The organism is Parabacteroides sp. HGS0025 (assembly GCF_000969845.1).
Taxonomy (GTDB): Bacteria; Bacteroidota; Bacteroidia; order Bacteroidales; family Tannerellaceae; genus Parabacteroides; species Parabacteroides gordonii.
In genome coordinates, this window is sequence record NZ_KQ033904.1 from 173,015 (window position 1) to 227,963 (window position 54,949).

38 protein-coding genes, 1 tRNA gene, 1 rRNA gene, 1 riboswitch and 2 other annotated features (1 of these 43 only partly in view) are annotated in these 54,949 nt (G+C 44.9%); of the genes, 12 read left to right on the top strand and 28 right to left on the bottom strand.

Annotation, left to right across the window (positions count from 1 at the left end; all coding sequences use genetic code 11):
- Positions 1-1,116 carry the 3' portion of an acyltransferase family protein gene (locus HMPREF1212_RS23700; RefSeq protein WP_028726915.1) on the top strand. 39 nt of this gene lie to the left of the window's left edge, so only the last 1,116 of its 1,155 coding nucleotides appear in the window; the start codon falls outside the window, past its left edge; its stop codon occupies positions 1,114-1,116.
- A gap of 85 nt (positions 1,117-1,201) precedes the next feature.
- Here HMPREF1212_RS23700 and HMPREF1212_RS23705 read toward each other — a convergent pair whose 3' ends face one another.
- From HMPREF1212_RS23705 to HMPREF1212_RS23715, 3 genes are read right to left on the bottom strand one after another with little or no spacing between them, the layout of a single operon-like run.
- Positions 1,202-1,504, bottom strand: a complete 303-nt coding sequence (locus HMPREF1212_RS23705) for a DUF3784 domain-containing protein (protein ID WP_046151408.1) — start codon at positions 1,502-1,504, stop codon at positions 1,202-1,204.
- 11 nt (positions 1,505-1,515) lie between these two features.
- Positions 1,516-2,103, bottom strand: a complete 588-nt coding sequence (locus HMPREF1212_RS23710; RefSeq protein WP_028726913.1) for a YIP1 family protein — start codon at positions 2,101-2,103, stop codon at positions 1,516-1,518.
- Positions 2,100-2,384 carry a DUF2089 family protein gene (locus HMPREF1212_RS23715; RefSeq protein WP_028726912.1) on the bottom strand — a complete coding sequence of 95 codons (285 nt, stop codon included), beginning with the start codon at positions 2,382-2,384 and terminating at the stop codon, positions 2,100-2,102. Before HMPREF1212_RS23715 ends, HMPREF1212_RS23710 begins: the two co-directional genes overlap by 4 nt.
- A 231-nt stretch (positions 2,385-2,615) precedes the next feature.
- Between HMPREF1212_RS23715 and HMPREF1212_RS23720 the strand changes: the two genes are divergently transcribed.
- Complete coding sequence (locus HMPREF1212_RS23720) at positions 2,616-4,016, top strand: C1 family peptidase (RefSeq protein WP_046151409.1); 1,401 nt, start codon at positions 2,616-2,618, stop codon at positions 4,014-4,016.
- 73 nt (positions 4,017-4,089) lie between these two features.
- Here the strand turns inward: HMPREF1212_RS23720 and HMPREF1212_RS23725 are convergent, their stop codons facing one another.
- The 8 genes from HMPREF1212_RS23725 to gltX form a co-directional block, all read right to left on the bottom strand.
- Entirely contained in the window at positions 4,090-6,414 is a 2,325-nt protein-coding gene (locus HMPREF1212_RS23725) for a GH92 family glycosyl hydrolase (RefSeq protein WP_046151410.1), read from the bottom strand.
- Between the two features lie 101 nt (positions 6,415-6,515).
- Positions 6,516-8,432 carry an MGH1-like glycoside hydrolase domain-containing protein gene (locus tag HMPREF1212_RS23730; protein ID WP_046151411.1) on the bottom strand — a complete coding sequence of 639 codons (1,917 nt, stop codon included), beginning with the start codon at positions 8,430-8,432 and terminating at the stop codon, positions 6,516-6,518.
- Between the two features lie 15 nt (positions 8,433-8,447).
- Positions 8,448-11,579 (bottom strand): beta-galactosidase, LacZ type, encoded by a 3,132-nt coding sequence (locus tag HMPREF1212_RS23735; RefSeq protein ID WP_046151412.1) that lies wholly within the window; start codon positions 11,577-11,579, stop codon positions 8,448-8,450.
- Positions 11,580-11,678: 99 nt separating this feature from the next.
- Positions 11,679-13,187, bottom strand: a complete 1,509-nt coding sequence (locus tag HMPREF1212_RS23740; RefSeq protein WP_046151469.1) for a RagB/SusD family nutrient uptake outer membrane protein — start codon at positions 13,185-13,187, stop codon at positions 11,679-11,681.
- Positions 13,188-13,215: 28 nt separating this feature from the next.
- Positions 13,216-16,374, bottom strand: a complete 3,159-nt coding sequence (locus HMPREF1212_RS23745) for a SusC/RagA family TonB-linked outer membrane protein (protein ID WP_046151413.1) — start codon at positions 16,372-16,374, stop codon at positions 13,216-13,218.
- 185 nt (positions 16,375-16,559) lie between these two features.
- Positions 16,560-18,194, bottom strand: coding sequence for a tetratricopeptide repeat protein (locus HMPREF1212_RS23750; protein WP_046151414.1), 1,635 nt, complete (start codon positions 18,192-18,194; stop codon positions 16,560-16,562).
- 891 nt (positions 18,195-19,085) lie between these two features.
- Entirely contained in the window at positions 19,086-20,324 is a 1,239-nt protein-coding gene (locus tag HMPREF1212_RS23755) for a 3-deoxy-D-manno-octulosonic acid transferase (protein WP_046151415.1), read from the bottom strand.
- Between the two features lie 3 nt (positions 20,325-20,327).
- Entirely contained in the window at positions 20,328-21,845 is a 1,518-nt protein-coding gene (gene gltX / locus HMPREF1212_RS23760; RefSeq protein WP_046151416.1) for a glutamate--tRNA ligase, read from the bottom strand.
- A gap of 94 nt (positions 21,846-21,939) precedes the next feature.
- Between gltX and HMPREF1212_RS23765 the strand changes: the two genes are divergently transcribed.
- Positions 21,940-23,970: an HD family phosphohydrolase gene (locus HMPREF1212_RS23765; RefSeq protein ID WP_028726901.1), complete on the top strand. Its 2,031-nt coding sequence runs from the start codon at positions 21,940-21,942 to the stop codon at positions 23,968-23,970.
- Here the strand turns inward: HMPREF1212_RS23765 and HMPREF1212_RS23770 are convergent.
- The 11 genes from HMPREF1212_RS23770 to mutA form a co-directional block, all read right to left on the bottom strand.
- Positions 23,945-24,427, bottom strand: a complete 483-nt coding sequence (locus tag HMPREF1212_RS23770) for a low molecular weight protein-tyrosine-phosphatase (protein WP_028726900.1) — start codon at positions 24,425-24,427, stop codon at positions 23,945-23,947. The two genes, HMPREF1212_RS23765 and HMPREF1212_RS23770, sit on opposite strands and share 26 nt — an antisense overlap.
- A 31-nt stretch (positions 24,428-24,458) precedes the next feature.
- Positions 24,459-26,921 (bottom strand): replication restart helicase PriA, encoded by a 2,463-nt coding sequence (priA, locus tag HMPREF1212_RS23775; RefSeq protein ID WP_046151417.1) that lies wholly within the window; start codon positions 26,919-26,921, stop codon positions 24,459-24,461.
- 70 nt (positions 26,922-26,991) lie between these two features.
- Positions 26,992-27,561: a porin family protein gene (locus tag HMPREF1212_RS23780; RefSeq protein WP_028726898.1), complete on the bottom strand. Its 570-nt coding sequence runs from the start codon at positions 27,559-27,561 to the stop codon at positions 26,992-26,994.
- A 267-nt stretch (positions 27,562-27,828) separates the two neighbouring features.
- A riboswitch (cobalamin riboswitch) is annotated at positions 27,829-28,029 on the bottom strand.
- A 40-nt stretch (positions 28,030-28,069) separates the two neighbouring features.
- Positions 28,070-28,891: an N-acetylmuramic acid 6-phosphate etherase gene (gene murQ, locus HMPREF1212_RS23790; RefSeq protein ID WP_046151419.1), complete on the bottom strand. Its 822-nt coding sequence runs from the start codon at positions 28,889-28,891 to the stop codon at positions 28,070-28,072.
- Between the two features lie 18 nt (positions 28,892-28,909).
- The gene (locus tag HMPREF1212_RS23795; RefSeq protein ID WP_028726887.1) at positions 28,910-29,758 is read right to left on the bottom strand and encodes a BadF/BadG/BcrA/BcrD ATPase family protein; all 849 of its coding nucleotides are present in this window, start codon (positions 29,756-29,758) and stop codon (positions 28,910-28,912) included.
- Positions 29,759-29,774: 16 nt separating this feature from the next.
- Positions 29,775-31,061 carry an MFS transporter gene (locus HMPREF1212_RS23800; protein WP_046151420.1) on the bottom strand — a complete coding sequence of 429 codons (1,287 nt, stop codon included), beginning with the start codon at positions 31,059-31,061 and terminating at the stop codon, positions 29,775-29,777.
- Positions 31,058-31,993 (bottom strand): DUF4922 domain-containing protein, encoded by a 936-nt coding sequence (locus HMPREF1212_RS23805; protein WP_369800860.1) that lies wholly within the window; start codon positions 31,991-31,993, stop codon positions 31,058-31,060. The genes HMPREF1212_RS23800 and HMPREF1212_RS23805 overlap by 4 nt, the downstream gene beginning before the upstream one ends.
- A 30-nt stretch (positions 31,994-32,023) precedes the next feature.
- Positions 32,024-33,490, bottom strand: coding sequence for a glycosyltransferase family 2 protein (locus tag HMPREF1212_RS23810; protein WP_046151422.1), 1,467 nt, complete (start codon positions 33,488-33,490; stop codon positions 32,024-32,026).
- 98 nt (positions 33,491-33,588) lie between these two features.
- Positions 33,589-34,788, bottom strand: coding sequence for a hypothetical protein (locus HMPREF1212_RS23815; protein WP_052725107.1), 1,200 nt, complete (start codon positions 34,786-34,788; stop codon positions 33,589-33,591).
- 125 nt (positions 34,789-34,913) lie between these two features.
- The gene (gene scpA / locus HMPREF1212_RS23820) at positions 34,914-37,061 is read right to left on the bottom strand and encodes a methylmalonyl-CoA mutase (protein ID WP_046151423.1); all 2,148 of its coding nucleotides are present in this window, start codon (positions 37,059-37,061) and stop codon (positions 34,914-34,916) included.
- Between the two features lie 12 nt (positions 37,062-37,073).
- A complete protein-coding gene (mutA, locus tag HMPREF1212_RS23825) occupies positions 37,074-38,936 on the bottom strand; it encodes a methylmalonyl-CoA mutase small subunit (protein ID WP_046151424.1) in 1,863 nt (620 codons plus the stop codon).
- Positions 38,937-39,210: 274 nt separating this feature from the next.
- Here mutA and HMPREF1212_RS23830 point away from each other — a divergent pair.
- Together HMPREF1212_RS23830 and HMPREF1212_RS23835 are read left to right on the top strand one after the other, a co-directional pair.
- Positions 39,211-39,283, top strand: a tRNA-Glu gene (locus HMPREF1212_RS23830).
- A gap of 445 nt (positions 39,284-39,728) precedes the next feature.
- Positions 39,729-39,944, top strand: a complete 216-nt coding sequence (locus HMPREF1212_RS23835; RefSeq protein WP_028726872.1) for a winged helix-turn-helix domain-containing protein — start codon at positions 39,729-39,731, stop codon at positions 39,942-39,944.
- 75 nt (positions 39,945-40,019) lie between these two features.
- Here the strand turns inward: HMPREF1212_RS23835 and HMPREF1212_RS23840 are convergent, their stop codons facing one another.
- From HMPREF1212_RS23840 to HMPREF1212_RS23855, 4 genes are all read right to left on the bottom strand, one after another.
- Positions 40,020-40,376: an RNA recognition motif domain-containing protein gene (locus HMPREF1212_RS23840; RefSeq protein ID WP_028726871.1), complete on the bottom strand. Its 357-nt coding sequence runs from the start codon at positions 40,374-40,376 to the stop codon at positions 40,020-40,022.
- A gap of 218 nt (positions 40,377-40,594) precedes the next feature.
- Positions 40,595-41,794: an alkaline phosphatase family protein gene (locus tag HMPREF1212_RS23845; RefSeq protein ID WP_046151425.1), complete on the bottom strand. Its 1,200-nt coding sequence runs from the start codon at positions 41,792-41,794 to the stop codon at positions 40,595-40,597.
- A gap of 79 nt (positions 41,795-41,873) precedes the next feature.
- A complete protein-coding gene (locus HMPREF1212_RS23850) occupies positions 41,874-45,011 on the bottom strand; it encodes a TonB-dependent receptor (protein WP_046151426.1) in 3,138 nt (1,045 codons plus the stop codon).
- 111 nt (positions 45,012-45,122) lie between these two features.
- Entirely contained in the window at positions 45,123-47,126 is a 2,004-nt protein-coding gene (locus HMPREF1212_RS23855) for a tetratricopeptide repeat protein (RefSeq protein ID WP_046151427.1), read from the bottom strand.
- Between the two features lie 251 nt (positions 47,127-47,377).
- On the opposite strand from HMPREF1212_RS23855, the gene HMPREF1212_RS23860 reads away from it, so the two are divergent.
- The gene (locus tag HMPREF1212_RS23860) at positions 47,378-47,569 is read left to right on the top strand and encodes a type II toxin-antitoxin system antitoxin (protein WP_028726867.1); all 192 of its coding nucleotides are present in this window, start codon (positions 47,378-47,380) and stop codon (positions 47,567-47,569) included.
- Positions 47,570-47,729: 160 nt separating this feature from the next.
- Here the strand turns inward: HMPREF1212_RS23860 and HMPREF1212_RS23865 are convergent, their stop codons facing one another.
- On the bottom strand, positions 47,730-48,749 hold the full coding sequence (locus tag HMPREF1212_RS23865; protein ID WP_046151428.1) for an HU domain-containing protein: 1,020 nt from the start codon (positions 48,747-48,749) through the stop codon (positions 47,730-47,732).
- A gap of 85 nt (positions 48,750-48,834) precedes the next feature.
- Between HMPREF1212_RS23865 and cbiB the strand changes: the two genes are divergently transcribed.
- From cbiB to cobC, 6 genes are read left to right on the top strand one after another with little or no spacing between them, the layout of a single operon-like run.
- Positions 48,835-49,785: an adenosylcobinamide-phosphate synthase CbiB gene (cbiB, locus tag HMPREF1212_RS23870; RefSeq protein WP_046151429.1), complete on the top strand. Its 951-nt coding sequence runs from the start codon at positions 48,835-48,837 to the stop codon at positions 49,783-49,785.
- A 15-nt stretch (positions 49,786-49,800) separates the two neighbouring features.
- Entirely contained in the window at positions 49,801-50,427 is a 627-nt protein-coding gene (locus HMPREF1212_RS23875) for a S4 domain-containing protein (RefSeq protein ID WP_046151430.1), read from the top strand.
- 5 nt (positions 50,428-50,432) lie between these two features.
- Positions 50,433-50,951, top strand: a complete 519-nt coding sequence (locus HMPREF1212_RS23880) for a bifunctional adenosylcobinamide kinase/adenosylcobinamide-phosphate guanylyltransferase (RefSeq protein ID WP_046151431.1) — start codon at positions 50,433-50,435, stop codon at positions 50,949-50,951.
- 15 nt (positions 50,952-50,966) lie between these two features.
- Positions 50,967-52,004: a nicotinate-nucleotide--dimethylbenzimidazole phosphoribosyltransferase gene (cobT, locus tag HMPREF1212_RS23885; protein WP_046151432.1), complete on the top strand. Its 1,038-nt coding sequence runs from the start codon at positions 50,967-50,969 to the stop codon at positions 52,002-52,004.
- Between the two features lie 34 nt (positions 52,005-52,038).
- Positions 52,039-52,791 carry an adenosylcobinamide-GDP ribazoletransferase gene (locus tag HMPREF1212_RS23890; RefSeq protein WP_046151433.1) on the top strand — a complete coding sequence of 251 codons (753 nt, stop codon included), beginning with the start codon at positions 52,039-52,041 and terminating at the stop codon, positions 52,789-52,791.
- Positions 52,792-52,800: 9 nt separating this feature from the next.
- Complete coding sequence (gene cobC, locus HMPREF1212_RS23895; protein WP_028726860.1) at positions 52,801-53,334, top strand: alpha-ribazole phosphatase; 534 nt, start codon at positions 52,801-52,803, stop codon at positions 53,332-53,334.
- A gap of 104 nt (positions 53,335-53,438) precedes the next feature.
- Here cobC and rrf read toward each other — a convergent pair.
- Positions 53,439-53,549 (bottom strand): 5S ribosomal RNA (rrf, locus tag HMPREF1212_RS23900).
- A 121-nt stretch (positions 53,550-53,670) separates the two neighbouring features.
- Positions 53,671-54,515: a sequence feature (23S ribosomal RNA rRNA prediction is too short), on the bottom strand.
- 9 nt (positions 54,516-54,524) lie between these two features.
- Positions 54,525-54,861 (bottom strand) — a sequence feature (23S ribosomal RNA rRNA prediction is too short).
- Positions 54,862-54,949 lie beyond the last annotated feature (88 nt).

Sequence of the window (54,949 nt, forward strand, 5' to 3'; positions counted from 1 at the left end):
CCTCATTACGACCTTCTCGACGGATTAAGAGGGGTGGCAGCCCTTTTAGTCGTATGGTACCATGTGTACGAAGGCTACGCTTTTGCCGGAGGCAGCGATACCATCGGAGGTATCAATCATGGCTATCTGGCCGTGGATTTCTTCTTTATCCTATCCGGTTTCGTTATCGGCTACGCTTACGACGACCGCTGGGCAAAAAGTTTAACCCTGAAAGATTTCTTTAAACGCCGCTTGATCCGTCTCCATCCGATGGTTATCATGGGAGCGGTTCTGGGTCTTATCACTTTCCTCATTCAAGGCAGTGTAAAATGGGACGGAACACATGTAGCCATCTCCACAGTCATGTTGTCCCTGCTTTGTTCCCTGTTTTTCATTCCGGCTATACCGGGGGCCAGTTATGACGTCAGAGGTAATGGCGAAATGTTTCCGCTGAACGGCCCCAGCTGGTCATTATTCTTCGAGTACATCGGTAATATTCTTTACGCTTTGTTTATCCGCCGCTTGTCAACCAAAGCATTGACGGTAGTAGTCTTTTTGATGGGAGCGGCACTGGCTGCGTTTGCCTCCTTTAATGTTTCCGGATATGGGAATATCGGAGTGGGCTGGACATTGGACGGCGTGAATTTTGTAGGCGGATTATTGCGAATGCTTTTCCCCTTCTCTATGGGTATGCTTTTATCCCGCAACTTTAAGCCTATAAAGATAAGAGGTGCTTTCTGGATTTGTTCGATTATATTACTGGGATTATTTTCCGTACCCTACCTGGAAGGAACTGATCCCATTTGCATAAACGGACTTTACGAGTCGTTTTGTATCATTATCGTTTTCCCAATCCTCATTTGGTTAGGAGCATCGGGAACTACAACGGATATAAAGTCTACGAAGATTTGTAAATTTTTAGGGGATATCTCTTTCCCGCTTTATATCATACATTATCCTTTTATGTACCTGTTCTATGCCTGGTTGATCGACAAACAACTTTTCACTCTTGGAGAAACCTGGCAGATGGTCTTAGGTGTTCTTGCCTTAAATATAGTAGTCGCCTATCTATGCCTGAAACTATATGACGAACCGGTGAGAAAATGGCTGAGCAAGAAGTTCCTGGCTAAGAAATAAGGATTACTATACATTAATAATATAATGCAGGCACGGATTACGTAAATAATTCTTTATACAAGAACAGTGATCCGTGCCTAAATTATTATTTACGATATTTACGGGAGTTTGCTTTTACAACTATAATAACAGACCCAATCATAACAAGCAAAAGATTAAACAAGCCATTAAACGCCCACAACTCATACTTTGTCATGAAAAAAGCTCCTATGATCTGACAAAGTCCCATGCACAAAAAACATTTACATGCCATACGACCAACGGCATTCATATCAGTTTTCCGCTGCCGTTCTTTTGTCATAACATTAAGCATTCCCGGATATTTAACAACTATCAAACCCGTGACAATCAAAATGATCCCAACTATATAATTATCTAAAAGATCCATGCCTATAAATATTAATAACACAAACCGATCAGATAGCGACAAAGAATATCCCCGCCAAACACAGCCACACAATAAAGAATGCCTAACGGATATCCTTTCAGATTACAGGAAACTTTTAACGCTTTGAACATCCAGACCAATACCCACACCAGAAATATCACTCCGATCAGTGATAACCATACACCAGCCAGAAAGCCGGGTTGAGCCAAAAGTTCAGTCGGTGGTACATTCATATCCACTTTGGTCATATTTTGTATAGGGGGCAACATATTGAACAAGTTCATAAAAATAAAAGGCAATTGGGCAAAAGCGACAGTCCCCAACACATCAATCACCCTTATCCGTGAACGTGACAAGATCAGTCCGCCCAGATAAAACAGCAAAGCCGGAACGAGCCAGACAACCAAATGCTCGATAGCATAACACCACCAAGCCGGATTAGGAGCCGGGCCAAAATGTAACAGTCCGTGATAATGCCAGCCGGAAAGATAACAGATAACGGTAGAAACGACCATTCCTAAAAGTCCCCACCCTAATGCCTGAAAACCGGCAATCCGCTCAAACGGATTAATCAGAAAATTCATCCATTGTTTTTTCATAATGATTCAATCTTATTTAGTTTATCTATCAGATCATCCAATACATTCCTGACAGTCGGATAACTTACCCCCATATTCTTAGCCATATCTTTCAAGCTACCGCTGGATTTAATAAAGTCAATCACAAAAAGCTGTTCCTTCTCCGTCAGCTTTGCCAGAACGGGAAGCTCAAAACTTCCACAGACTTCCGTATCACATTGCTCACAAAACAATCTGCCCACTTTTAGCGGAGAGTCGCAGGCAGGACATTGCAAGGGTAATCTTCTCTTTTGCTCATTCATTATATTTATCTTTTACGCAACAAATATAACAACATATTTAATATTATCAATATATAAATAAATATTATTCATTACATACTTAACTTTATCACACAAACTGAATAAACCTCTCTCCGATCTCCTTCAACACAAATAATGACAACATATCTGTTTACTATACATGATTTTGAATGATTACCGCCAACTTTTCTTATATTTGCAGATAAACTTAATACATAAACGAACTATATCATGAAACGAAACAACCTATGGATGACAGCCCTGGCATTGGGGATCACATTGTCCGCCTATGGCCAGCAGCCCGACGGAGGTATTTCAACAGAGATGTTGCAACAGATCAAACAGTCTTACAAAGGGACTGCGGCGGATAAGGCTATACACAATGCGATCAGCAATAACGACATCAACAAGTTAGCAGTCAATGCTGAAAGTAAAAACAACTTTGATACTTACTTTTCCAATAAAGTAAACAGCAAAGGTATCACCAACCAGAGATCATCCGGACGTTGCTGGTTATTTACCGGGTTGAATGTATTCCGTGCACAGGCTATAGCCAAATACAACATGGGAGATTTCCAGTTCTCACAAAACTACTCCTTCTTCTGGGATCAATTGGAAAAAGCCAACCTGTTCCTGCAAGGTATCATCGACACACGCGAAAAGCCGATGGACGACAAGATGGTTGAATGGTTATTCAAAAACCCGCTTAGCGATGGCGGACAGTTCACGGGAATATCCGACATTCTGGGAAAATATGGTGTAGTTCCTGCTGAAGTAATGGTGGAAACCAATAGTAGTGAAAGTACGGGAAGAATGGCAAACCTGATCGGCCTCAAATTAAAGGAGTTCGGTTTGCAACTACGTGACCAGTCAGCCCAAGGAACCAAGCCAGCCGCTTTGGAAAAGAACAAAACGGAAATGCTGGGTACTATTTACCGCATGCTGGTACTCAACTTGGGTGAACCGCCTACGAAATTTACCTGGACACGAAAAGATGCACAAGGCAATCCGGTTGAAACCAAAGAATATACTCCCCAGTCATTCTTTGACGAATACATAGGCAAAGACCTGACAAACAATTATGTCATGCTGATGAACGACCCGAGCCGCGAATACTATAAATTATATGAGATAGATTTCGACCGTCATCGTTACGACGGAAAGAACTGGACATACGTAAACCTTCCGATCGAAGATATCAAAGAAATGGCCATCGCCTCTATCAAAGACAGCACTATGATGTATTTCTCCTGCGATGTCGGCAAATTCTTCGACCGCGAACGCGGCTTGCTGGATGTCAACTATTATGATTATGGTTCATTGATGGGCACTACATTCGGCATGGACAAGAAACAGCGTATCCAGACTTTCGCCAGTGGTTCTTCGCACGCAATGACATTAATGGCTGTCGACCTCGATGCTAACGGTAAGCCTAAGAAATGGATGGTAGAAAACAGTTGGGGGCCGGGAGCCAATAACGGACACCTGATCATGACGGACGAATGGTTCAACGAATATATGTTCCGCTTGGTGGTTGACAAGAAGTTCATAACAGATAAAGTAAAAGATGTTCTCAAACAAACACCGACCCGCCTGCCGGCTTGGGATCCGATGTTCCAGAACGAAGAATAATCTTATATATACCCGATAAATAAAAGAGCCAACGGACTTAAGTTCCATTGACTCTTTTATTATCTGAAGCAACTCATTCATGCCCCCATGCGGAAGGTGCTTTTCCCATTTCAAGTACTAACTCTCCCCCTTTCACTAAATCCTCATGCATCAGGTAGGATTTATCATAAGGCTTACCATTCAGACGGGCACTTTGTATATATACATTTTCCGGACTGTTATTATGAGCCTCGATCACAAACGTCTTCCCGGATGCATATTCCGGAGAGAGATTAAAGAGAACCTTCTCAAATACCGGACTTGTTATTTCATATCGTTGATCGCCCGGGCAGATCGGATGGATACCACTGGCAGCCAGCACATACCAGGCCGACATCTGACCGACATCTTCATTCCCAACCAAACCCAGTACCGAGTTTTTATAGGCATTCCTACAAATATCGCGCGTCCACTTCTGCGTCAGTTCGGGAGCCCCTAAGCGGTTAAAGAGGAACGGCACATGGTGTACCGGTTCATTGGCATGATTATAATACTCATTCCATAAATAACCGTCCGGCGTCTTCTCAAACATATCCGTAAGGTCTGCCAGTACTTTCTCACGTCCCCCCATCAGCTCTATCATACCATCTACATCATGGGGAACAAACCAACCTTGTTGATATGCATTGCTCTCCACACAACCATATCCTTCCGCCAATCGTTCCTGTTCCGGCAAGGCCTGAAAAACACCTTTATCATCCCGCTGACGAAACCAGCCATACGCCGGATCGTAAATCGTCGAATAAGTGGCTGCCCTCTTGTCAAAATAAGTTTTATCTTCCTCTTTTCCTAACCATTCAGCCAAACGAGCCATACACCAGTCGCTATATGCATATTCCAATGTATGGGAGATAGATCCCGGAGTATATCCGGCTTCATTATTACCGAACAAACGGGAAGTATTCAAAGCATATCGATAGGCTTTATCTATGTCATAGGAACGAATTCCCTTTGAATAAGCATCACATAAAACAGAGATAGCCGGATTACCGATCATACAGCCGGAATAGGCGTTCAGAAGCTCCCAGCGTTCCAGATATTCATTCCCGCTCTGGTCGGCTATCTCGACCAGCGAATTGATCTGGTCGCTTACCAAAGCCGGATTGATAATCGTCTGCAAAGGCATCTGGCTGCGGAACACATCCCAACCGCTGAAGATAGTCCGCTTCGTGAAGTTATTGGCGACATGTACTTTCTTGTCAGCTCCGGTATATTCGCCATTCACGTCACTGCATATCCTGGGATCGATCATAGTATGATAAAGAGCCGTATAAAAGATAGCCTTTTCATCTTCAGAAGCTCCCGACACGGTCACTTTACCCAGGGCGTCGTCCCAGAGTAACTGACATTTAGCCAATGTATCGTCAAAATCCCAGCTATTCATCTCCGAATGCAGATTTTCCTCCGCATTCATCATACCCGTAAAAGAGATACCGCTTCTCATCAGGATCTGGTCGTTCTGCTCCGTATCGAAATCGGCATAAAAACCCAGGTGCTTTCCGACGAAAGAGGTTACCTCCGGTATGATCCGGGCATTCTTCACCACTTCATGGTAACGGTCGCTTTCAATATCCTGACGTTTGCGTGTCCAGCCGTCAGGAATATCTGCCGACCATACCCCATGCGTTTTAAACGGGCGGGAAAATTCAGCGTAGAAGTAAACGGTGTAATCCGCTTTTCCATCGCCATTTCCCCAACCTCCACCGTCAGGCGTACATTTCATTTCACCCCGGATAGTATGATCATTCACAATTTCTATAGCTTGCCAGACAGAAGTACCTCCCACTCTCCGTGCCAGGTCTATCTGTATATGTGCTTCTTTACTTTCCGGAAAAGTAAAACGCAGCATACCGCTGCGGGGCAGCGCTGTAGCTTCCGCCTTAATCCGGTAGTCAGTCAACATAACGGAATAATATCCGGCAGATGCTTTTTCCGAAGCTTTATCATATCGCGAACGATACCCGTTATCCGGATCGTCCTGGGTTCCGGAAAAAGTATGCAGTTTACCGACAGTCGGCATCACCAACAGGTTACCCAGGTCGCCATACCAGCCGATACCACTCATCTGTGTAAACGCGAATCCTTCGATAGAGGTATGTTCATAGCTATACCCCGGCCCGTTATCTCCTCCGGTTATTGTATTCGGGCTCACCTGTACCATGCCGTAAGGCGCCGTAGCTCCCGGAAAAGTCTTCCCCAGCCCATGATAGGAACCACCTGCTTCCGTACTGGTGGACGCTCCGATAAAAGGATTTACATAAGAGGAAAGAGGCAGGTCTCCCGTCTGGTCTTTCACAGACTTGCAGGAAGATGAAATAACACAGAGAACAACCAAACACAAACGAACTATTTTTACCATACTATTATTGATTAAAGATTAAGAACGGAAGCAAAGATACTATTTCATAAAAAAAGCCGCCTCATAATGAGACAGCTTTTTCACCTTTATACATTTATATCTTACTTACCATATTCTTCATACAGCATTAGCAAATGTGCCGAACTCCAACTGAAATGAGGAGCTTTCAAACGCCCCCCATTATGAGTATCATAGTTCTCATGAATAGGAGCATCTTCCTTCAGGCCTTGCAAACGGGTAAATACCTGATCGGTAAAGGCATCGGCCTCTTTTTTATATCCATACCGGCGAATTCCGGATATTCCGAAATAAACCTGATCCAACCAGATAGGCCCCCTCCAATAACCGGCCGGCATAAACTTTGGATTGTCGGCTGCAATTGTCGGGAAAGGAATATAGGTAGAGAACTTCGTCGTATCACTGAATATCTTCATTACGGCAGCAGCTTGCTCTTTCGATGCGATTTCTGCCCATAACGGGATGCAAGCTTCCGTTCCTTCCTCCATAACAGACGTACCATCCAGCCGTTTATCAAAAAAGAACCCCGGATCGGAAACAAAGAAGTAATCCTGTACCTGTGCTAATTTATCCGGTTCATCAAAAACAGCTCCGGCAACAGGTGCCAGTTTGGCTAACAACCGATGTTCAAGTGCCAGGAAAGCGTTCAGGTCGACAGACTCCTGATCCATACTCCATGCCCCCTCGCTATTCTTCACCATAACGGCATTGTCGAAACGGATCGCATTGTCCATTCCGCTCTCCCAGGCAGCAGCTTCAAGGGTTCCGTCGCAAGAGCCAAACTCGCAGATACCGTTATTATTATGGTCACGGTGAGTGAACCACCATTTATAGTAATGAAGTAACTTAGGATACATTTCTTTCACAAAGGCAGTATCACCCGTTGCTTTATAGATCTCATCCACAGCCCAAGCGGCCAGAGGGGGTTTGCTGTCACGAGCATTGTTCTCGGAAGCATCACTGTAAATACAGTCAATAATCATCCCTTCAGGTGTCTGATAATCAAACATGGTACGAACCTGGTCCTTCGCCAGTTCCGGAGCGAAACGTGCCAAAGCGACTGCATGTTTCCAGGAGTCCCATCCCCAAAAGCCCATAAAGTAACCTACCGCATGACTGGGGGCAACTCCATCATGAAACAGATCTCCACGTGCACTTTTCCAGTTGGCGATCAAGGTAACAACCGCTTTTACGGCTATCCTGTTATAAGCATCCGGCATATCCGGACGCAGTACTTTGTCCAGGTAACCTTCCCAGCGACGAGCCGTCTCTTCATGGTATCCCGAAGGGGAAGCCTGCACAACGGTAGCTCTGTGTAATACAGATTGCCTGGACGCTTCATTCTCAAAGAAAGAAATTACGACATCCGATCTCCCAGGGGTAAGTGTCAACGTTTCATATCCCTTTTCCGACGAAAGAATTCCCATTTCCGGACTGAATGTCAAAGCGACTCCCTCACCCGAAGGCCATGTCAGCAAAACCCGGTTCTTATCTGTCGTACAAACAACATCACCGGGCAAGACCTCTCCGGCAAAACGGAGTAAAGTTTTCCGGTCGGATGAACAAGTCAACAAAGCCGTCGATTTATCAACAAAGACCAGACGTTGTTCTATGCGTCCGGTTTTGGAAGAAGAAGACATATATAATTCTCCGGGAAAATAGGATACCGAGTCCGGTGTATAAACAGCATCCGGTTCCTCCCCATCGAAACGGACTTTCACCAAAGCATCGGAAAGCCACTGTCGCTTATTCATATCCAGATGGAAAGGGCCACAGAAACCATTTACCCACTGCTCCTGTTTCGGTATAGTAAACCCATACCATGCACCGGCATCAGTAAACCATCCCCTACAACGGGAAACGGAGTCCGGCGTATAACGTATGTTTAATATGTTACTATACTTACCGGCTGTTCCGGAAGAGGCTGGCTGCTGCACTGAACAACCTCCCCATCCTATCACAGCCAGCAATAAAGCACCTATAAACAAATTGTGTTTCATATCAACTACTTTAAATTATCTGTTCAATTTGGAGATCTCAACCAGGTCTGTTTGCTTATCGACAGGAATAATAAAGAAGCTATATTCCTGACTGACCGGTGTAATCGTATATTCCGGATGTGTCTGGGCTCCCCACGTATTATCTCCGCCAACACCCATTTGCTGCTTGTCGATATTTAACCAGACCATATCTTTCTTCTCAATGCTACCACCATGAATATGCTGTATACTGGATGGGATATATTCTATATCCTTCATCGGGAAGTTCCAGGCACTGACACCCAAAGGTTGGCAAGCGGATTTAACCAGAATACCATTTCCCGCCTGGTTCTGAAGGGCCACCCAGCGGACATCCGATTTATTGGCTGTCTCCTGTGCACGTACATAAGGATGATACTGATCCCATACAGAAGCTTTGTACAGATCTATATCGGCACCCGATTTACGATCCCAATAATTTTCCTGTGGGCCACGGCCAAACCAGGTCATCTGGTCGTATTCACCTTTCAAGATCATACGCATACCTACCCGGGGTATTTCCGGGAGTTGTTTTTCACCGGGAACAAAAGAATAGGCAGTCTTAATAATACCGTCGGCATATACCGTGTAAATGACGGAACAGGAAGACTCCTGCAAAGGCATATCATACGAAACTTTCACGATCACAGACTTCTTATCTGTAGAAACATCGGCAGAGAATTCTTTTACTACTAATTCATTACCGGCATTCTTCCACGTCTCGCTTCGGCTTCCCAGTTTATTTGCAACGTCATTGTCTGTTAGGGGACGCCAGAAGTTCGGGCGAAGTCCTTCCAACAGGTAATCATTACCATCAACAGCATAGCTGGTTATCTCACCATTCTTTTTTGAAAAGACAATCGACAGAGCCTTCCCTTTGATTGTTATATTTTCCGCCTCATCCATAGTCGACAATGTTTCGGAAGATACAGGTACAGGAACCGAAGAAGATACCACCGGCAATTTCCATTGTTCCGATGCTGCCAGATGTCCTTTAGGAACAAGAGGAGTTTCTTCTTTTGTCAAAGCTGAGATATGAAGGAAATACTCTGTTCCGGGTTCTCCTTTTATAGCAGGTATCTGAACCGGCACCTCTACCGATTGATGCGGAGCAATAACCGGAACATCCAGTTTTCCCTGAGAAATAATCTTTCCGTCAGCTTTTACAGTCCAAACATAATCATACACATCCGAAGAAACGAAGTCGTGACGGTTGGTCACTTTAATCAGACCGGCAGAGAACGGCACTCCTTCAAAATGCATATACTGATAGACTTTCTTCACTTCCCAGATATGCGGGTGCAAGCTACGGTCGGCTGCTACCAATCCATTCGCACAGAAATTAGAGTCGTTTACTATACCGACAAATCCCATGTCACCGCCGTAAGCCTGTATGTCATTTCCTTTCTTATCTTTAATAGCGAAAGTCTGGTCGACCCAATCCCAGATAAAACCACCTTGCAGGTTATCGTATTTATAAATCAGATCCCAGTAATCGTTCAGGTTCCCGACGCTATTTCCCATCGCATGTGCATATTCACAAAGAATAAGCGGACGAGGTTGCCGCTGATTCACCCACTGGCGAAGCAACCAAATACGCCCATACATCGGACAATAGATATCAGACAAACCTTTTACACCACCACCTTCATACTGAACGGGACGGCTGGCATCACGCTCCTTTGTCCAATGGTATAATATTTCAAAATGCTTGCCGTATCCCGATTCATTACCCAGGCTCCAGGTTATAATGGCTGTAAAATTCTTATCCCGTTCCACCATGCGCTCCATACGTTCCATAAAAGGAATATCCCACCCTTCCATATTAGCAAGTGTTCCGTCCGGATGAGCTTCCATTCCATGTGACTCGATGTTTGCTTCATCCACCAGGTAAAGACCATATTCATTACACAGGTCGTACCATTCTTCATGGTTCGGGTAGTGACAGGTACGAACCGCATTGATATTGAACTGTTTCATCAAACGGATATCTTCAATCATGCTTTCCACTGAGATAGAACGTCCTTTATGCATATCGTGTTCATGGCGGTTCACTCCTTTTATCAGGATCGGAGTTCCGTTCACCTGTAACATTCCGTTCTTCATCTCCACCTTACGGAAACCAAAACGCTGTACAAAAGATTCGGTCACTTTACCTTGTTTATCGAGTGTATTAACAACCAGCGAATAAAGATTAGGAGTCTCTGCCGTCCAATGTTTGATACCGGGGAAATGTTCTGTAAAGACAAAAATACTGTCTGTTTTCGCTTTCACGGTAAATCTTTCGGATGCTATTTCTTTCATCCCGTCAAGAACTTTCAGCTGAACAGCCGTACCTTTGTTTATCTTCCGGTTATCCAACGTTACTTTTACGTTCAGAAGACCATCCTGATAATCATTAACCAGGTCAGCAGATAGTTCAAAATCTTTTACCCGTTCCTGCGGACGGGCGATCAGTCTTACATCGCGCTCAATACCGCTATATTTCCAATAGTCCTGCCCTTCCAGATAAGAACCGTCGCTATATCGGTACACTTCAACAGCCAGTGTATTTTCTCCCGACTTCAGATATTTATTAATCAGAAACTCCGAAGGCAGGCGGCTGTCTTCCGCATACCCTACAAAATGGCCGTTTATCCAGCAATAATAGGCAGATTCGACACCCCCGAAATTGAGTAAGATATCTTTCCCTTTAAAATCAGCCGGTACGGTAAAGGTCGTGACATACGAACCTACCGGATTATAGTCTGTCGGTACATGAGGAGGCTCTGCCGGAAACGGATAACGTGTATCTGTATAAATGGGAGCATCAAAGCCCTGAAGTTCCCAGCTGCCGGGCACTTCGATGTCTTTCCAGTCCGTTACATCGTAACCTTCTTCATAGAAAGTAACCGGACGACTGGCCGGATTTTTAGCATAATGAAATTTCCAGGTTCCGTTCAGGGAATAGCGCTGTTCTTTCGATATATCCTTATGCAATGCCCCTTTTTCAGAAGAATAGGGGACAAAATGAGCATGTATCGGTTCTCGGTTGATCTGATTAACCCGTTGATCCTCCCACTCTTTGGATTGGGCTTGCAAAGCGAGACTCACCAAAAGCGCACTGGCTGTATAAAAAAGATGTTTCATACATTATTGATTTAATAAGAAAGGGTGCCTCCCGCATGAGGCGAAGAGACACCCGATTATAATTATAGTTGTGTCTATGCTATTTTTACCAGGCTTGCATCAATGAAGCGCATTATTAGTATTTATTTCCTGAATAGGTATCGGATAGAAATTATTCTTATCAGGATTAAAGTCACGTCCTACCGCCTTCAACGCTTCCTGTGTTTTACCCCAACGGCGAAGATCATAAAAACGAAGGTTTTCCAACGGGAATTCCAGTAGTCGTTCGTGTTCGATCTGTTCACGAACCTGTGCCTGTGACGTTCCCTTCATATCCGGCATATCCGCCCGTTCACGCACCTGATTGATCAGGGAAATAGCTTCAGTTGTTTGTCCCAGTTCATTCAACGCTTCGGCTTTCATCAGCAGGACATTTGCATAACGCATCAGCGGAATATTCGGTGCAAAGTAATTGTTTTCCATACCTTCATAATCTGTCGGCATAAATTTCCGGAATGCAGGCTTATTTTTACCTTCAAACCATTCATCATATGTATATCCATATACACGTCCAGCCTCCGGATCATTAAAATAATCGCACTGGAAGAAAATCGTTTCATACAAACGACTGTCGTAACGGCCTGTTGTTGCAATCTGTCCTTCCTTCATGTATTCATTCATCAACATATTATTCGGAAGGATTTCATCCCAGCCCCAAAGTTCGGAACAGCCGATCCAGCGATGAAGCTGTGTTTTATACCAGGCACCATTCGCATCCGACATCGACATCTGTAACTCAAAAATACCCTCCTGCGAATTCTTATTACTACCATCAAACATAGATTTGAAGTTCTTTACCAGGTCATAGCCTTTTACATTATTGAAAGCATCTACAGCAGCCTTTAATTCTGAGTCTTTGTTGGCAGATTCTTCATAAGCTCTTGTCAGGTGAGCCCAACCGATATAAGCATAGGCAGCCCCTTTGGTTGCACGTCCCAACTGGTCGGAAGTACGGGTTTCCGGCAATGCGGTAGCCTTGGTCAATTCACCGATAATAAAATCCCATGCTTCTTCACGTGTAGCCAACGCTTTATCCAACTGGTCGGTCGAGGAGATATAAGCATCACGAATAACAATCTCCTTCCAGTTCAAAAGAAGTTTCATATGATAATAACCACGCAGAAAATGAGCCTCATTCAAAATCGTATTCCGTTCTTCTTCCGTAATCTTATCAGCCGGAATATTCGGAACATTTTCAATTACCTGGTTACAGTAGTTTACCCCCCTGTAAGCATCCTGCCAGTAATAAGTGAACTGGGAATTACCATTCGTATAAGTAAAGTTGGCCAGCTCTACCCAGTTCGGATAATTCAGGGCATCGGAACCCAGGTTCACAATATCTTCACGATAAGCCTCTACCGGCCATTTTACTTCTGCAAAGCTCCAGGTATCGGTAAACGATTCCAGTTGAGAATAGGCTGCAGCCAGTCCTGCTTCCGCATCCGATTTATCACGCCAGAAAGAATCGGTTGTCAGTTGATCCGGTGATTGCACTGTCAGGAAATTATCACAACCGGTGATTGCTCCCATTAATAATAAAGTAGCAACGATATATTTTATCTTTTTCATTGTCTTTGTGATTTTAAATAATTTGTAATTAGAATGTAAGCTGTAATCCAACGATATAGGAACGAGTGAATGGATAAATTTCTTTATCGACACCAGTATTCAATATCTTTTCCGTAGAGAACTCCGGATCGATACCGCTATAATTTGTGATGGTAAACAGGTTCTCGCCACTTACATACAATCTTAACTTATCGACGAAAAGTTTTTTCAGCACTGTAGCAGGCAAGGTATATCCGATCTGCAATTGACGAAGGCGAACAAAATTCCCATTTTCCAGGAAACGGTCACTTTCACGTGAGTTATTATTCGGGTCTTGTAATACCGCACGGGGAACATTCGTATTTGTATTATTCGTTGTCCATGCATCCAGCGTAGATGCTAGCATATTAGTACCCGAACTCATTCCTTCAAAGAAATAACGGTTACCGTTATACAGTTTATGTCCCCAGCCACTTCCCAGTAAGAAAGAGAAATCGATGCCTTTATAAGAGAAACCGGCAGACAGGTTCGCTTCCAGTTTCGGCATACCGGAACCACAGGATTCCTTATCATCTTCGTCGATCTGACCGTCACCATTCACATCACGGAAACGGATATCTCCCGGGCGGGCATTCGGCTGCAGTAATTCACCATCTTTATTAACATGGGCTGATACTTCAGCATCATTCTGGAAAATACCATCCGCACGATACAGGTAGAAGCTGGCAATAGGTTCTCCAACAAGTGTCTGAGTCGGGAAGTGCTCCGTACCCCATTTCAAACCATCGCCATATAAAGCCTGCTTCGGATCGGAAAGTTCCAATACTTTATTGCTTGTTGTTGTCAGGTTCAATCCTACATTATAATCCCAGTCACCTTTTTTATCCGCCCAGTTGATCTCCATTTCAAAACCGGAGTTACGGATTTTACCTACGTTCATAACCGGATTATTCAATCCTACAGAAGGAGCCAGTTTCTTGGTGATCAACATATCCTCCGTTTTGTTATAATAATAGTTCAATGTACCGGACAAACGACCGTTCAACAGACCATAGTCGAAACCAATGTTCTTTGTATCGGTTGTTTCCCACTGCAGATTACGGTTAGCCAACCCGGTAGCAATACTTCCCGGCCAGGGGCTTGAACCATTTCCCTGTACACTACCCATCGACATATCATTACCGCTAGTGATCAATGCCTGGAAATCATAGTAACCAAGAGCCTGCTCATTACCCAGGCGTCCCCAGCTGGCACGCAGTTTTAAATTGCTGATCACGCCATCTTTCGGGAAAAATTCTTCCTCTGTAATTCTCCAACCTAAAGCAACTGACGGGAAAACACCCCAACGGCTATCCTTACCGAACTTGGAAGAACCATCTGCACGAACCGTAGCCTGAAGCATATAACGTCCGGCATAAGAATAATTCACACGGCCGAAGAAAGAGGCACGGTTATAATCGTACAATGAGCCGTCTCCGCTATAAGTTCCGCCTTTACCCGCTCCGATAGTAGCAAAATCAGGATCTAAAAATCCGGACGGTTTTTCAGAAGTCACCAACTGCCCGTCTTTTACCTCATACACAGTAGTTTTACCATCCACCTGTATTTCATTCCAGTTATATTTACGTATCTGGACAGAGTTACCGGCCATTACATTCAGGGAGTGATCTTTGAATTGTTTATCAAAAGTCAAGACGTTATCTATCACCTGGTCTTCCCAGTAATAAGATTTTTCATATTGGGAAGGATAATCCTGCTTAGCCTTTACGTCTGCCACATAAGCCGGCATATGACGTTTGTAACGATAATGTTCGCCGCGATAAGAATAGGCCGTCTTGAAAGTCAGCCATTTAGCTAAATGGATCGTCAATGCTGCATTTGCATCCATATTATATGTCTTGCCGCCACCCTGACGATAAGTGTAATCAGCCATCACGTTACGGTTGCTGGGCAGACCGTCGTGGTCTGTCAGTCCGAAGCCATATTCTTTCGTATCATCATAGACCGATACCAGCGGAGAAATACCATATACTTCTTTTAATGAGTACTGCGGTTGTTTTTCATCTTTAGCCATAAAAGACAGGTTGGCATCCAGATCAAATATATTCTTGGTGACGGCCAGTTTCATACGGGCATTATCCTGTTTAAAACTATTGCCCAACAAGATACCTTTATCATCCGAGTGATTATAAGATACGGAATAACGGGCTTTTTCACTTCCGCCGCGAACACTTACCTGATAGTTCTGTGTCAACCCGCCGCGGAACATCTCATCCTGCCAGTTTGTATTAGGATAAGAGGAAGGATTTGCCAGGTAATTTGTAATATAAGCCGGATAATCGACAGTCTTATTCGGATATTGCAGGTTATAATTATCATACATCTGCTTATGTACCTGCACATAGCCGTCGGAGTTCAGCAGTTCCAGTTGGTTGGCTACTTTTGAAAAGTTAAGATAAGCATTTACATCTACTTTCAGATCACCTTTCTTTCCGTTTTTGGTAGTCACCATAATGACGCCATTGGCAGCAGTTGAACCGTAAATTGCAGCCGCCGCACCATCCTTCAGCACTTCCATAGCTGCAATATCCTGTGGATTGACATTACTTATGTCACCGGGAAAGCCATCGATTATATACAAAGGTTCATTGTTTCCGAATGATTTCACACCACGTATCTTAACCGAGATACCTGCACCGGCATTCCCCCCCTTCTTCTGGATACTGACACCGGACACCTGGCCTTGTAACGCTTCTGCCGGATTAGTGGTTGCACGACTGGTCAGCTCCTCTACATTAACCGAAGAAATAGCTCCCGTTAAATCGCTCTTTTTCATTGTACCGTAACCGACAACAATAACTTCATCAAGCTTTTCGGCATCTTCCGATAATCTGATTTCCAGACGAGGTTGTCCGTTATAGGTCACCGATTGTGTTGTATACCCGATATAAGAGAAAAGAAGTACATCCCCTTTCTTTACGGACAACTCAAAATTACCATCCATATCAGTGGTAGCCCCTTCAGTTGTTCCTTTTTTCAGGATGTTCACCCCGATGGCCGGTGCTCCGGTTTCATCATAAACAATACCTTTTACATTTGCGTTTTGAGCAAAACCTAAAAAGGGTAAAAGGGAAAGGAGCATCAAGACAATCGATGTCCTCAGGAAAGAACCGGTAGTTAACCGGGATTTACATTGCGATATTCCCATGACTGTTTTAATTAGATTAAATTAATAAAGTTTTGCTGCAAGAATAGCGGTTTATGATTCTTTTGTCAATACTTTATCAGCCTATCTAATCTCTACATATCACTGTAAAACGGTCTGTTTTTATCTACAAATACATTTCAAATCATACTGATTTTCTGCATATTAGTCTATGCAGATATACTACATCATATACTTTTCATATATTCAGTCAGACTCTCGTCCGTTTCCAGGTTCAGATGCTTACGCAAACGGTATCTGGCCATGTTTACGGTCTTGGGGGTCGAGTCTATTACGGATGCGATTTCTTTTGTCGATAAGCCTATGCGAAGTAAAGAGGCCAGGCGTTGTTCGTTTTTCGATAAATCCGGATGGAGCTTGGATAGTTTATCGATAAAGCGGGCATTCACCTCATCTATTAATAATTCGGTTTCAGTATTCCTTGCGTTGAACTGGGATATATATGCATTGATACTTCTTAGATGGGCATCCATTTCCGAGCCGGATAATTTATAACTCTCTTTAAGCATCGACTGAATGTTGGCCAATAAGTCATTGCGACTACGTACAAAAAAGGCGAAGTTCGTCAATTCATGCCGGTTATAATCTAATTCCTGCTGTGCGGTCTGGGTTTCCACTTCTGCCTGTTGCAATTTCAAAGCAATCAGTTCCCTCTCCTGCTCTTCCAGTTTTCTGGAAGCTTCCAATATTTGTATTTTCTTTTGTTGGCGAGTATGGAAAGTTACATATAATAATATAAGTAATACGGCAATGGCAATGAGTATCGCTATAAAACTCTGCATCCTCAGACTCTTGATCTGAAAGGCCTGTTCCTGGACTATCATTTCATGCTCTTTCGCTTTCAAACGTTTCTGAATGAGGTTCAGTTCTATCTGTCTCATCTCATCTTTTGCAGACAGGCTCTGTTCCATATCATAGAGATCTTTCAGGTTTGCATAGGCATGCGTATAGTCGCCCATCGCTTCGTGGATCCACGAAGCGTACCGATAATTATCGGTAATCAATTCTTTCGCATTGATTTTACGGGCATATACCATTGCGGTATCTAATGCAGCCAATCCTTTTTTATACTCCCTGGCATAGAAATACTGTGTCCCCAGATTATTATAATTTTCACCCAACGACCAGACAGTACCTAACGAGTCGTTGATAGCAATCGCTTCCCGCAACATCAGGATCTTTTCATTCGTATCTCCTTCATATAAACAGAGGTTATTGAGGTTTACAGCCACCAGCTTTCTTTCTCCCAGCTCTCTGTTTATCTCTAAAGCGGCCTTAAAGTTCTCTTCCGCTTTTCTATTATCCGGCACAAGTATATAAACCAGTCCACGAGCATTATAACACATTGCCAGACTTTTCTGATCATTGGCTTCTTTACAAATATCGATCGCCTTATCGACATATTGAAAAGCAGCATCCAAGTCCCCTAACTTCGTATAGCAACCCGAAAGGCGCACATAGATATAGGCACTCAGGTTAGGCCTGTCAGAAGGAACATTCTCCAGCGCATTGGTCATCGATTCAAAACCCATATCAAAATCACCCTGATTCATATAAGCTTCTCCCAGTGTCGACTGTGCCTTGGCTAGAAGACGCTTATCACCCTTTTTCTGTGCTTCGGTTATCGCCACATTAGAGTAATAAATCGCTTTGGAAGGATCTATTTTAAGCATTTCTTCTGCCTTACTGATTAAATCATCGATCGTATCTTCCGAGTCATTCTTTTGCGAAGACGCGGACAAACCAATTGCAAGGCAACATATAGTACTCCAAAGAAAGGCGGTTTCAAATAGTTTTTTCATCTAATCCTGCTGTTTTAATTTGACAAATGTAAAAAAATCATGCGAGAATAGAAAAAAGAAACCATGTATGTCAAGAACTGAACTTCTATCCAATCGAACAATTCATACAACAAAAGTTTTTCAAAATAAATCCTTCAATCCTTCAGCCTTACTGTTATATGGCTTATAATCATCATCCTAAGACTGAAGGATAATAATTTGTATGAAGGATATATCCCGGATTTTAAATTTTTTCATTTATAGAAGGTTGTGTCCTGTATTAGAAAAAAACCGAATAGCTACCGGTCGGTTGTCTGTTTGCATATTCTATTCTAATACATGAGTGCTGGCCTTTTAGTTCAACAGTCCTTTCTTCTTTTCTGTTTGACAGCTCTCGAACGCTTGTTTGACATATGTAAAACGCTTGTTCGACAACTGTGATACAAGCGTATGACAGTTGACAAACAACAAATAGGTTCTATCCTTTATGTTAACAGGTCGTTATGTAACTCATTGTTACTTATTAATCCTATCCTTATTCTTTGCCTGAAAGAGTGGACTAAAAACTAGTATAAATTTTAGACTGAAATATGAAGTATTTGCTTGAAAATGTAAACAATTCCCTTCGTATAGCAGAAAATCATTCAGCCGTAAATATTAGATAATCAGATATATACATTCATCCTGAAGGATTGAAGGATTTATTTTGAAAAACTTTTGTTGAAGTGTTTGGGAACAGGATGTATGCCTGTTCCGCCTACGACACTATCATCAGACTCAACACTGCCAAATAGCGTATTACACAACTCGATAGCCAAAGATTTTACGACGATAGATTAGTGTTAAAAGTAGGCGGTAATTCACACGCCTGCTTTATATTTTATAGGGAACACATATTAGTGGGTACTACTTTTACAAACCGAGCTTCTTCAGCACCTGCTCCGTAGCTCCGGCATTGTCGCCGACGAAGTGTCCGGCAGCGCTACCAGAAGCTTCCAGGACTTCATGGTAGGTGAATAACTCATCCATTTTATCGCAGAAAGCCTGTTTGCCTGAGACAGAAAAACCTCCCCCGACTTTGATCAGGTCTTTGGCTTCCTTAAACTTCTGGAACTTAGGCCCGAATATGACAGGGATGCCATAAACGGCTGCTTCCAACGTATTATGTATACCGGCACCAAAGCCGCCGCCGATATAAGCAATAGAACCATACCGGTAGATGGAAGATAGAAGGCCGAAACTGTCCACGATCAGACAATCTTTGTCTTTAAGCAGGCTTTCATCCTGGATCACATCTGACAAACGGACAGAAGGACGCTTCAGCAACGACTCGATATACATCAGATGTTCACGATGTATCTCATGCGGGGCAATGATCAGCTTCATTTCCGGATGTTCATTGAAATAAGGGATCAGGATCTCCTCGTCCTGCGGCCAGGAGCTTCCAGCAATAAGCGTCTGTGCCCTCTCGCCATTTTCACCGTATATGAAATGCTCTACTTGCGGTATTTCACGTGCCTGACGGCGTACATCCAGTACCCGGTCGAAGCGGGTATCTCCCGTAACTGTCACATTCGTAATGCCAAACTCTTTCAACAATTCAGCCGAACGGTCGTCCTGCACGAAAAGATGAGTGAAACAATAAAGCATTTTCCGGTACGGGTAACCGAACCATTGGAAGAACAACTGGTCACGACGGAAGATGGATGAAATGATATACACCGGTATATTCCGGTGCTTCAACTCATGCAGGTAGTTCCCCCAAAACTCATATTTAATAAATACAGCGATAGCCGGATTGGCCAGGTTCAGGAATTTCTTTACCCGGTAAGGCGTATCGAAGGGCAGATAGCAAATGACATCTGCCCCGTTATAATTCTTACGAACCTCGTATCCCGAAGGGGAAAAGAATGTAAGTAATATCTTATATTCCGGATGTTCCGCCTTGATTTTCTCCATCATCGGACGGCCTTGTTCGAATTCTCCCAGAGAAGAAGCATGGAACCAGATATATTTTGCATTCCGGTCGATCTTCTCGCGAAGAACGGAATTCGTCTTCCATTGCCCCAGACGCATCATCCGGGCCTTCTTATGAAATGGAGATATCAACGCAATAATAAATGCGTAAAAGTGGATTGCCAGACTATACATAACTTATTTAAGCACTTCAATCGCTCTTTGGATACGACGAATAGATTCTTCTTTTCCCAATGCTTCGGTAATATCGAAAATATGAGGGCCTTTGCCTTCGCCAACCAATGCCAGACGGGTTGCATTCATGATATTACCTAAATGATATCCTTTGCTTTCAATCCAGGCTTTCACCTCTTCTTCCGTTCCTTCGATATCGAACGGTTCACGGGTGCGAAGCACTTCGATCAATTCTGCCAGCTGAGTTGCCGAGTCTGCTTTCCAGCGTTTCTTGGTTGTCTTTTCGTCATATTCGGTCGGAGCGACAAAGAAGAAAGCACATACTTCCCACAGGTCTTTGATAAAGGATACACGGTCTTTCATCATACCGACAACCTTTTCCACATAACCCGGATCGGCTTTTACGCCGTGACTTTCCAGGATGGGCATGAATAAAGCGGCAACTTCCTTATTATCTTTTTTCTGGATATACTGGTGATTGAACCATTTTCCCTTTTCATAATCGAACTTGGCACCGGCCTTGCTGCAACGGGTCAGGTCGAAATAGTTGATCAGTTCTTCCATGCTCATCATTTCCTGGTCGTTGCCCGGGTTCCAGCCTAGCAAAGCCAGGAAGTTGACAACGGCTTCAGGCAGATAACCACTTTCGCGGTATCCCGAAGAGATATCGCCGGTCTTGGGATCGTGCCATTCCAACGGGAAGACAGGGAAACCTAAACGGTCGCCGTCACGTTTGCTCAGTTTACCGTTTCCTTCCGGTTTCAACAACAGAGCCAGGTGGGCGAACTGCGGCATTGTCTCCGTCCAGCCAAAATAACGGTATAATAATACGTGAAGCGGAGCACTGGGCAACCATTCCTCACCGCGGATCACATGGGTTACTTCCATCAAATGGTCGTCCACAATGTTTGCCAGGTGGTAAGTAGGCAGTTGGTCTGCCGATTTATACAATACTTTATCATCCAGGATGGAAGAGTTGATCACCACTTCCCCGCGGATAATATCGTTTACATGGATATCTTCATTCGGTTCGATCTTCACACGGACTACATACTGGTGTCCGGCATCGATCAACGCTTTTGTTTCTTCAGCAGAAAGAGTCAGCGAGTTACGCATCTGAAGGCGTGTCGAAGCGTCATACTGGAAATTAGCGATCTCCTGACGTTTGGCATCCAGTTCCGCCGGTGTATCGAATGCGATATAAGCATGACCATCGTTCAACAGCTGGTCTACATATTCTTTGTAAATAGCTTTCCGTTCGCTCTGGCGATAAGGGCCGTATTCGCCGCCGAAGTTCACGCCTTCGTCGAACTTGATCCCTAACCAGGTCAGCGCTTCAATGATATAAGCTTCGGCACCGGGAACAAACCGTTGTGAGTCGGTATCTTCAATACGTAAGATCAAATCTCCGCCATTCTGTTTGGCAAATAAATAATTGTATAAAGCTGTACGAACACCGCCGATATGCAGCGCCCCTGTCGGGCTGGGTGCAAAACGGACTCTAACTTTCCTTTGAGTCATAATTCTTTCATTCTATAATAATGCGGCAAAAGTAGGCCTTTTTTTTCTCTTAATAAACTTTTTTACGTACATTTCGCCCTTAAATGAGAAACTTATGAAGCTAAAAAACTATAGTATACATCCAGCCGTGTATTTCATTGTCGCGGCACTGCTTATTGCCTACTTTTTTCCGCGTGAGGGAAAGTTCCGCTACCAGTTCTACGAAGGCAAGCCCTGGAGATACGGATTACTAACCGCTCCGAGCGATTTCCCCATCTATAAGACTGATGCGGAAGTGGATGCGGAGAGAGACAGCATACTGAAGAATTTCGAACCTTACTTCCGGATGGATGCTACCGTCGAAAACACGGAAGTAGACAAACTGCGTGAAGCCTACTCTACCACTTTGAGCCATAAAGCGACACCGGCTTATATGCAGTATATCGAGAACAGCCTTGTCAAGCTATATAAGAACGGTATTATTTCATCGCAGGAGCTGGACGATCTGAAAAAGGATAAATACGAGCGGGTCAACCTGTTGGAAAACAACGTAGCCCACTCCCGGTATGCCAGCGACTTCTTTACGGTCAAGACGGCTTACGAATTTATCATCAACAACTGTCCGCCCCGTCTGGATAAATCCGTCCTGCAATCGTGCGACATCAATAACTTCCTGACTGAAAACATTGCGTACGACAAAGACATGTCGGAAAAAGTCAAAGAGGATATACTTCGCAGCGTATCCCTGGCTAATGGGATGGTACAGGCCGGAGAACGTATTGTCGACAGGGGGGAGATTATCGACAACCATACCTACAATGTACTCCGCTCCCTTAAGATCGTACACGAAACCAAGTCGGGAGGTGCTCAACGCCAGAGCATTATCTTGGGGGGACAATTCGTACTGGTATTGGGGCTTATTTTCTGTTTCTGGTTGTATCTGTGGTCTTTCCGGTTAAAGATACTGCATAACAGGCGGAATGCGCTTTTCCTTATCCTGTGCATATTCGTCAGTTGCGTACTGACTGAACTTTGTGTTACTTATGGCTTGTTTAATGTGTATATACTGCCTTTCGCGATCGTGCCGATCGTTGTGCGTACCTTCTTCGACTCCCGCACGGCTTTATTTACCCATCTGGTCATCGTACTGATCTGTTCGTTGATGGTTCCTTTCCCGCACGAGTTCCTGCTGTTGCAGATCATTGCCGGGATGGTGGTTACATTCAGCCTGAGGGATCTGTCGGAACGTTCGCAACTGATCCGCTGCGCATTCCTGATCTTCATGTCCTATACATTATGTTATATTAGTCTGGCGCTCTACCAGGAAGCCGATTTCAATAAGATCAACTGGTTGATGATCCTGTATTTCGGTATCAATTTCATCCTGCTGATGTTTACTTATATCCTGGTATATATGCTGGAAAAGACATTCGGTTACGTGTCGAGCATCACCCTGGTGGAGCTTTCCAATATCAACACACCTGTCTTGAAAAAGCTGTCGGAGACTGCGCCCGGAACCTTCCAGCATTCCTTGCAGGTTTCTATCCTGGCTTCGGAAGCGGCTGCCAAGATCGGGGCCAATGCCCAGTTGGTTCGTACAGGAGCGATGTACCATGATATAGGAAAGATGGCTAATCCTGCTTTCTTCACTGAAAATCAGAGCAGTGTCAACCCGCATAACCAACTCACTTTCGACCAGAGTGCCAAAGTGATCATCAACCATGTAACGGACGGGGTACGGATTGCAGAAAAGGCATTGTTGCCTAAAGCCGTTGTCGACTTTATCCGTACTCATCACGGACTGGGGAAAGCGAAATATTTCTATAACTCATTCAAGAACCAGTATCCGGAAAAGGATATCGACGAAGGAACATTTACCTATCCGGGGCCGAACCCGTTCTCCAAAGAGACTGCCATATTAATGATGGCGGACTCCGTTGAAGCTGCCTCCCGTAGCCTGAAAGAACATACGGAAGAGAGCATCAAGCAGTTAGTCGATAAGATCATTGACGGGCAAATTGCAGACGGCCTGTTGAAGAGTGCCCCGCTGACTTTCCGGGATGTGGAAACAGTAAAGAGTGTCTTCGTTGATAAACTAAAGACGATGTTCCATACCCGGATCAGTTATCCGGATCTGAAGAAATAGTTTCCAATAGTCCCCCACAGGCATCTTCCAACAGGTCGAGTACCAGCTCGAAACCGGAGGCGCCTCCATAATACGGATCGGGCACGTGATCGTATAGCTTGTTACGGCTATACTCGGTCATCTGGTGTATCTTAGCTACGGACTCCAAATCCGGAGCCTTGCGTTTCAGGTCGTCGATATTCCTGTCGTCCATGCCGACGATCAAGTCGAAATCATAAAAATCCTGCGTGCGGACAGGACGGGAGATGGAATCCAATACATATCCCCGACGGGCAGCATGCGCCCTCATCCGCTGATCGGCCGGATCACCTTCGTGGTATCCCATGATCCCGGCGGAGTCTATAAATATCGACTTCTCCAACCCGGCGTCTTTCACCAGTTTCTTCATGACAGCCTCAGCCGACGGAGAACGGCAAATATTACCCAGACAAACAAATAAAACCTTATACTTTTCCATAACTATAACCTTTCTATTTTTAATTAAACGACTAAGCCGGATCTACATCATAATGTACGATCAACTGCTTAAAGGGTATCTGATTCTGCATATCCAGATAGACAGCTTCCAGTATCTCCCTGACAGGAGCTATGGCGGCGGCTATCTCGATCTTCATAATGATCTTTTTAATATGGAGCGTTTGTACACGGGTTACGGGGGGGGTAACAGGCCCCAACACTCGTTCGCCCAGACGAACACGTAATTTCTCGGCATATAAGGCAGACATTTCCTGCAGGATAGTCTCATTCCGGCTGCGAAGTACCAGCACGATCAACCTGTAATAGGGTGGATACCGGAACATGCTGCGCTCGCTCAACTGCAAAGCGACCATTTCCTTATAGGCAAAATGCTGCACCATCCGTATCAGGGGATGCTCCGGCTGGGAAGTCTGGAGAATGACGACACCCCGCTTATCCCTCCTGCCCGCACGTCCACTGACCTGCACCATCAACTGGAAAGCCCGCTCATGCGCCCGGAAGTCGGGGTAGTTCATCAGGTTATCGGCATTCAGTATGCCTACTACGCTGACATTCCCGAAATCCAGTCCTTTCGATAACATCTGCGTACCGATAAGTATCTGTGTTTTACCTTTCTCAAAGTCTGCGATGATACGTTCATAGGCGGTACGGGTACGGGCGGTATCAAAGTCCAGCCGTTCCACCTTTGCCGACGGGAACAGGGTTGCGATCTCCTCCTCCACCTTCTCCGTACCGAATCCCATCATCTTTAATTCCGTACTCTGGCACTGCGGACAATGCGGCGGTAACTGGATCTTGTAACCACAATAATGACAAACCAACTGATTATGATATTTATGATAGGTCAGACTGACATCGCAGTTGACACAATGAGGAACCCATCCGCAACTCTTACACTCGATCAACGGGGCAAATCCACGGCGGTTCTGAAAGAGAATAGCCTGTTCGCCACGAGCCAGCGCCGCATTCACCTTCTCCACCAACAAAGGGGAGAACAGTGTATCCTTCATGATCTTCTTCCGTTTCAGCTCTTTGATATCCACCGGGATAATCTCCGGCATCAGGCAATCGCCAAAACGGGTAGTCAGCTCCACTAGCCCGTATTTATCGGATGTTGCATTAAAATAAGAATCGATAGAAGGAGTGGCAGAACCGAGCAACGTCTTGGCACCGTGCATACCGGCCAGCACTATCGCAGCATTCCGGGCATGATACCGGGGAGCCGGATCTTGTTGCTTATACGTATTCTCATGTTCCTCGTCTACAACAATCAAACCCAGATCCTTAAACGGCAGAAAAAGGGAAGAGCGTACTCCGAGCACCAGCATCGGGCCATTCCCATGCAGCAGCTTATTCCACACCTCCACCCGTTCGTTATCCGAAAACTTGGAATGATATACCAGCAGTTTATCCCCGAAAAGCTTTGCCAACCGTTCGGTTATTTGTGTCGTGATGGCTATTTCGGGCAACATATACAATACCTGCCGCCCCAGCTTCAGCACCTCATCGATCACCCGGACATATATTTCCGTCTTACCGCTCGAAGTAACCCCATGAAGGAGACAAACCTCTTTGGTAGTAAAGACATCATGTATCTCATTGTAAGCCTTTTCCTGTGCAGGACTTAACGGACTGAGCGGTTGCAGGCGGCAAACCGGAACCTGCAAACGTCCCACTTCCTTCTCGTAACTTTCCAGTACTCCCCGCTTCAGCAATCCGTCCAGTATGGTGGACGAACAGCCGCTGCGTTCCAGCAATTCTTTCTTTGAGACTTCCTGTACCAATGCCGGATTCAAGGCATGGCTCAAGTCCAGAAAACAAACGAGTAAAAGCTCCTGCTTCTTTGCCCGCTTAAAATCGGCAAATGCCTCCTGCAAACGTTCTTCCGTGGCATACTCCTCCGATAAACGGATGAAGGTCTGCATCTTCGGTACAAATCCCCGTTTCATTTCCTCACTCACCATCACTGCGCCGCGTGCCATCAGGGAAGCAACCACCGGAACGACATTGCGCAGGCCGGTCTTTTTTTCCAGTTCCGACACCGTTAGCTTCAAGACACCTTTAAAGGCATCCAGGACAGCCTGTTCGTTCGGCCTCAACGGGCCATCCGCTTCGTAGTCGGCATTATAGGTAACGGCTGTTTCACTTTCCAGTTTCAGGCCGGAAGGCAGGGCGGCTTTATAGACATCGCCCAGCTTACACATGTAGTAAGAGGAAATCCATTTCCAGAAACGAAGCTGCGGCCTGCGAAGCACAGGGGTTGCATCCAGCAGGGCATAAATTTCTTTCGTTTCAAAATCCGTATCGGGCTTACGCTCGTGCACATCCATTACGATAGCCGTATAATAGCGTTTCTTGCCGAAATGAACTATTACCCGGCAACCGGGAATAACGGCTGTTTCCAGATCGGAAGGAATGCTATAGGTATAGCTATTCTCCAACGGCAGGGGTAGTATGACATCTGCATATTTCATTTACGAGGTCAAAAGTAACAAAAAAGGCCGGACTGTTAAAGCCCGGCCCTGCATATCTTTCCATCTGTTATCAGAACAAGACAGCGGCTGTGATAGACCATCCGCGGTTCTTTCCTTTCAAATCGATTTTCTTTGCGCTGTAGTTATCCGTCAGTCCCAGGCCATAGTTGATACCTACCTGCAGGTGCTTGACAAGCTCCACGCCCGCCCCGAAATTCAGACCGGCACTAAAACTCTTAGCTTCCAACTGGTCGCCTACTACATCCCATATCTTATCCCCGCCTACACGGAAACCTACATACGGCCCCGCAGCCACATACGCCTTAATGATCGGCAAGCCGAATTTCCATTTCAGGTTGACCGGCACATCGATATAATCGGTTTTAAACTCGTCCGACCCTTTCTGCGAATAAAGGACGGCAGCATCCACACCTAAACCAGCCATCGGCACCATTGCTTCAATCATCGGCCCGATCTGGAAACCGGTCACATTATCTGACTTCAGATTCTTTGGCAGATTCGTAAAATGGATAGAAGAAATATTCACCCCGCCTTTAAGCCCAAAACGAATTTGGGACTGTGCAGGAATAGCCATTAACATCATCAATGCAAATAAAACAAACCCAACAATCTTCTTCATATTCTTATTCTTTATTAAATTCAGCTACAAATAAACAGACTTTTCCCATAATAAACAAATAATCCCTGCAAACTGTTCACCCGTTAAAAAGGAAAGCATGCACCGGTTACGGAGCTCATCCCGCCAGCCGATCCATGCCTCTTTTCCTAATTATTATGGCAAAATAATTAAAAACAGATAGTTAAAAGGACAGCTATACGGAAAGTTGAAGCAAGAATAGTGAAGGCTACAAATGCCTTATCTTCTCTTCCGGCCTTTCCTCGAAGCCGTCGAAATAATATGCCTTGCAGGTCTTCTGACTTACTTCCGGATCAAGCGCCTTCCCATTCTCCTTACAGAACAGTGGCAAAAGTATTGCCTGATACGTTATGAAGCTTACAGCAGCGGGACTGTTTGGGATTTTCACCCAATTCCCTTTTAATCCTTTCCTGCGAAAACAGGATCGGAACAATGCATGATGCAAATATAGAGATATTTTTAGTACAAACAGTATCCGTACCAATAAATTTTATTTATTATGGGCACGGTATTCATCTATGGCAGCCTTTACAGAACCGTACATCAGGAGCAATCGTTGCGACTGGCCGTAACTGAGTCCCAGTTCTTCCGCCACCATACGGGTTCCCCGGTCGACCAGCTTCTGGTTGGTAAGTTGCATATTCACCATCCGGTTGCCTTTGACACGTCCCAGCTTGATCATAACGGAAGTCGATATCATGTTCAGGATCATCTTCTGCCCTGTACCGGATTTCATACGCGAACTCCCGGTTACGAACTCAGGCCCGACAATCATTTCGATGGCTACGTCGGCTTCGGCAGCCATAGGCGAATCGGGATTGCTGGATATCGAAGCGGTCAGAATCCCCTGTTCGCGTGCCTTACGTAAAGCACCGATCACATAAGGGGTCGTACCCGAGGCCGCGATACCGATCACTGTATCTTTCGTGGTGACCTGATGCTCCTGCAATTCTTCCCAACCGCGGTTAACATCATCTTCCGCATTCTCCACCGGATTGCGAAGTGCCGTATCGCCACCGGCAATCAGGCCGATCACTAAGGTGGAAGGCATACCGAAAGTAGGCGGTATTTCGGAAGCATCGAGCACTCCCAGACGGCCGCTGGTTCCGGCTCCCAAGTAAAAGATACGCCCGCCCTGTTTCATCCGGGGAACGATCTGGTTTACCAGCTTTTCAATCTGAGGGATTGTTTTTTGCACAGCCAGTGCCACCTTCCGGTCTTCTGTATTTATATCTTCCAGTAATTCGCGTACCGACTTATTTTCCAGATTATCGTATAAGGACTCTTTTTCCGTTATCTTGTCAAAGGACATATTGTATATTCGTATTATTCAGTTAGTTTCAGATATACCACTATGATACCTGATCAACCCTTCCATCGGGCTTTGAATGATCGTTCCGAGCCGGATACCCAGGTCGAAAGCAATCTCTTTCAATACCGTCTGATAGTGCCAGGCAACAGAACCGGCCAGATGAACCGGCAGATCAAAATAATCGTATTGCTTCACATTCCGGGTAAAGAATGCCAGGAAACTGCGGGTCACCAACTCCCAGACAGCAGGCTCATCCAGATGTTCCAGAATAAAAGGAGAGAAACCGGCCAGGAAACGGTTAGGGAAAGGTTGACGGTACACCCTGTCCATAATCGATGCCGGAGTCAATTCATACTGCGAAAGGAACAGTTCTTTCAAAGCCGGTGGCAACTGGTCTTTCAGGACATCGCCAATCAGCAATTTTCCCAATACGGCACCACTCCCCTCATCCCCCAGGATAAAGCCCAAAGGGGAAACATTCTTCACTATTTCCTTTCCGTCATACTGGCAGGAGTTAGACCCCGTTCCCAGAATGCAAGCGATCCCGGGACGGTCGCCACACAAAGCACGGGCGGCAGCCAGTAAGTCGCTCCCCACTTCCACCGGAACAGGCAGATGCCGACTGACGGCACGCCTGATGATTTCGTTCTTTTCCGGAAAAGCACAACCGGCTCCATAAAAATGGACGGAAGAAGGTTCTACTCCTTTCAGCCCCGGCAGCAAACCGGTTTCTATTTCTTCCAGTATCTCTTCTTCCGTCTGAAAAAAAGGGTTTGTCCCCCGCGTCTGAAAGCGAAGGATATTTTCTCCGTTCTCTACCAGACACCAATCCGTCTTGGTGGAACCGCTATCGGCTATTAATATCATATTCTCTTTTTATTACTCAATCTATCGCTCTGTCTTTCCTGCCGAACGCCGGATCTATCTTCAGGAACGCAGTCACGGCCAATGTAATCAGGCAGCATCCCATCACCCACCAGAAGAAGTTGACGTACCCCAGTTGCTCCTGCAGCCATCCGGCAATCATTCCCGGAAGCATCATACCCAAGGCCATAAAGGCGGTGCAGATAGCGTAATGAGCCGTTTTATGTTCTCCGTCCGAGAAGTAGATCAGGTACAACATATAAGCTGTAAAACCGAATCCGTAACCGAACTGTTCGATAAATACACATACATTAATAATCAGCAGGCTTTCAGGAAGCGCACTGCTCAGGTAAATAAAAACCAGATCGGGCAACGTGATTGCCAACGCCATCGGCCAAAGCCATTTCTTCAATCCGCCATGCGCCGCCACTATCCCGCCGATAATACCGCCCAACGTCAGGCCGATAATACCGATCGTGCCATACACCAGTCCGATCTCGGAAGTAGTAAGTCCCAGTCCGCCCACTTCCCGCGGATCGATCAGGAAAGGTGTCACCAGCTTAACGAGTTGCGCCTCGGGGAAACGGTAGAATAGCATAAACAGAATAGCGACCAATGCCTGTTTCTTCCTGAAAAACGAGACAAATGTAGCAAAGAATTCCTTAAATATAGTGGAAGCCGTTACTGTCGCTGCCGCTTTATCCGATTTCGGAACGGGCAAGATGTATTTATGATACAAGCAGAGTCCGATAAACAAGCCGGCCAGGATCAGAAACGTGATCGACCAGGCGAACGGTATTTTACCCGTACTGTTCTCCAAAGCACCTGCCAGCATGACAAGCAGGCCTTGTCCGGCAATGGTGGCGATGCGATAGAAAGTACTTCGTATCCCGACATAGAAAGCCTGATCGTGCGAGTCGAGTGCCAGCATATAAAAGCCGTCGGCCGCAATATCATGGGTGGCCGAACTGAAAGCCACCAGCCAGAAGACAGCGAGGGTCACCTGAAAGAAATGATCCATTGGAATGGTAAAAGCGATACCGGCCAGTCCAGCCCCTATCAGGAATTGCATGGTCACCACCCACCAGCGTTTTGTTTTCAGTAAATCGACAAACGGACTCCAGAATGGTTTGATTACCCAGGGAAGATACAGCCAGCTGGTGTACAGGGCGATATCGGTATTGCTGATACCCAACCGTTTATACATAATAACGGAGATTGTCATCACCGCTACATAAGGCAATGCCTCTGCAAAATAAAGTGTCGGGATCCAACTCCAAGGGGAAGTTCGCTTTGTCTGGTTCATAAATAATATGATTTAGATTTACTGATTAACTGATCCATCTCCTCTGTAGAGAGGCAGGTTTCACTGATAATTTGTTGCAAGTCTCCGGCAGTCACTTTCCGGAAGTCTTTTTCCAGTGGGGTAATAAAAACGCCGGCCATTTCGACTGTTGCCGGGCTGATCAATATGTTGGCATCCCCCTCGGCATAGTAGCAGGCGGGATGTAATTTCTTTCGCGGATAAATGCAGGTGAACCAGTAATTCTCTTCTTTCCAGGCCAATACATTCATCATAGGTTCATATTCACCCGGCCTGATCTCCAGTAAAGAGTAAATATGATTGAAAAGAATGGCAGAATCCTCTTTACTGCCGGAGATGATAATGAACGCCGGTTGCAGGAAATCTCTCAACGCATATAAGCCGGCTTGTCCGAAAGAGACCATAGGCTTTTTCGGAGTTTTCCTCCAATTCGTTTCAAGTGGCAGAAAGCCTTTATTGCCTGCCTGAAAATGCATATGGTCGGGAGCCGATGCTCCGCATTTCGGGCCATTATAAAAGACAATAAAGTCTGTCAACACCTCCGCCAGCGACAGCAAATCTTTGTAACGCAAGAGTATACGCTGTTCCTGATGTGTCCGGATAGGGATTGTCAGATGCTCGCGAAAGATGGGGAATGGATTGACTATGATCTGATATTCTTCTCCAAAGTCAATCCACTTCTGATTGCCGGGACGATGTGCTTCACAAAGGAAACAGGGACGGGCAGCCAGCGATTGTTTATCGATCTTTGCAGCCGACGAACGGATACGTTCAGGATTGAACTGAAGAATGACCGGATACCCGTTCACTTCCAGCCTTCGGGTCTGTACCTTTTCGAGAGCAGCATAATTCTGCCTTGCCAACTCCCAGAAAGTAAGATGCTCGCGTATTAACTCTTTAGCCTGCTGATTTATATTTTTCATGATTTTTTATCCTTCCATACTTCATAAAATCATCCCACGCGCTCTTAACTCCTGTGTACGCAAGCTGTCTTTATAAGCATTATATTCATTCATCTTGTGTATGTCGAGCGATGCATCCGTATTATCTTCCCAACGCCGGCAAAGATACAGGACATCATAAATACGGCCGATCCGGTAAGTACGTGATATAGCCAGACCGATCGCGTAATCTTCACCATAACTCACGTTCGGCATCTTTATTTCGCGGAGTATCTGAGTATAAAAGGCCCTTGGTGCTCCCAGCCCATTGATACGTAGCGCATTATGACGCCCGTTTTCCGGTGTCCATTCCCGGTGGTCGATAATACCCGGTGGTATTTCATTCAGGTCGAAGTCAGTCATTTTATAGGTTCCGATTACCATTGCGCATCTTTCTGCATAGAACGTATCGACAATCTTCTGCAATGTATCCGGCCCGCTATATACGTCGTCGCTGTCGAGTTGCACACTGAACTTACCGCATAACGGATGAGCGGCAGCTAAATTCCAGCATCCACCTATTCCCAGGTCGTCACGTTCGGGAATCAGATGAATCAACCGGTCGTCGGAAGCATAACGACGGATCATCTCGGTGGTTCCGTCCGTAGAATGATTATCTACAATGATCAGATTGAATTTAAACGAAGCCTGTTGCATAAACACGGAACGAATGGCATCTTCGATGGTTCGTACCCGGTTGCGGACGGGGATAATCACAGTGGCTTCATATTTGAAGCCTCTCGATTTAAACTTCACGGCCTGGATTTTCTTTTTCAGATATTCTTTGCTATATCTCAATGAAGAAGTAAACGCAGCTTCCATTTCCAACTGAACATCGCGGTTTTTAGGATTTACATAATCAAACTGCTTTTCTCCGCTTTTACGGTTATCTTCTTCCTGGAACGTATACAGATACTCTCTGATATGAATAATTCCCTCCAGCATACCAGCACAATAAAGACGAAAGCGATACAGACCAGCATATTTTAGCCCGGGAGTCTTACTGCAAAGCCGCTCCAGATAGGTGCCTAATACATCATATTTAATCATCAACAATGGCCCGAAGTCAAAATCATCCCGCACACTCCCTGATTGATAATCATTCAGCGGATGATTCTTTTTAGTTCCGTTTGCTATTTCATAATAATCGGCATAAACAATCCGGTTGTATTTACATTCCCGAAGAACCGCATCCATCCGTTCCAATGCATATTGTCCAAACCGGATCAGGCCGGGACGCAGATAAAGCAATATATTTTTTCCTTCTGCACGTTCATAAATAGAACGCAAGGTTTGTGTACTGGTCAGTGTATCGACGGGAAGGATCTCACAACCGGGATACGGCTTGGCTTCGGGGTTGGAAGTCATCAGGTAAATCTTATCGACCATACCTGTTTTATTCAATTCCTCCACAACAGGAGCGATCTGTTCAGGGGAGATATAAGGTAAAAAGCAATTAATCGGTTCCATATAGTAATAAGCTTATCGTTATCGAGGTGTAAACATAAACAAAAAAGACCGCTTTTCAAACGAAAAGCAGCCCTATTACTTTCTTTCAAAAGATATATTTATTCCCAATCCCAGTCGTCTGCCCCTAAAAAGCTGTCACCACGGCTCTGCTTATACTGTTGCAGGAACGACTTCAGGCCTGACACGGAAGATACGGCAGAAACATATTCTTCGATGCCTTTCATATCTTTCTTATGACGGGTAAACAACATATTCATCTGAATAGGCAGGTCTTTCCAGGCAAAATTGCGCAATTGGGTATACGGTACTTCCACACCGGAAAGAGGAGCTTCTTTGATGATATCCAACTCTTCGTTAAGATATGTCAGCAAGAATCGCAGTTTCCCGTTGTATGCAGCCAGCTCTTTCTCCTCTTCCGGAGCTTCCTGTGCTGCTTCTTCAATCCATTCGATCTGCAGGATCAGTATTTCAGCCAGGTCTTTTTGAGCACCGGCAACAGCCAGTTGTTTCATACGTTCCGCCTTTTGGGCGATAAAAGTATCCTCTTCTTCCTTTCCTTTATAGAGTTCGTCCATCAGGTTCGAATAGACTTTCTGCATAGCTTCTATGGTTTGTACCATTTCCAACTGTTCGACCAGCATTCGTCTGGATATCTTCGCCGACTCTGCCCCCTTTGCTTTCCGGCTGGCACGTTTCGGTTTTTCACCGGCAGCGACAGCAATCGCTTTTTGTGCCTGCGCCTCGATATAATCAGAGATGGCCGACAGCAACTCGTCTTCCGTCTGTGCAGTCTTCATCGCTTTATTAGGCTTTATGCCGTAACGATTCACGAATAAGCTCATAGTATCTTCTACGGCTTCCTGATCGAGTTCCTCGCGGCTCATGCCGAGAGCCAGTTCGTCGTACTTATACTTCAGTTCCAGAAGATGTTTCCGTTGTTCGGCGGTGGTCACAAAATCCTCCACGCCCTGGCTTTCTTCTGCAAAAAGGTCAAGAAGTATGTCTTTCTCCCCGACACTCATTTCGTTGCTTTCATACGATTCGTCCAGATAAACAAGGAACTTATATTTCAATGCGGTTTCTTTTTCAAATACAGGTTTGGCATTCCGTTCAAAGAAATCCCGGATACGTTCTTCCTTCTCAGGCATCAGGCTGATCTCTTCTTTCAGACTGGTGATCTTCTTCTTTAAACGATTGAGTTCTGATTGTGCACTAAGTTGTTCTTTTCTGTCGGATGAACGACGGGATGAATCGTTCCTTCCTGTTCTGCCCTCATGAGGGCGTCGCTGTTTTGTCATTTTATATGGATTTTATTATATGAGTTTCTGTTTTTCGTATCTTGATTCGTGCACATTGAAAAAAAGAACTGCGTAGTTCTCTACAGAAAACTACGCAGCGCCTATCTGTAAATTGTTTGGTTCTATTATTCTCCCAACAGGATTTCAAGGATCTGGACAGCAGCTTTAGCTACTGAAGTACCCGGGCCGAAGATAGCTGCAACACCTGCTTTATACAGGAAGTCGTAGTCCTGTGCAGGAATAACACCACCGGCGATAACGATGATGTCTTCGCGGCCTAACTTCTTCAGTTCATCGATAACTTGCGGTACCAATGTCTTGTGTCCGGCAGCCAAAGAAGAAACACCCATTACGTGAACGTCGTTTTCAACAGCCTGGCGGGCAGCTTCAGCCGGAGTCTGGAACAACGGTCCCATATCCACGTCGAAACCACAGTCGGCATAACCGGTAGCTACAACCTTAGCACCACGGTCGTGTCCGTCCTGACCCATCTTAGCGATCATGATACGCGGCTGGCGACCTTCTTTCTTGGCAAACTTTTCTGTCAGCTCGCAAGCCTTCAGGAAGTCAGCATCTTTCTTTGTTTCTGATGAATACACGCCTGATATAGTTCTGATGATTGCTTTATAACGTCCAACAACAACTTCGCAGGCATCAGAGATTTCTCCCAGTGATGCACGCAAGCCGGCAGCCTTAACAGCCAGTTCCAGCAAGTTGCCTTTCTTAGTTTTCACACATTCGGTGATGTCTGCCAATGCTTTCTGAACAGCTTCTTCGTCGCGGTTTTCACGCAACACCTTCAAATTGGCAATCTGTTCGTTACGTACGGCAGTGTTGTCAATCTCAAGGATATCGATCGGATCTTCTTTCGGCAGACGGTATTTGTTAACACCAACGATTGTCTGAACACCTGAGTCGATACGAGCCTGAGTACGAGCAGCCGCTTCTTCGATACGCATCTTCGGAAGACCTGTTTCGATCGCTTTTGCCATACCGCCCATGCTTTCGATTTCCTGGATCAAAGCCCAACCTTTGTGTACCAGTTCGTTTGTCAAAGATTCTACATAGTAAGAACCGGCCCACGGGTCGATCTCCTTACAGATCTTTGTTTCTTCCTGGATATAAATCTGTGTATTACGAGCGATACGTGCAGAGAAGTCTGTCGGCAAGGCGATAGCTTCGTCCAACGCATTGGTGTGCAAAGACTGCGTGTGTCCCAGAGCAGCAGCCATCGCTTCGATACAAGTACGGCCTACGTTGTTGAACGGGTCCTGTTCGGTCAACGACCATCCTGAAGTCTGGCAGTGAGTACGCAGCGCCAAAGATTTCGGGTTCTTGGCACCGAAACTCTTCACAATCTTCGCCCACAACATACGTGCAGCACGCATCTTGGCGATTTCCATGAAGTGGTTCACACCGATTGCCCAGAAGAATGACAGACGCGGAGCAAATGCATCCACATCGATACCTGCGTTAACACCGGCACGAAGATACTCCATACCGTCGCACAGGGTGTAAGCCATTTCAATATCTGCTGTCGCACCGGCTTCCTGCATGTGATAACCGGAGATAGAGATAGAGTTGAACTTAGGCATCTTCTGTGATGTATATTCGAAGATATCAGCGATAATCTTCATTGAGAATTCGGGCGGATAGATATACGTATTACGCACCATGAATTCTTTCAGGATATCGTTCTGGATAGTACCGGCCATTTCTTCCAACTTAGCGCCTTGTTCCAGACCTGCGTTGATGTAGAATGCCAATACCGGAAGAACACCACCGTTCATGGTCATGGAAACAGACATTTTGTTCAAAGGAATACCAGCGAACAATACTTTCATGTTTTCCAGCGAACAGATAGATACACCGGCTTTACCAACGTCACCTACAACACGTTCGTTGTCGGCATCGTATCCGCGGTGTGTCGGAAGGTCGAATGCAACAGACAGACCTTTCTGGCCGGAAGCCAGGTTACGGCGGTAAAATGCATTTGATTCTTCTGCGGTAGAGAAACCGGCATACTGACGGATTGTCCACGGACGCATAGCGTACATACCGCTATACGGGCCACGCAGATAAGGAGGCAGACCGGATGCATAGTGCAGATGCTCCATACCTTCCAGGTCTTCTTTTGTATATACTGGTTTCACCTCGATATGCTCGGGTGTTTTCCAATTGGCTTCGATACCATTGGCTTTTGCCCATTCGGCAGCATTGGTAGCTGCAAAACCGGCATTCTTTATATCTATATTCTTAAAATTTGGTCTCATAATTGTTTCTACTTAAGCGATTCCTAATTTTGCGTTGAAAGCCTTCAATGTTTCAAGCACATTGCTCTTTACATTGATAAACTGATCGATACCCTGAGCTTTCAGGTCTTCCATACATTCAGGAGCACCAGCTACAACGAATTCGGCACGTCCGGCCAAAGCCTTATAAGCAGCAGGAGCATATTCTGCATATTCGTCATCACTAGAACAAAGAACAACGATTTGAGCACCGGCTTTCATCGCTGCCTCAACACCAGCTTCAACAGTTTCGAAACCTAAGTTATCAATTACCTTATATCCTGCACAAGCAAAGAAGTTACTTGAGAACTGTGAACGGGCAATACGCATAGACAAGTTACCGATAGTCAGCATAAAGACATTCGGAGTCTTGCCACTCTTTTCTGTTGCCAGGCGCAATGCTTCGAATTCAGATGCACCACGAGAGAAATCAAGAGGAGTAACCGTTGCTTCACCGCAAGAATGACCACCACCGCAGCAGCAGGAAGCAGCATCTTTAATCTTTCCGGCAGCCACTTCCGTGAAGTTCGGGAACTGGTTAGAACCCAGCAGGATTTCACGACGGGTAGCAACCGCTTTCTTACGAGCTGTATTGGAAGCGTTCACTGCATTCTGGATATTTCCGTTAGCAACTTCAGCTGCGAAACCGCCTTTGTCTTCTACTTCCAGGAACAGGTTCCAGGCAACTTCAGCCAAAGAGTTAGTCAGCACTTCCACATAATAAGAACCGGCAGAAGGATCGACCACCTTATCCAGGTGACATTCTTCTTTCAGTAACAACTGCTGGTTACGGGCGATACGTTCAGAGAAATCGTCCGGAGTCTGGTAAGTCTTATCGAAAGGACGTACAGTGATAGAATCGACACCTGCCAAAGCAGCAGACATCGCTTCAGTCTGAGAACGCAACAAGTTTACATGAGCGTCGTAAACAGTCATGTTCCATTCGGAAGTCTGAGCATGTGCGTTCATCTTGCATGCACATTTGCATTCAGGATTGTAAGCAGCAACAATTTCAGCCCACAACCAACGGGCAGCACGGAATTTTGCAATTTCCATGAAGTAGTTAGAGCTGATACCCAGGTTGAATTTGATCTTCTTGGCAACTTCGTCAGCACTGAAACCGACTTCAGTCAGCTTAGCCATCAGTTCGTTACCCCATGCCAATGCATAACCCAGTTCCTGAGTGATATAAGCACCTGCATTATTAAAATAGAAAGCATTAACAGCTAAAACTCTGTAACCCGGCAGTGCCTGACCTGCTTTGAGCACAGCAGATGCAGCTTCTACCCAGTTTTCATTTTCTTTACCTTTTACCAACGGCTTCTTGAACGGGTCGAAGTTTACAGAACCGAAACATTTGTTCAGATCCACGTCTTTTCCCTTCAGGATATATTCCAGGATACCGATCAGTTTTTCAGCCTTGCAGTTGCAAGTGTTGAAGTTCAGTTCAGTAGCTTCCGGACAAATACCGTTTAATAATGTTGCAATATTTTCGGCATTCACTTCATCACCTTTGATGATGAAACCGAGAGAAGTAACACCTTTAGTCAGCAAATCAAGAGCTTTTTCGTTAGCTTCCTTAAAGCAAGTTACTTCGATGTTCTGGCGTACCTTCCAATCGTTATCCTTCTTTGTTCCGCGAACATAAGGGAATTCACCGGGAAGAGACTCGGTAGTCTTCAAACCTTCGATGTCTTCTGCACGATAGAAAGGATTTACATTAAATCCTTCGCCTGTCTTCCAGACAAGCTTTTTCTCAAACGGAGCACCTTTCAGGTCAGCCGTGATCTTCGCCATCCACTCTTCAGTAGTGACCGGAGCGAATTCTGAGAAAAGTTTTTCTTTTAGTTCTGCCATAATATTAGTTATTTTAATACTGGTATTAGTAATTGTTCAATAGTATATTGTTCAATAACAGGGGGCAAAGGTAGAATAAATAAACAGGAAGAGCAATGAAATATAAGCGAAAATGCGCTTAGTTTTAACGCCTTTTAGTGGTACAAAGACAATTATGGTGTCATTATGACAAGGAGATGTAAAAAACTTTGCATTTTTTTCCGTTCCGGAGAACACCGAAACAAAATAATAACTAGCTTTGCATCGTCAAACAATGAAAACTATGACACGAAACGGTGCATTCGTCTAGTGGCCTAGGACGCCGCCCTCTCACGGCGGAAACTCGGGTTCGATCCCCGGACGCACTACAGAAGAAGCCTGCTGATTAATTTCGGCAGGCTTCTTTGCTTCCTTCCCCGAAGAGACCGGGAAAAGTACAGGTACCCGCCTGAAAAGATTGGCTACCCGGCAGATAATCTCAACCATCAGGGAGAAATTCTTTGTCCGACAGAGGTCGGCTAGCTGTTCGACACTCGTCAGACAGCTGGCCGACCCTTGTCGAACAGCTGTCCCACCTCCGTCGAACAATGTTTTTGTGGCGGGTAGGAAAAACTTCCTACCGGGTAATTGAAAATAGGTCGAGGGTAGTTGAACTTATCCTCGGGGCTATCGGCAGCTGGTTCTTTATGAAATAAAATTATATAAAACGCCCTCTATCTTTTAAAACACACTAAAAAGACGGCCCGGATATATCATTTTCCTTCCAAAATCTGTTTTAATAAAACATACCATAAACATAAAACAGAGTTTGTCATGACGAAAGGAACAATTGGATTAAATGCAGGTACTATCTGGAATCTGTTACTGGATGGTGGATGTTGGAGTTTTGAGGAGCTGAAAAAAGCGACCTCATTGTGTGAAGCTGATTTATGGTCTGCAATCGGATGGCTAGCCCGCGAAAATAAGATTCAGATCAAGAGTGCAAGTAGTCAACTCGCTTTTTGTCCGGGAATGAATTATGACTTTTAGTGTATCATACATTCCTTATGATAGCAATAAAAAAAGCGACCGTTTCCGATCGCTTTTTTTTATGTTGTGAAGGAATTAATATCTTCCGCCGCCTCTATTGCCACCACCGTAGCCGCCGCCTCTGTTTCCGCCACCGTAGCCACCGCCACGATTGTTTCCGAAGCTACGACCACCTCTGTCGCCTCTGTCTTCTCTAGGTCTGGCTTCTGTTACGTTGATGATCTTTTCATCATAGCTTGCCTGGTTTAATTCTTCGATTGCTTTTTTTGCTAACTCGTCATCACTTAATTCAACGAAACCAAATCCTCTTGAACGGCCGGTTTCTCTATCCATAATAACTTTTGCTGAAACGATTTCTCCGTATTCTGCAAATAATTCTTTTAAGTCAGCATCTGTGATGTTGTAACTTAAATTTGAAATGTAAAGATTCATCTTGTAAACTTTAATTTAATTGTTAATTGAGCCTGAATGTGTTGGATAAAAAGTTTACTTAACAAATCAAGTTGTGAGCAAGGACTTCTGATACAAACTTAAATCAATCTCAAATATGACACAAATGTAATTGAATAATCCGGGTATTTTACTATAAAAGCAACAAACTTCGCAAAAAAAGTTGTTTTTTCCGTTTTATCCATATTTATTATCAAATGCTATCGGAATAAGGTGCTCACTACCAGACTGTCGCCATCATTAGGGGCAGGTTTTATATCTAATAAGCGTGCAAGGATCAGATATAAATTCACATTTGCCATAGCCGGCAACTCCACATGTTGCTTAAAAGACGGGCCGGCAGCATAGAATATGGCTTGCATTTCGGGAGCAAAATTATCATATCCGTGCGTGGCTGCCAGCCGGGGACTGGATTCCGGCCGGAAATCGAGATAGGTGCCGATATCCGGCATGACGAACAAGTCGCCGATACGGGGATTAGAGCCATATACATATTTCTCCGGTATTTCATTTTTCTTCCAGACCCTTATGTGGGGTACTTGTTGCAGGATTGCATAGGCTTTATCGGTGTATCCGGCTTTCGGATACAGCAAAGTCGGGACACCGTCAAATATATAATTGAAACTATCCCGGGGCAAATAATCATTCAGATTGACATATTTATCCGGGGTAAAAGTGGCCATTCCATGATCGGAAAGAACGATAAAATCGATCTGCTTAAATATGTCCAGTTTGCGGGCTTCCGTAAAGAAGTGATTCAATACGAGGTCGAGCTCCTCCACTTTCTGCAATGTTTCTGAAGAATCGGGCGTACAACGATGTCCTATGCCGTCCGGTTCTTCCATATACCACATCACCAGCCGGGGACGTTCCTTTTCGGGCAGTTGCAGCCAGGATATGACCGAATCGGCACGGTCGGAAAAAGGTACTTTCTTATCAAATGGTTTCCAGATAGACGGTTGGCGTCCCTGGATCGAATATTCGCTACCAACCCAATAGAAAGAAGCTGTACGGACACCTTGTTTTTCTGCTGTATTCCAGATGGGCTCTCCTCCATAAAAACCGGGAGTCGGATCTGCCATGCGGTAGATGCTATCCAGATCGGGGGCATAAAAGAAATTATTTACGAGTCCATGATGATCGGGATGCAGGCCGGTTGCCATACTATAATGGTTTGGAAATGTCACACTGGGAAAAGACGGCCTGAAGGTGGCACGGACACCCACAGCAGCCAAAGAGTCTAATGTCGGTGTATAAGCCCGGTCGGGATAATCGGCACGGAAACCGTCCATCGAAAGAACGACCACATAACGGTCACGCTGATTATGGGTCGAACAACTTAAACTCACCAATAACAGGAAAGCAATACATCCCAGAAGTACAATAGAGAATCTCTTCATATTTTATATCTTAACAAAAAAGACCCACAAATATAGTGAGCCTTTTTCTTTAATTATCGTGTTCTCCGACAAATATCGATCAAAACATATAACGTAAACCGATCTGTGCATGCCAGCGGGAAAGCAAATCCTGATAAGACAGTCTTGTATTTGCTTCGGTAAACTGATAAGTTCCGCCTTTATAAACGACAGGAGCCATATCGTATCCGCCGGATGTCGTATTATATAAGCCCCAGCTTTTCTTGAATAGGTTTCCTACGTTCAAGATGTCGAAGTTCAACTGAAGCGTATGCCGGCGTCCGGATACATTCAGGAAGAAATCCTGTGCAATATGGAAATCGAAGTGATGTTCGAAAGGCAATACCATCTGGTTACGTTCCAGTGCTTTTCCCTTATTCTCTCTCAACTCCTTCGTTCCGTTGATCCAGTTGATAAAAGATTCTTTCTGTTGGGCGGCTGTTACCTTCTCCTGATCGGAGAATACCATATTATTCATTTCCGCATCGGTCGGAATATAAAGCAGGTCATTGCTGAAAGCACCGTCACCGTTTATATCGTTATTATAAACGATCGAATAACGGCCTCCGGTTTGTCCTGTATAGTACAGGCTTACAGTTGTTGCAAAATGACGTGCATACTCTTTCCGGTACGAAACAGAAGCTACGATACGATTACGGACATCAAATGAAGACCAGGTCAGTTCTTGTTTCGTATCACCATAATATACAGGATTATATTTCCAGATGGACGAAGCCTGCGATCCGTCACCGTCGGAAACAGATTTGGATTGTCCGTAGGTATAAGCGACCATAGTACTCAAACCAAAATCAAAGTCTTTTTCCAGTTTAGCGGATAGATTATAGCTATAGCCCTTATTCGTATTGGTCAAATACATGATCTGGGTAAAGTTCCTGTCCTGTTTTTCATAAGTAGGACGGTTATCTCCTCCGTTATTCAATGTACCGGTCGGCTGGTAATTGATATTATTGTAAAGTATATTGTTCAGGGTCTTTGAATATAGTCCTTCAACAGTTGCTTTTATGCCATAGGCAAAGGTATGTTCCAAAGCCAGGTTAGCACGTAATACGGAAGGGAACTTAAAGTCTTTATCCAATACGTTGATTTCGGAAGTTCCCGTTTTACCTAAATATTGATTGGATGGATCGGGGTTGAACTTAAAGCCATTTGCCTGCGCTTCATCAAAACCTTTTCCGGAGAGGTATGTGTTTCCCATCTCTATACCTGTTTTTGAAAGATTGTTTGATAACCAAACAAAAGGAACTCTACCGGTGAAGATACCGAGACCACCACGCAATAAAGTCGTCCGGTCTTCATTCAGATTCCAGCGGAAACCAACACGCGGCGACCAGAGCGGTTTAGAGGAAGCTGTCTGGTTAGTAACAACCCCATACTGACGGGCTATTTCAGAGTTATTAAACAGATCATTTGCTCTTGGAGTATCAAAGAAAAGAGGAACATCCACACGCAAACCATAAGTCAGACGGAACAGATTAGTCACACTCCATTCATCCTGCACGTAAAAACCAAGTTGTGCAGCCCCGAATTTGGGAGTCCAGCGTTTCGTTCCGGTTATATCTTCACGGGAATAAGAATAGTTATAGATAGAAGGCATCGCTTCGTTTGCCGTTCCTACCGAAAGGAAATCGTTTAGCGAAGCATAAGTATACGAGCCATAGTTACTGGAGATGAAAAGGTTTGCCATGTGGAAAAACTCATTGTGAGTTCCGAAAGTGATGGCGTGTGCTCCCTTCGTCCAGGTCAGATTATCCGTTATAGTATAAATATCCTGATCCAATGAATTGGCAGAAGAATTGGCTTCTGTACCAAACTCCAGACTTCCTCCCGTCATATTGGCTATTTTCACATAGGGGAAAGGAGTGCCTATTGCATCCTGATTATCACGGACACGTGTCCAACCGAGTCTCAATTCGTTTGCCAGCATCGGATTGATCGTGGTATTCAGCTCCATAGTCAAAGAATGGGTGGAGTTAGTGTTATAATAACCGCAATCGTTCAATTTAGCATAACTTTTGCTATTCGAAAAATTCATCTTACTCGCATCCAGCAAGCTATAGCGCGCCGTGAATTTATTATTCCGGTTAATATTCCAATCGATACGGGCTAGGAACTTATTTGAATAGGTATCTACATCCTGAGGGCCGTAACCACCTCCGTCATATCCTCCGGAAAGCTCTTTGATCTTACCTATTACCTGATCGACTTCCTCTTGCTTCAATGAAGAAGATTCTGATCCGATATTATTAGACGACGGATGAAACTCTTTTGTCCGTTCAAAGTTCGTAAAGAAGAACAGCTTATTCTTGATAATCGGGCCACCGAACGTAAAGCCATACGTTTCGGAAGATAAATCGGTTACTTTCTTACGTTCTTTTACATCTTTACCGGCTGTTTTACCATAAAACTTCTCATTATTATAATAGCCGTAAGCAGAACCATGAAAAGTATTTGTACCTGACTTCGTGATCGCATTTACACCACCACCGGTAAAACCTCCTTGACGAACGTCGAAAGGGGCTATAACAACTTGTATTTCTTCAATTGCATCCAGAGAGATCGGGTTCATACCGGTCTTTCCTCCGTTGGTACCACTGTCGGAAAGTCCGAAGACATCATTGCTGACCGCACCGTCGATCTGGAAAGAGTTGTATTTATTATTCGATCCGGCGAAAGACATACCTGCACCGGTATTCACACCTAATGGATTCATTTTTGTGATATCGAAAATACTACGGTTGATCGTCGGAGTCGAAAGGATCTGTTCCTGGTTGAAGTTCTGTGCCGCTCCTGTTTTCTGAGAATTAAACAAGGCTGCTTTCGATGCAGTAACAACCACTTCATCGAGCGATAGTGACTCTGTCAATGTTACATCCAACAGATAAGTTTCACCTAGTTGAAGCGTAATATTCTTAAATACAGCCTTCTGAAATCCGACATAAGAAACTTCGACCGAATAAGGCCCCCCGGTACGCATCCCCTGCAGGCTATAGCGCCCATCCGCATTAGTAACGGTTCCATAAATAGTACCGGACGGTTCGTGGACTGCCTGAACGGTTGCACCAATTAATGCTTCACCTTCCGCTGTAACTTTACCACTGATTCCTGATGTTGTTATTTGAGCATTCAGACCGAATGTCAAGCAAAAAAGAAAAAGAAAGAATATAGATAAGCCCCTCATATAAGTAGTGTTTAAAATAAAACAATCAATACATTTTTTTTAAAACACCGCAAAGATATATAATCTATGTTACCAAACCATTACGATTCCTTTTGATTTTTATGGTCTTTCTTAAATATTTCTATTTTCTCTCAAACTATCGGCTATATCCTGGTGCTGACGGGACAGTTCTTCTTCACCTACATAACGGTATGCTTCAGCCAGATATTCGTGTGCTGATGCGTGTTTGGGCTTGATTGAGACTGCTTTTTGGAGATCCGCAACCGCTTCTTCATGATATTTCATGCGCAGATAACATTTACCACGATTATAACGGGCTTTAAACGAAAGAGGGCTTAACCGGACAGCTTCATTCAAAGCGATCTGGGCTTCATAGTCTTCTCCCATATCCAATAACGTAACACCTTTACGAACCCAGGCATCCACATATTCCGGATAAAGCTTCAGAGCTTTATCGAATGAGCGCAAAGCGGCATTCGGGTCGTTGGCCTTTGTCACGCATTCATTTCCCATCAGATAATATTCATGGGCATATTCTTTCAGGATTTCACGTTGGGCATACAGTTCCTCTTTCAATTTCTTGATTTGTTCCCGTTGCGTATTGATCCGTTGAAGTTTGGAACGAAGCAGGCGTTGAACCAACGGTTTGTCAAGCTCATTCCGTTTTCCAACCGCCATCGAGAAAGATTCCACGGCTTCTTTCATATTCCCTCTATTGAAATCATGAACTGCGCGGGCATATAAAAGTTCGGCTTCGCTCTCACGGAGACTTTTGTCGATCAGTTCCTTGCTATTAAAGATCTGACTGAACTGAACGATTTCTTTACGGACAAATATATCGTGTGATGCAACCCGGCTCTTCAACACCAGTCCTTCCAAAGAAGTGCAGCGGCTTAGAGCAACATACGTCTGTCCGCCGGCAAAAACACCACCGGTCAGGTCTACGACAACCCGGCTAAAAGTTAGTCCCTGGCTTTTATGTACAGTGATCGCCCAGGCCAGGCGGATAGGTAATTGTTCGAAGGTTCCGACTATCTCCTCTTCTATCCGCTTTTCTTTCTCATTATATTTATACTTATAATTGCGCCATGAAGTAGGTTCCACCAAATGTTCAATGCCATTCTCCAGCAGCACATAAACATTTCCGTTTTCGTCGATGCCGGAAACCATTCCGATAGTACCATTCACCCAACGCCGCTCGTGATCATTATCTATAAAAATCACCTGAGCTTGTTCCTTAATTGCCAGGTTCAGTTGGGTAGGCAAAGAAGATTCCGGAAAATCGCCGTCTATACGGCCTGTCGAGATAAATTCTTCACCGGGTAGTTCCGATAATCTTTTTTCATTGATAAAATCTACCTGGTCGCGACGGGTAGCGAGCGTGATATACATGTCCTCATTACGCGGAACAAATTCCGGAAAACAACGGGCATTCAGCGTATCCAGCTCCTGCTTGCGGGCAGCGTTATTGCGTATCCGATCCAGTATATTTATAAAAACAGGATCGGTTTGCCGATATACCTTTTGCAACTCTATCGGCACCAGGTTGATCGAGTTAAAAACGCGGGCAGAAAAAAAGAACGGACTGGCATAAAACAGACTCAAAATCTCTTTCTGGTCTGATGGCACAACGGGCTCTAATTGAAAAACATCACCGACAAACAATAATTGTTTTCCACCAAAAGGCAGACGCATATTTCCGGAAAAAACACGTAAAATGCGGTCGACACTATCAATTATATCCGCCCGAACCATCGATATCTCATCAATGATGATCAATTCGACTTCCGAAATGATCTTCCGGTGCTCCTTCCTGTATTTAAAGAATTCAAAAATCCTTCCGTCTTTCAGACTCAGATCCGGATCATCGGGCAACATCGGACGGAACGGCAATTTAAAGAAAGAATGCAAGGTTACTCCCTCCGCATTTATTGCAGCAATTCCGGTCGGAGCCAATACTACATACTTCTTTTTTGTATGTGCACAGATATATTTGAGAAATGTAGACTTACCCGTCCCTGCTTTCCCTGTAAGGAAAACAGACTGGCGCGTGTGAGTAATCAGTTGCAGGGCATCCTGAAACTCCTTGTTGTCTGTATCTAATTGAAATTCCAATCGCGTAAATTTTGAGTAGACAAAGCTAAAGAATATTTTAAATACTCCCCTAAAAAAGGATACAATTTATTTGGATATCTCCGGATAAAGGCTTTAATTTGTGATATCAAAATAATATCATATATCAATCATTATAGTTGCAAGGATTTGCTAGTTGCCTATTGTCATTTATACCTGTAAATCCATTTGTCCGGTCATAAATTCCGGAAGCTTGTTTCAATGATTCTAAAGTTTTAATATTAATATAAGTGATGGCCAAAAAAGAGAATGCAACCAAAAATTTTGTTCTGCGAATCGATACAGAAATGATGGATGCTATCGAAACCTGGGCTGCGGATGAGTTCCGCAGCACCAATGGCCAGATCCTGTACATTCTGGATCAGGCTTTACGTAAAGCAGGCCGGTTAAAAAAGAAAAAGCAACCTAAACAAGAAGAAGAGTAAATTACAATAACTATAAAACGCTTCCGAACGAAAATTCAAATTTCTTCGGAAGAAAAAGAAAAAGCATCCGAGGGAAAATCAAATTTCTCTCGGATGCTTTTTTATATCAGTCTTGATGCGATCTGTGAAAGATCAGAAATATATACAATAAGTCATATCCTTACCGGCTAATGAACAACCAGGCATCTTTATATTTTTCATTGGTGCGAAGTGTAGCCATATAAGCCTCGGCTTGTTCCCGGTTATCAAATTTATCTGCATAAATGCGATATTTTCCATCGCGGGCTACCTTACTCACATGCTTACATTCTTTACGATCCACACCGGCCATGTATTTATCAGCCTGTTCCGCAGTCGGGAAACTGGCAATTACGATATGGAACATTTTAGGATTAGGAGTTTTGGCAACAGGCTTCGATACGACCTCTTGCTTCTTTACCTTGGGAGCTGCGGCAGGTACTGCGACATTCTTTTTCACTTCAGCTACTTTTGCCTCTTCTACAACAGACACTGCAGGCACAACCTCTTCCACTTTCACCTCCGGCACACTTTTAGTAACCATTTCTGTCGGAACAAAACTGGCTGTATATGCTGCCTGGTTCACATCCTTTACAGGAGTCGATATCAACAGGAATAAAGCCAGAGCAGCAGCCGAAGCCACAGCTACGCGGAGAAATTTACGATTGACCGGAATATATAATATATCTTTCTTTTTCTTCCCTCTAAGCAAAGCGACTTCTTCACGCTCGGCCAAAACAGGTTTCAACTGCGGGAAATTAAATGCAGCCAGTCCGTATGAAACAATACTGAAAGAGTCTGAATTACCCGGATGAAAAATCACCTGGCCTTCCATTCCCAGGCTAAAAGATCCTAATACCCCCAGAGATAATTTCCTTTCCTCCTGCAAAGCGGCTTTCATGTCTTCAACATCTTCTTCCAGCATTAACTGCGCCTTACGGTAGTTCACATCATACATCTGCATGTATGATTCCGAAAGTAAGCCGTCGTTATGTTGCAATGTGATGTTAAAGACGATCTCTTTGCGTTGCGGATTAAACAGATGATCTGCCCCGTTGTAAACGGAAGAAACCGTTTGCAGCACAAATCCACCGAATTTCGGTACGATCACGCAATCGTGCACCAGCAATAGTCGCTCTATATGTGTTATTATCCTTAGCATAAGACAAAGGTAGATATTTATTCGTGAATTTACAAAACAAAAAACGGTACAATTTTCTACCTTTGTCTCTCATATAACAAATACTATGTACTGGGCATATCAACCTATATATTTAATTAAAGTAATTCCCTTTTTAGGGGGATGGCTGGCAGACCGCTTACTGGGTGATCCGGCAGGATGGCCCCATCCTATCGTGTGGTTCGGCAAGCTCATCTCTTTCGGTGAGAAAAAACTTAACCGGGGGGACAATCGTTTCTACAAAGGAGGTTTACTTACACTGGTTCTTGTTGCCGGTGTCTATCTTTTGGTTTACCTGCTATTATACTGGGCCGGATTGATCAATACATTATTTTACGGGCTACTAGTCGGAGTCGGAGTTTTCTACTGCCTGGCAGGAAAAACATTAATTACAGAAGTGAAAGCAGTCTTTGAAGCGGTAGACCGGAGTGTGGAAGAAGGCCGTGTCCAGGTCGGGCGCATCGTCGGTCGCGACACTTCCCGTTTATCTCCCCAGGAGATAAGGGCGGCTGCACTGGAAACACTCGCCGAAAACCTGAGCGACGGAGTGATCGCCCCCATGTTCTGGTTTGCTTTTCTGGGATTGCCCGGCATGATGGCTTACAAAATGATCAATACGCTCGATTCGATGATCGGATATAAAAACGATCGATACAAAGATTTCGGACAGGTTGCCGCCCGGTTGGACGATGTGGCCAATTATATTCCGGCCCGGTTGACAGCCTGCCTGATGCTGCTGGTTTCCGGCAACTGGAATAAAAGAAGTTTTCTTCAGCGTTTCGGCCGTGCCCACCTCAGTCCCAACTCAGGATATCCGGAAGCTGCCCTGGCTGCAATTCTGGACTGTCGTTTCGGAGGAACGCACGATTATTTTGGTCAAGCAGTCGAAAAGCCCTATATTGGTCTCAATGACAGAAGCTTTACAACAGAAGACATGTTAATTGCTACTAAAATAAATAGCAACACAGAACTCGCAATGGGATTGCTTGTTTGTCTTCTATCACTATTATTACATTAAAGACAATTATATACAATGGAAATAAGATTAAACAAATTGCTCAGTGACGCAGGTTATTGCTCACGCCGGGAAGCGGACAAGTTTATTGAAATGGGACGGGTTACCGTTAATGGCAAACAACCGGAAGTTGGCCAGAAAGTCAGTAAATCCGATATTGTCTTACTGGACGATATCCAGATCAATGTCGGCAAATATGAAGGACTGGCTCAGGAACATTCACGCGCAGTTGTGGGTAAAACCCAGAATCTGGTTTTCGGTGAAACAACAAAAGCTCCGGAGAAAAAGGAAAAGAAAATCGCTCCTGTGTCTACGGCGGAGACAGCTGCTAAGACGGAAAAAAGCAGTAGTAATCCGACTGGTTCCGGCAAAACGCTAAGACCCGGCAAGTATGTTAAATACAACAAGTATGCTGCTGCAAGAAAAGCGGCGAAAAGCGGTACAAAACCGAAAGAGAAGTTGAGTCCGGAAGAGAAAGCATTGAAAGAAGCTTTACAACCAAAGTTCGGTAAATCACTGGGGAAAGCGGCGGTTGCACAACGTCTTGCTGCTTCTCCTAAATCGGCCAGCCTACGGAAAACAAGTAAAAACAACCCGGCAAATAAGGCAAAACGGACAACCAACCGTAAGCCCAAAGGTGAATAAATCAGATGTCGGACAAGCATATCGTACTTGTAACAGGAGGACAACGTTCCGGTAAAAGCGGATACGCGCAAAAGTTAGCCTTGTCATTAGCCCCTAACCCGGTTTACCTGGCCACCTCGCGTGTGTGGGATGAAGAATTCCGTCAACGTGTCCTCCGCCATCAGGCCGATCGTGGCCCGGAATGGACAAACATAGAAGAAGAAAAATTCCTGAGTCGCCACGATATGACGGGCCGGGTAGTTGTCATAGACTGTGTCACCTTATGGGGTACAAACTTCTTCTTCGATAATGAAAGTAATGTCGAACGCTCCCTGCAGGAACTGAAGGAGGAGTTCGACCGACTAACGAAGCAGGAAGCTTTCCTGATTTTCGTTACGAATGAGATCGGACTAGGCGGAGTGTCGCCCGATCCCGTTCAACGCAAATTCACAGACCTACAGGGATGGCTTAATCAATATATCGCCTCCCATGCAGACGAAGTAGTTCTGATGATTAGCGGAATACCAGTGAAAATAAAAGGATAAATAAATAACAAAACAATGATCACATTTCATATTGAAAAACCAGATCCAGCCATTGCAGAAGCATTGCAGGATAAAATAAACAATTTGACGAAACCCAAAGGTTCGTTAGGAACATTAGAAGAAATAGCGCTTCAGATCGGTTTGATCCAACAAACTCTCTCCCCCACCTTAAATCATCCTGTCAATGTTATTTACGCATCCGATCATGGCATTGCAGATGAAGGAGTAAGCAAATCTCCAAAGGAAGTCACCCGTCAGGTTATCCACAATTTCCTGAACGGTGGTGCCGGCGTATGTTTCCTTGCCCGCCTGCATGGTTTTGAGCTAAAGATTGTGGATGGAGGTGTCGATTTCGATTTTCCAGCGATTCCTCAATTAATAAACCGTAAGATCCGGAAAGGTACACGTAATTTTCTGCATGAGGCAGCTATGACCCGGGAAGAAATGGAACAGGCTCTTCAATACGGAGCGGATATCGTAAGCGATTGCCATAAGGAAGGCTGCAATGTCATCAGTTTCGGCGAAATGGGGATAGGCAATACGGCTGCATCCAGTATGTGGATGACCTGCCTGACAGGTATTCCTTTGCAGGAATGTGTCGGTGCCGGAAGCGGGTTGGATAGTAGCGGCGTGCAACATAAATATAATGTACTGAAAGCCGCCCTCGAGAATTATAAGGGAGACAACAGTCCGCTGGAAGTAATCAGTTACTTCGGTGGGTACGAAATGGTGATGGCTGTCGGAGGTATGCTACGTGCCGCCGAACTGAAAATGATCATTCTCGTGGATGGTTTCATTATGACAAACTGCGTACTGGCAGCATCCCGGTTATACCCGGAAATGCTTCCTTATTGCATATTCGGACATTGCGGAGATGAAGCCGGCCACCAGAAGGTTCTGAATGCCTTAAATGCAAAACCGCTATTGAACCTGGGATTACGCCTGGGAGAAGGTTCAGGTTCCGTTTGTGCCTACCCGATCGTCGAATCGGCCGTACGCATGATAAACGAGATGCACAGTTTCCAGCAGGCAGCTGTCACTAAATATTTTTAACCGGAAGCTTTTCGGTCTTAACAATTCTATTGCTATGTTACGAATACTGGCCGCATTTATATTTTTCACACGACTGCCCTTCTGGAGACTAGCCGAAGTTCCGGCTGACTACTTTAAAAACGTAGTCAGCAGATGGGCGTTGGTCGGTTGGCTGACTGCCGGGCTTTCGGTTATCGTATTATACGCCGGGTCACTCATCCTGCCTGCAGGAGTCGCTTTATTACTGGCCATAATTACACGATTACTGATAACCGGATGTCTCCATGAAGACGGACTGGCCGATTTCTTCGACGGCTTCGGAGGAGGAACCAGCCGCGAACGGATCCTTGCCATCATGAAAGATTCACATATCGGAAGCTATGGTGTAATCGGATTAATCACTTACTTCGGCCTGTATTACTTACTGTTAAGTAATCTTCCAATAGAGTTGGCCGGATGTGCCATACTAGCCGGTGATCCATTCAGTAAAGGCGTAGCAAGTATGATCATCAACCGGCTCCCCTATGCCCGTAAAGAAGAAGAAGCCAAAAGTAAAACGGTATATAGCCGCATGACTAAAGGTGAATACCTGTTCAGTATAATATGCACTGCTCTGCCATTATACTGGTTGCCTGAACCAGTATATCTTCTGGCAGGAATTCTTCCGGTAATAACCTGGTACATGCTCACCTCTTTTATGAAAAAGAAGATACAAGGCTACACCGGCGATTGTTGCGGAGCGACATTTCTGCTATGCGAATTAAGCTTTAACCTCGGTATAGCTGTTATATATACAACAACACAATAAAAGAAATATATGGAGATTTATCTGATAAGACATACATCCGTTGACGTACCGGCAGGTTATGCCTACGGACAAACGGATGTAGCATTACGTCCTACATTCGAAGAGGAAGCCGAGAAAGTAAAAGCATCATTGAACGGACTTACATTCGATCAAGTATGGTGCAGCCCTCTCACACGTTGCGTACGGCTGGCTCACTATTGCGGCTATCCGGATGCCACACGGGAAGATCGTATCAAAGAGCTTAACTTCGGAGAATGGGAAATGAAGTCATGGGAAGAGTTATCTTCAGATCCGCGCTCGGAAGTATGGTTCAATGACTGGATCAACGTACAGACTCCTTCGGGAGAATCACTGATGGATCAATATAACCGGGTTAGTTCTTTTTTAGAAGAACTAAGAAAAAGCGGATTGGAAAAAGTATGCCTCTTTGCACACGGAGGTGTTTTGACCTGCGCACGCGTGTATGCAGGAGAATATGATATAAAAGAAGCCTTCAAGAATATTCCGTCTTACGGAGAAGTGATAAAACTGAGTTTTGATTAGAAGTCTACTCGGTTCAATTCTTTTATTTACAATCTTATTAAACACAGAAAGGAGTTAACTCATATGAATTAACTCCTTTTCCTTGTTTTGAGTATTTGACTCTAAAACGGCGGCTATCTACTCTCCCACTTTTACGCAGTACCATCGACGTGGTTGGGCTTAACTTCTCTGTTCGGAATGGGAAGAGGTGGATCCCCAACGCTATAACCACCTTAATATCTTTTAAGATGTTTGACCTAGGACAACGCTACTTTATCAGTAACCTTCGCTTTATGGCCTGTATTGCTACTTGCCATCTGCTGATATATCAATCCTTCCTGCCGGAAAAAGAAAGTCTCGGGCTATTAGTACTACTCGGCTTCGACATTACTGCCCTTACACCTGTAGCCTATCAACGTCGTAGTCTACGACGACCCTCATGGGGATATCTAATCTTGAGGCTGGCTTCGTACTTAGATGCTTTCAGCACTTATCCAATCCAGACTTAGCTACCCGGCGGTGCACCTGGCGGTACAACCGGTAAACCAGTGGTCTGTCCAACACGGTCCTCTCGTACTAGTGTCAGAGCCTCGCAAATATCCTACGCCCACGATAGATAGAGACCGAACTGTCTCACGACGTTCTGAACCCAGCTCGCGTGCCACTTTAATGGGCGAACAGCCCAACCCTTGGGACCTTCTCCAGCCCCAGGATGTGACGAGCCGACATCGAGGTGCCAAACCGCTCCGTCGATATGAGCTCTTGGGAGCGATCAGCCTGTTATCCCCGGAGTACCTTTTATCCTTTGAGCGATGGCCCTTCCATGCGGAACCACCGGATCACTATGCTCTAGTTTCCTACCTGATCGAGTTGTCTCTCTCCCAGTCAAGCACCCTTATGCCATTACACTCTACGACCGGTTACCAATCGGTCTGAGGGTACCTTTAGAAGCCTCCGTTACTCTTTTGGAGGCGACCACCCCAGTCAAACTACCCACCATACAGTGTCCTCGCTTAGCGAGTTAGAACTCAAACAACCAAAGGGCCGTATTTCAACGTCGACTCCACAAATACTGGCGTACCTGCTTCAAAGTCTCCGGCCTATCCTACACATTAGTTGCCCAAATTCAATGTAAAGCTATAGTAAAGGTTCACGGGGTCTTTTCGTCCCATCGCGGGTAATCGGCATCTTCACCGATACTACAATTTCACCGAGCTCACGGTTGAGACAGTGTCCAGATCATTACACCATTCGTGCAGGTCGGAACTTACCCGACAAGGAATTTCGCTACCTTAGGACCGTTATAGTTACGGCCGCCGTTTACTGGGGCTTCAATTCAATGCTTCTCTTGCGATGACATCTCCTCTTAACCTTCCAGCACCGGGCAGGTGTCAGGCTGTATACCTCATATTTCTATTTTGCACAGCCATGTGTTTTTGTTAAACAGTTGCCTGGACCTATTCTCTGCGCCCACCTGTTACAGTGGGACCCTTTATCCCGAAGTTACAGGGTCAATTTGCCTAGTTCCTTAACCGTGAATCACTCGAGCGCCTCAGTATTCTCAACCCAACTACGTGTGTCCGTTTACGGTACGGGTACTCTATGAATATGCTTAGCGGATTTTCTAGGGAGCCTG

Excerpts from the sequence above, each read along its gene's own strand:
- HMPREF1212_RS23705 (WP_046151408.1), bottom strand. The coding sequence starts at position 1,504 with ATGGATCTTTTAGATAATTATATAGTTGGGATCATTTTGATTGTCACG.
- HMPREF1212_RS23710 (WP_028726913.1), bottom strand. The coding sequence starts at position 2,103 with ATGAAAAAACAATGGATGAATTTTCTGATTAATCCGTTTGAGCGGATT.
- HMPREF1212_RS23715 (WP_028726912.1), bottom strand. The coding sequence starts at position 2,384 with ATGAATGAGCAAAAGAGAAGATTACCCTTGCAATGTCCTGCCTGCGAC.
- HMPREF1212_RS23720 (WP_046151409.1), top strand. The coding sequence starts at position 2,616 with ATGAAACGAAACAACCTATGGATGACAGCCCTGGCATTGGGGATCACA.
- HMPREF1212_RS23725 (WP_046151410.1), bottom strand. The coding sequence starts at position 6,414 with ATGGTAAAAATAGTTCGTTTGTGTTTGGTTGTTCTCTGTGTTATTTCA.
- HMPREF1212_RS23730 (WP_046151411.1), bottom strand. The coding sequence starts at position 8,432 with ATGAAACACAATTTGTTTATAGGTGCTTTATTGCTGGCTGTGATAGGA.
- HMPREF1212_RS23735 (WP_046151412.1), bottom strand. The coding sequence starts at position 11,579 with ATGAAACATCTTTTTTATACAGCCAGTGCGCTTTTGGTGAGTCTCGCT.
- HMPREF1212_RS23740 (WP_046151469.1), bottom strand. The coding sequence starts at position 13,187 with ATGAAAAAGATAAAATATATCGTTGCTACTTTATTATTAATGGGAGCA.
- HMPREF1212_RS23745 (WP_046151413.1), bottom strand. The coding sequence starts at position 16,374 with ATGGGAATATCGCAATGTAAATCCCGGTTAACTACCGGTTCTTTCCTG.
- HMPREF1212_RS23750 (WP_046151414.1), bottom strand. The coding sequence starts at position 18,194 with ATGAAAAAACTATTTGAAACCGCCTTTCTTTGGAGTACTATATGTTGC.
- HMPREF1212_RS23755 (WP_046151415.1), bottom strand. The coding sequence starts at position 20,324 with ATGTATAGTCTGGCAATCCACTTTTACGCATTTATTATTGCGTTGATA.
- gltX (WP_046151416.1), bottom strand. The coding sequence starts at position 21,845 with ATGACTCAAAGGAAAGTTAGAGTCCGTTTTGCACCCAGCCCGACAGGG.
- HMPREF1212_RS23765 (WP_028726901.1), top strand. The coding sequence starts at position 21,940 with ATGAAGCTAAAAAACTATAGTATACATCCAGCCGTGTATTTCATTGTC.
- HMPREF1212_RS23770 (WP_028726900.1), bottom strand. The coding sequence starts at position 24,427 with ATGGAAAAGTATAAGGTTTTATTTGTTTGTCTGGGTAATATTTGCCGT.
- priA (WP_046151417.1), bottom strand. The coding sequence starts at position 26,921 with ATGAAATATGCAGATGTCATACTACCCCTGCCGTTGGAGAATAGCTAT.
- HMPREF1212_RS23780 (WP_028726898.1), bottom strand. The coding sequence starts at position 27,561 with ATGAAGAAGATTGTTGGGTTTGTTTTATTTGCATTGATGATGTTAATG.
- murQ (WP_046151419.1), bottom strand. The coding sequence starts at position 28,891 with ATGTCCTTTGACAAGATAACGGAAAAAGAGTCCTTATACGATAATCTG.
- HMPREF1212_RS23795 (WP_028726887.1), bottom strand. The coding sequence starts at position 29,758 with ATGATATTAATAGCCGATAGCGGTTCCACCAAGACGGATTGGTGTCTG.
- HMPREF1212_RS23800 (WP_046151420.1), bottom strand. The coding sequence starts at position 31,061 with ATGAACCAGACAAAGCGAACTTCCCCTTGGAGTTGGATCCCGACACTT.
- HMPREF1212_RS23810 (WP_046151422.1), bottom strand. The coding sequence starts at position 33,490 with ATGGAACCGATTAATTGCTTTTTACCTTATATCTCCCCTGAACAGATC.
- HMPREF1212_RS23815 (WP_052725107.1), bottom strand. The coding sequence starts at position 34,788 with ATGACAAAACAGCGACGCCCTCATGAGGGCAGAACAGGAAGGAACGAT.
- scpA (WP_046151423.1), bottom strand. The coding sequence starts at position 37,061 with ATGAGACCAAATTTTAAGAATATAGATATAAAGAATGCCGGTTTTGCA.
- mutA (WP_046151424.1), bottom strand. The coding sequence starts at position 38,936 with ATGGCAGAACTAAAAGAAAAACTTTTCTCAGAATTCGCTCCGGTCACT.
- HMPREF1212_RS23835 (WP_028726872.1), top strand. The coding sequence starts at position 39,729 with ATGACGAAAGGAACAATTGGATTAAATGCAGGTACTATCTGGAATCTG.
- HMPREF1212_RS23840 (WP_028726871.1), bottom strand. The coding sequence starts at position 40,376 with ATGAATCTTTACATTTCAAATTTAAGTTACAACATCACAGATGCTGAC.
- HMPREF1212_RS23845 (WP_046151425.1), bottom strand. The coding sequence starts at position 41,794 with ATGAAGAGATTCTCTATTGTACTTCTGGGATGTATTGCTTTCCTGTTA.
- HMPREF1212_RS23850 (WP_046151426.1), bottom strand. The coding sequence starts at position 45,011 with ATGAGGGGCTTATCTATATTCTTTCTTTTTCTTTTTTGCTTGACATTC.
- HMPREF1212_RS23860 (WP_028726867.1), top strand. The coding sequence starts at position 47,378 with ATGGCCAAAAAAGAGAATGCAACCAAAAATTTTGTTCTGCGAATCGAT.
- HMPREF1212_RS23865 (WP_046151428.1), bottom strand. The coding sequence starts at position 48,749 with ATGCTAAGGATAATAACACATATAGAGCGACTATTGCTGGTGCACGAT.
- cbiB (WP_046151429.1), top strand. The coding sequence starts at position 48,835 with ATGTACTGGGCATATCAACCTATATATTTAATTAAAGTAATTCCCTTT.
- HMPREF1212_RS23875 (WP_046151430.1), top strand. The coding sequence starts at position 49,801 with ATGGAAATAAGATTAAACAAATTGCTCAGTGACGCAGGTTATTGCTCA.
- HMPREF1212_RS23880 (WP_046151431.1), top strand. The coding sequence starts at position 50,433 with ATGTCGGACAAGCATATCGTACTTGTAACAGGAGGACAACGTTCCGGT.
- cobT (WP_046151432.1), top strand. The coding sequence starts at position 50,967 with ATGATCACATTTCATATTGAAAAACCAGATCCAGCCATTGCAGAAGCA.
- HMPREF1212_RS23890 (WP_046151433.1), top strand. The coding sequence starts at position 52,039 with ATGTTACGAATACTGGCCGCATTTATATTTTTCACACGACTGCCCTTC.
- cobC (WP_028726860.1), top strand. The coding sequence starts at position 52,801 with ATGGAGATTTATCTGATAAGACATACATCCGTTGACGTACCGGCAGGT.